Annotated in this window: 48 protein-coding genes and 1 tRNA gene (2 of these 49 only partly in view); 24 read left to right on the plus strand and 25 right to left on the minus strand. The window is 71.6% G+C overall.

Annotated features, from left to right (window positions below):
• Nucleotides 1–755 carry the 5' end (the start) of a glucose-6-phosphate dehydrogenase gene (zwf, locus tag QA802_RS35930; RefSeq protein ID WP_334531759.1) on the minus strand. Its footprint begins 790 nt before the window's first position, so 755 of the gene's 1,545 nt are visible here — the first part of the coding sequence; the start codon lies at nt 753–755; the stop codon falls past the left edge of the window.
• A gap of 377 nt (nt 756–1,132) precedes the next feature.
• Between zwf and QA802_RS35935 the strand changes: the two genes are divergently transcribed.
• A complete protein-coding gene (locus QA802_RS35935; protein WP_334531762.1) occupies nt 1,133–2,062 on the plus strand; it encodes a helix-turn-helix domain-containing protein in 930 nt (309 codons plus the stop codon).
• Between the two features lie 146 nt (nt 2,063–2,208).
• On the opposite strand, the gene QA802_RS35940 is transcribed toward QA802_RS35935, so the two are convergent.
• The 3 genes from QA802_RS35940 to QA802_RS35950 form a co-directional block, all read right to left on the minus strand.
• A complete protein-coding gene (locus QA802_RS35940) occupies nt 2,209–3,603 on the minus strand; it encodes a glycoside hydrolase family 16 protein (protein WP_334531765.1) in 1,395 nt (464 codons plus the stop codon).
• A 294-nt stretch (nt 3,604–3,897) separates the two neighbouring features.
• A complete protein-coding gene (locus QA802_RS35945) occupies nt 3,898–4,683 on the minus strand; it encodes an IclR family transcriptional regulator (RefSeq protein WP_334531768.1) in 786 nt (261 codons plus the stop codon).
• A 76-nt stretch (nt 4,684–4,759) separates the two neighbouring features.
• The gene (locus QA802_RS35950) at nt 4,760–5,221 is read right to left on the minus strand and encodes a MarR family winged helix-turn-helix transcriptional regulator (protein ID WP_443042225.1); all 462 of its coding nucleotides are present in this window, start codon (nt 5,219–5,221) and stop codon (nt 4,760–4,762) included.
• A gap of 207 nt (nt 5,222–5,428) precedes the next feature.
• Here QA802_RS35950 and QA802_RS35955 point away from each other — a divergent pair, with 207 nt between their 5' ends.
• From QA802_RS35955 to QA802_RS35980, 6 genes are all read left to right on the plus strand, one after another.
• Nucleotides 5,429–6,346 carry an SDR family NAD(P)-dependent oxidoreductase gene (locus QA802_RS35955; RefSeq protein WP_319171627.1) on the plus strand — a complete coding sequence of 306 codons (918 nt, stop codon included), beginning with the start codon at nt 5,429–5,431 and terminating at the stop codon, nt 6,344–6,346.
• 12 nt (nt 6,347–6,358) lie between these two features.
• Entirely contained in the window at nt 6,359–7,234 is an 876-nt protein-coding gene (locus tag QA802_RS35960) for an amidohydrolase family protein (RefSeq protein ID WP_334535093.1), read from the plus strand.
• Between the two features lie 12 nt (nt 7,235–7,246).
• Nucleotides 7,247–8,752, plus strand: a complete 1,506-nt coding sequence (locus QA802_RS35965) for an acyl-CoA synthetase (protein ID WP_334531773.1) — start codon at nt 7,247–7,249, stop codon at nt 8,750–8,752.
• 57 nt (nt 8,753–8,809) lie between these two features.
• Nucleotides 8,810–9,265 carry a MaoC family dehydratase gene (locus QA802_RS35970; RefSeq protein ID WP_319171630.1) on the plus strand — a complete coding sequence of 152 codons (456 nt, stop codon included), beginning with the start codon at nt 8,810–8,812 and terminating at the stop codon, nt 9,263–9,265.
• A 185-nt stretch (nt 9,266–9,450) separates the two neighbouring features.
• Complete coding sequence (locus tag QA802_RS35975) at nt 9,451–10,788, plus strand: 6-phospho-beta-glucosidase (protein WP_334531777.1); 1,338 nt, start codon at nt 9,451–9,453, stop codon at nt 10,786–10,788.
• 92 nt (nt 10,789–10,880) lie between these two features.
• Nucleotides 10,881–13,970: an alpha-mannosidase gene (locus QA802_RS35980; protein WP_334531780.1), complete on the plus strand. Its 3,090-nt coding sequence runs from the start codon at nt 10,881–10,883 to the stop codon at nt 13,968–13,970.
• A 487-nt stretch (nt 13,971–14,457) separates the two neighbouring features.
• Here the strand turns inward: QA802_RS35980 and QA802_RS35985 are convergent, their stop codons facing one another.
• Complete coding sequence (locus QA802_RS35985) at nt 14,458–15,621, minus strand: ATP-grasp domain-containing protein (RefSeq protein WP_334531783.1); 1,164 nt, start codon at nt 15,619–15,621, stop codon at nt 14,458–14,460.
• A gap of 351 nt (nt 15,622–15,972) precedes the next feature.
• Here QA802_RS35985 and QA802_RS35990 point away from each other — a divergent pair, with 351 nt between their 5' ends.
• Both QA802_RS35990 and QA802_RS35995 read left to right on the plus strand, forming a co-directional pair.
• On the plus strand, nt 15,973–16,833 hold the full coding sequence (locus QA802_RS35990) for a metallophosphoesterase family protein (RefSeq protein WP_319171634.1): 861 nt from the start codon (nt 15,973–15,975) through the stop codon (nt 16,831–16,833).
• Entirely contained in the window at nt 16,830–17,672 is an 843-nt protein-coding gene (locus QA802_RS35995) for a 4'-phosphopantetheinyl transferase family protein (RefSeq protein WP_334531786.1), read from the plus strand. The genes QA802_RS35990 and QA802_RS35995 overlap by 4 nt, the downstream gene beginning before the upstream one ends.
• 104 nt (nt 17,673–17,776) lie before the next feature.
• Here the strand turns inward: QA802_RS35995 and QA802_RS36000 are convergent, their stop codons facing one another.
• From QA802_RS36000 to QA802_RS36010, 3 genes are all read right to left on the minus strand, one after another.
• Nucleotides 17,777–18,037, minus strand: a complete 261-nt coding sequence (locus tag QA802_RS36000; protein WP_334531788.1) for a hypothetical protein — start codon at nt 18,035–18,037, stop codon at nt 17,777–17,779.
• 329 nt (nt 18,038–18,366) lie between these two features.
• A complete protein-coding gene (locus QA802_RS36005; RefSeq protein WP_334535095.1) occupies nt 18,367–18,897 on the minus strand; it encodes a toxin-antitoxin system, toxin component in 531 nt (176 codons plus the stop codon).
• A 32-nt stretch (nt 18,898–18,929) separates the two neighbouring features.
• Complete coding sequence (locus QA802_RS36010) at nt 18,930–19,583, minus strand: helix-turn-helix domain-containing protein (protein ID WP_334531791.1); 654 nt, start codon at nt 19,581–19,583, stop codon at nt 18,930–18,932.
• A gap of 241 nt (nt 19,584–19,824) precedes the next feature.
• On the opposite strand from QA802_RS36010, the gene QA802_RS36015 reads away from it, so the two are divergent.
• Entirely contained in the window at nt 19,825–20,493 is a 669-nt protein-coding gene (locus QA802_RS36015; RefSeq protein WP_334531794.1) for an MmyB family transcriptional regulator, read from the plus strand.
• A 147-nt stretch (nt 20,494–20,640) separates the two neighbouring features.
• Here QA802_RS36015 and QA802_RS36020 read toward each other — a convergent pair whose 3' ends face one another.
• From QA802_RS36020 to QA802_RS36040, 5 genes are all read right to left on the minus strand, one after another.
• Entirely contained in the window at nt 20,641–21,579 is a 939-nt protein-coding gene (locus tag QA802_RS36020) for a PDR/VanB family oxidoreductase (RefSeq protein WP_334531796.1), read from the minus strand.
• On the minus strand, nt 21,572–21,793 hold the full coding sequence (locus QA802_RS36025; protein ID WP_334531798.1) for a hypothetical protein: 222 nt from the start codon (nt 21,791–21,793) through the stop codon (nt 21,572–21,574). Before QA802_RS36025 ends, QA802_RS36020 begins: the two co-directional genes overlap by 8 nt.
• Nucleotides 21,790–22,857, minus strand: coding sequence for an aromatic ring-hydroxylating dioxygenase subunit alpha (locus tag QA802_RS36030; RefSeq protein WP_334531801.1), 1,068 nt, complete (start codon nt 22,855–22,857; stop codon nt 21,790–21,792). The genes QA802_RS36025 and QA802_RS36030 overlap by 4 nt, the downstream gene beginning before the upstream one ends.
• Before the next feature lie 235 nt (nt 22,858–23,092).
• Nucleotides 23,093–25,153, minus strand: a complete 2,061-nt coding sequence (locus QA802_RS36035) for an RICIN domain-containing protein (protein ID WP_334531804.1) — start codon at nt 25,151–25,153, stop codon at nt 23,093–23,095.
• A 414-nt stretch (nt 25,154–25,567) separates the two neighbouring features.
• On the minus strand, nt 25,568–26,632 hold the full coding sequence (locus QA802_RS36040) for a LacI family DNA-binding transcriptional regulator (RefSeq protein WP_334531807.1): 1,065 nt from the start codon (nt 26,630–26,632) through the stop codon (nt 25,568–25,570).
• 537 nt (nt 26,633–27,169) lie between these two features.
• On the opposite strand from QA802_RS36040, the gene QA802_RS36045 reads away from it, so the two are divergent.
• Genes QA802_RS36045 through QA802_RS36060 form a run of 4 tightly spaced genes read left to right on the plus strand, consistent with a single transcriptional unit; the run spans nt 27,170 to nt 32,438 of the window.
• Nucleotides 27,170–28,453, plus strand: coding sequence for an ABC transporter substrate-binding protein (locus tag QA802_RS36045; RefSeq protein ID WP_334531810.1), 1,284 nt, complete (start codon nt 27,170–27,172; stop codon nt 28,451–28,453).
• A complete protein-coding gene (locus QA802_RS36050) occupies nt 28,450–29,472 on the plus strand; it encodes a carbohydrate ABC transporter permease (protein WP_334531812.1) in 1,023 nt (340 codons plus the stop codon). Before QA802_RS36045 ends, QA802_RS36050 begins: the two co-directional genes overlap by 4 nt.
• Nucleotides 29,469–30,356, plus strand: a complete 888-nt coding sequence (locus QA802_RS36055; protein WP_334531815.1) for a carbohydrate ABC transporter permease — start codon at nt 29,469–29,471, stop codon at nt 30,354–30,356. Before QA802_RS36050 ends, QA802_RS36055 begins: the two co-directional genes overlap by 4 nt.
• 45 nt (nt 30,357–30,401) lie before the next feature.
• Entirely contained in the window at nt 30,402–32,438 is a 2,037-nt protein-coding gene (locus QA802_RS36060; RefSeq protein WP_334531818.1) for a beta-galactosidase, read from the plus strand.
• 206 nt (nt 32,439–32,644) lie between these two features.
• Here the strand turns inward: QA802_RS36060 and rhaS are convergent, their stop codons facing one another.
• The gene (gene rhaS, locus QA802_RS36065) at nt 32,645–33,745 is read right to left on the minus strand and encodes a rhamnose ABC transporter substrate-binding protein (protein WP_443042226.1); all 1,101 of its coding nucleotides are present in this window, start codon (nt 33,743–33,745) and stop codon (nt 32,645–32,647) included.
• A gap of 711 nt (nt 33,746–34,456) precedes the next feature.
• On the opposite strand from rhaS, the gene QA802_RS36070 reads away from it, so the two are divergent.
• Nucleotides 34,457–35,275 (plus strand): LURP-one-related family protein, encoded by an 819-nt coding sequence (locus tag QA802_RS36070; protein ID WP_334531824.1) that lies wholly within the window; start codon nt 34,457–34,459, stop codon nt 35,273–35,275.
• 84 nt (nt 35,276–35,359) lie between these two features.
• Here the strand turns inward: QA802_RS36070 and QA802_RS36075 are convergent, their stop codons facing one another.
• Both QA802_RS36075 and QA802_RS36080 read right to left on the minus strand, forming a co-directional pair.
• Nucleotides 35,360–36,355 carry a DMT family protein gene (locus QA802_RS36075; RefSeq protein ID WP_334531826.1) on the minus strand — a complete coding sequence of 332 codons (996 nt, stop codon included), beginning with the start codon at nt 36,353–36,355 and terminating at the stop codon, nt 35,360–35,362.
• Entirely contained in the window at nt 36,352–37,209 is an 858-nt protein-coding gene (locus QA802_RS36080; protein ID WP_334531828.1) for a phosphatase PAP2 family protein, read from the minus strand. The genes QA802_RS36075 and QA802_RS36080 overlap by 4 nt, the downstream gene beginning before the upstream one ends.
• Nucleotides 37,210–37,548: 339 nt before the next feature.
• Between QA802_RS36080 and QA802_RS36085 the strand changes: the two genes are divergently transcribed.
• Nucleotides 37,549–38,223 carry a TetR/AcrR family transcriptional regulator gene (locus QA802_RS36085; protein ID WP_334531831.1) on the plus strand — a complete coding sequence of 225 codons (675 nt, stop codon included), beginning with the start codon at nt 37,549–37,551 and terminating at the stop codon, nt 38,221–38,223.
• Nucleotides 38,224–38,415: 192 nt separating this feature from the next.
• On the opposite strand, the gene QA802_RS36090 is transcribed toward QA802_RS36085, so the two are convergent.
• Nucleotides 38,416–39,618: a DUF2510 domain-containing protein gene (locus tag QA802_RS36090; RefSeq protein WP_334531834.1), complete on the minus strand. Its 1,203-nt coding sequence runs from the start codon at nt 39,616–39,618 to the stop codon at nt 38,416–38,418.
• A 298-nt stretch (nt 39,619–39,916) separates the two neighbouring features.
• Here QA802_RS36090 and QA802_RS36095 point away from each other — a divergent pair, with 298 nt between their 5' ends.
• A complete protein-coding gene (locus QA802_RS36095; RefSeq protein WP_334531837.1) occupies nt 39,917–42,631 on the plus strand; it encodes an ATP-binding protein in 2,715 nt (904 codons plus the stop codon).
• A 173-nt stretch (nt 42,632–42,804) separates the two neighbouring features.
• Here the strand turns inward: QA802_RS36095 and pcaDC are convergent, their stop codons facing one another.
• The 4 genes from pcaDC to pcaH are packed head-to-tail and all read right to left on the minus strand — an operon-like array spanning nt 42,805 to nt 46,714.
• The gene (gene pcaDC, locus QA802_RS36100; protein WP_334531840.1) at nt 42,805–43,932 is read right to left on the minus strand and encodes a bifunctional 3-oxoadipate enol-lactonase/4-carboxymuconolactone decarboxylase PcaDC; all 1,128 of its coding nucleotides are present in this window, start codon (nt 43,930–43,932) and stop codon (nt 42,805–42,807) included.
• Entirely contained in the window at nt 43,929–45,332 is a 1,404-nt protein-coding gene (gene pcaB / locus QA802_RS36105; RefSeq protein ID WP_334531843.1) for a 3-carboxy-cis,cis-muconate cycloisomerase, read from the minus strand. The genes pcaDC and pcaB overlap by 4 nt, the downstream gene beginning before the upstream one ends.
• On the minus strand, nt 45,329–45,934 hold the full coding sequence (gene pcaG, locus QA802_RS36110) for a protocatechuate 3,4-dioxygenase subunit alpha (RefSeq protein WP_334531846.1): 606 nt from the start codon (nt 45,932–45,934) through the stop codon (nt 45,329–45,331). Before pcaG ends, pcaB begins: the two co-directional genes overlap by 4 nt.
• A gap of 6 nt (nt 45,935–45,940) precedes the next feature.
• Nucleotides 45,941–46,714 (minus strand): protocatechuate 3,4-dioxygenase subunit beta, encoded by a 774-nt coding sequence (pcaH, locus tag QA802_RS36115; protein WP_334531849.1) that lies wholly within the window; start codon nt 46,712–46,714, stop codon nt 45,941–45,943.
• Nucleotides 46,715–47,023: 309 nt separating this feature from the next.
• Between pcaH and QA802_RS36120 the strand changes: the two genes are divergently transcribed.
• Complete coding sequence (locus tag QA802_RS36120) at nt 47,024–47,488, plus strand: MarR family winged helix-turn-helix transcriptional regulator (RefSeq protein ID WP_334531852.1); 465 nt, start codon at nt 47,024–47,026, stop codon at nt 47,486–47,488.
• An 80-nt stretch (nt 47,489–47,568) separates the two neighbouring features.
• On the opposite strand, the gene QA802_RS36125 is transcribed toward QA802_RS36120, so the two are convergent.
• A complete protein-coding gene (locus QA802_RS36125; RefSeq protein WP_334535097.1) occupies nt 47,569–48,630 on the minus strand; it encodes a DUF3048 domain-containing protein in 1,062 nt (353 codons plus the stop codon).
• Nucleotides 48,631–49,069: 439 nt separating this feature from the next.
• Between QA802_RS36125 and QA802_RS36130 the strand changes: the two genes are divergently transcribed.
• Nucleotides 49,070–50,260 (plus strand): zinc-dependent alcohol dehydrogenase, encoded by a 1,191-nt coding sequence (locus tag QA802_RS36130; protein ID WP_334531855.1) that lies wholly within the window; start codon nt 49,070–49,072, stop codon nt 50,258–50,260.
• A 48-nt stretch (nt 50,261–50,308) separates the two neighbouring features.
• On the opposite strand, the gene QA802_RS36135 is transcribed toward QA802_RS36130, so the two are convergent.
• Nucleotides 50,309–51,385: an ATP-dependent DNA ligase gene (locus tag QA802_RS36135; protein ID WP_334531858.1), complete on the minus strand. Its 1,077-nt coding sequence runs from the start codon at nt 51,383–51,385 to the stop codon at nt 50,309–50,311.
• Between the two features lie 193 nt (nt 51,386–51,578).
• Between QA802_RS36135 and ligD the strand changes: the two genes are divergently transcribed.
• Entirely contained in the window at nt 51,579–52,631 is a 1,053-nt protein-coding gene (gene ligD, locus QA802_RS36140; RefSeq protein WP_334531860.1) for a non-homologous end-joining DNA ligase, read from the plus strand.
• A 210-nt stretch (nt 52,632–52,841) separates the two neighbouring features.
• A complete protein-coding gene (locus QA802_RS36145) occupies nt 52,842–53,888 on the plus strand; it encodes a LacI family DNA-binding transcriptional regulator (RefSeq protein WP_334531863.1) in 1,047 nt (348 codons plus the stop codon).
• A gap of 89 nt (nt 53,889–53,977) precedes the next feature.
• Here the strand turns inward: QA802_RS36145 and QA802_RS36150 are convergent, their stop codons facing one another.
• Nucleotides 53,978–54,769, minus strand: coding sequence for a VOC family protein (locus QA802_RS36150; protein ID WP_334535099.1), 792 nt, complete (start codon nt 54,767–54,769; stop codon nt 53,978–53,980).
• A gap of 239 nt (nt 54,770–55,008) precedes the next feature.
• Between QA802_RS36150 and QA802_RS36155 the strand changes: the two genes are divergently transcribed.
• The 3 genes from QA802_RS36155 (at nt 55,009) to QA802_RS36165 (ending at nt 56,946) form a co-directional block, all read left to right on the plus strand.
• On the plus strand, nt 55,009–55,254 hold the full coding sequence (locus QA802_RS36155) for a WhiB family transcriptional regulator (RefSeq protein WP_319171666.1): 246 nt from the start codon (nt 55,009–55,011) through the stop codon (nt 55,252–55,254).
• Nucleotides 55,255–55,391: 137 nt separating this feature from the next.
• Nucleotides 55,392–55,463: transfer RNA gene (locus QA802_RS36160), tRNA-Cys, on the plus strand.
• Between the two features lie 118 nt (nt 55,464–55,581).
• On the plus strand, nt 55,582–56,946 hold the full coding sequence (locus tag QA802_RS36165; protein ID WP_334531867.1) for an SDR family oxidoreductase: 1,365 nt from the start codon (nt 55,582–55,584) through the stop codon (nt 56,944–56,946).
• 94 nt (nt 56,947–57,040) lie between these two features.
• On the opposite strand, the gene QA802_RS36170 is transcribed toward QA802_RS36165, so the two are convergent.
• A protein-coding gene (locus QA802_RS36170; protein WP_334531870.1) for an acyl-ACP desaturase crosses the window boundary here: on the minus strand, nt 57,041–57,395 show its 3' portion. 620 nt of this gene lie beyond the right edge of the window; 355 of the gene's 975 nt are visible here — the last part of the coding sequence; its start codon lies off the right edge, out of view; the stop codon is at nt 57,041–57,043.

The following is a 57,395-nucleotide window of genomic DNA, read 5'->3' on the forward strand; positions in this document are numbered from 1 at the left end:
GCCCGGCCGCCGATGCCGATGTCCTCGGCCATGGTGATCTGCACGTGGTCCACGAACGACCGGTTCCAGATCGGCTCGAACATGGTGTTCGCGAAGCGGAGCGCCAGAATGTTCTGGACGGTCTCCTTGCCCAGGTAGTGGTCGATGCGGAAGACCTGGTCGGGTTCGAACACGTCGTGCACCACCGCGTTGAGCTCCTGAGCGCTCGCCAGGTCGCGCCCGAACGGCTTCTCGATGACCGCGCGCCGCCAGGAGCCCTCCGGCGCCTTCGCCAGCCCGTGCTTCTTGAGCTGCTCGACCACCTTGGGGAAGAACTTCGGCGGCACGGAGAGGTAGAAGGCGAAGTTGCCGCCGGTGCCCCGGGACGCGTCCAGCTCCTCCACGGCCGTCTTGAGCTGCTTGAACGCCGTGTCGTCGTCGAAGTCGCCGGGGATGAACCGCATGCCCTCGGCGAGCTGCTGCCAGACCTCCTCGCGGAACGGGGTGCGGGCGTGCTCGCGCACCGCGTCGTGGACGATCTGCGCGAAGTCCTCGTCCTCCCAGTCACGGCGGGCGAAGCCGACGAGCGAGAAGCCCGGCGGGAGCAGCCCGCGGTTGGCGAGGTCGTACACCGCGGGCATCAGTTTCTTGCGGGACAGGTCGCCCGTCACCCCGAAGATGACGAGGCCGGACGGGCCCGCGATGCGGGGCAGGCGCCGGTCGCGGGGGTCCCTCAGAGGGTTCTCCCAGGCCGCGCCGAGACTGCTGCTGCTCATTCCGCGTCAACTCCCTTGATCGTCGGCGGCTTCGAGACCGTGTCCAGAGGGTTCTGCCACGCCGCCCCGGACTCGGCGACGCCCTCGTACTCCAACCGGGTGACCACCTCGTCGCGGGAGATGCCCGGCGGCGGCCGGTGGTCCCCATCCCTGTCCCCGTTCGGCTTGTCCTTGTCGGCAGGAAACCGTCACCTCGGTGGACGTGCTCATCTTCAAGACATCCTCGACGGGAGCGGCCGGCGGCTCTGACGTGTTCAAACTTAAAAGTCTGACTTTTCGGCGGGTAGGTCTCCCTGTGTCAGGCTTTGGTGAAAGTGGGACACCCCCGGGCGACAGATGAGCACCCCGGGACGGCAACTGGGCGGCGCGAGCAGGACATGGCGGACACAAGCACCCCAAGCATCCCAAGCGTCCATGGTGGCGCCGGGAACGGCGGCATCAGAACCTTCCCCTTCCCCGTCGAGCGCAGCGTCGGCGGCATCGGTATGCAGGTGGGCCCGATGGGGCCCGCGCTCGGCGGCCGCTCCTGGCGCACGGATGCCCCGCCGGACCGCGTGCACCGCATCGACTTCCACGTGGTGATGCTGTTCGACGCCGGCCCCGTCCGCCACATGATCGACTTCACCCGGCACGAGGCGGCGGCCGGCGACGTGCTGTGGATCCGCCCGGGCCAGGTCCACCGCTTCTCGACGTCGAGCGAGTACCGCGGAACCGCCCTGACCATGCAGCCCGGATTCCTGCCGCGCGCCACCGTCGAGGCGACCGGCCTCTACCGCTACGACCTGCCGCCGCTGCTGCATCCCGACGAGGCACAGCTCGCCGGGCTGCGCGCGGCACTGACGTACCTGCGGCGGGAGTACGACGACGGCGCCGAGGGCACCCTGCCGCCGGGCCTGCACGCGGCGGTGCTGCGGCACTCGCTGACGGCGTTCCTGCTGCGGCTCGCGCACCTGGCGGCGAGCGGCGCGGAGGCGGCACGGCGTCAGGCCGACACCACGTTCACGCTGTTCCGGGACGCGGTGGAAAAGGAGTTCGCCGCCAACCACAGTGTCAGCGCCTACGCCGACTCCCTCGGCTACTCCCGGCGCACCCTCGTGCGGGCGGTCCGCGCGGCCACCGGCGAGACGCCCAAGGGATTCATCGACAAGCGGGTCGTCCTGGAGGCGAAACGGCTCCTCGCCCACACGGACCTGCCGGTCGGCCGGGTGGGCGCGGCGGTCGGCTTCCCCGACCCGGCGAACTTCTCCAAGTTCTTCCAACTGCACACCGGCCAGACGCCGGTGGCCTTCCGCGCCGACCAGGGCTGACGGCGGCGGCGGGCGCGAGGGCGGGGGCCTGCGCGTTTCGCGTGCGCGCGGGCAGGACGGCGCCGGGGGCCGGCCTCGGTGTGAGGCCGGCCCCCGGCGCCGTCGAGCCGTCGAGCCGTCGGTCAGTGTTGTCGCCGGGCCGTCGGTCAGTGGCCGAAGGTGAACCAGTTGACGTTCACGAAGTCCGCCGGCTGGCCGCTGGTGAAGGTCAGGTAGACGTCGTGGGTGCCGGTGACGGCGCTGATGTTCGCGGGGATCGTCCGCCAGCTCTGCCAGCCGCCGGTGTTGCCCACCGCGAAGCTGCCGACCGGGGCGGCGCTGCGGCTGTCGAGGCGCACCTCGACCAGTCCGCTGACGCCGCCCGCCGCACCGCCCGCGACCCGGGCGCTGAACTGGGTCGCCGCGGACGAGCCGAACTTCACGCCCTTGTACAGCGCCCAGTCGCCATTGGCGAGGGAGCCGATGTTCTGCCCGCCGCCGCTGTCCGAGGTGGACTCGGTCATCGTGCCCGACTGGCTGTCGTACGACTCGGCCTGGATCGTGCCGTAGGCGTCCCGGGCGCCGGCCGGCGGGGGAGTCGTGGTGCCGCCGCCGGTGCCCGCGGCCTGCAGCACCTGCACGTAGTCGACCACCATCGGACGGCCCGGCTGGGTGTCGCCGTCCAGGCCGCCGCCGAAGGCGTCGGGGAAGGCCCCGCCCATCGCGACGTTCAGGATGACGAAGTAGCCGTGGTTCGTCGCGTTGGTCCACGTCGTCGCGTCGACCTGGTTGGCGGTGACGGTGTGGTAGTTCACGCCGTCGACGTAGAAGCGGATCGCCTCGGGGCTCACCGAGCGGTCCCACTCCATGCTGTAGGTGTGGAAGCCGGACTGGCAGGTCGTGTTGGGACACGCGACGGAGTTGCCGATGCCGGTCGTCTCGTTGCACGGGCCGCCCGGGTTGGTGCCGCAGTGCATCGTCGCCCACACCTTGTTGAGGCCCTGGACGTTCTCCATGATGTCCAGCTCGCCGACGCCCGGCCAGTTCTGGTAGTTGCCCCGGTACGGCGCGCCGAGCGCCCAGAACGCGGGCCAGTAGCCCTCGGCGGCGGTGCCGGTCACGTTCGGCATCTGGATCCGCGCCTCGACGCGCAGTTTGCCGCCGGACGGGGGCTGGAAGTCGGTGCGGTTGGTCTCGATGCGGCCGGACGTCCAGCGGCCGGCGGAGTCGCGCAGCGGGGTGATGCGCAGGTTGCCGTTGCCGTCGAGCGAGACGTTGGCCGTGCTGTTGGTCATCGTCTCGACTTCGCCGGTGCCCCAGTTGGCGGGGCCGCCCGGATACGAAGTGCCGGTGCTGTACTGCCAGTTGGACGGGTTGACGCCGGTTCCGGCGGTGCCGGTGAAGTCGTCGAGGAAGACCTGGGTCCAGCCGGACGGCGGCGTCGGCGCGGAGGCGTTCGCGGGCAGGGTGACGGCCGCGGCGGCCGCCGCCGCCAGACCGAGCGTGCTGAGCACGGCGATGAGCGCGCGTCGCCGTCGAGGGATGCCGGAGGTAGCACTCATGAGGGGGGGCCTCTCGGGTACGGAGTGATGGCGCGGGTGCCTTTCCCAACCTTTGAGAGCGCTCTCAAAGTGCGCCCAATGTGCTCTCCGTCCCGGGGACCGTCAAGACTTGTAGCGAAGAAACTCCTTCCCTGCCAAGGAAGTTCAGGGCGTGAACCACGCAAACGTGTGAAACCGCGCCGCCCGGACCGCAATCGCCGCCCGGAACTGAGGCGCTCCCCGCACCCCGACGGCCTGCGGGCACACCCGGACGCACGAGACGGCGCGGTTGGGTTGCGTGGGTGGGGGAGTCGGTCAGTCTCGGTGGGGTGGTGGCTGGGGGTGCCAGCCCAGGGCTCGGGAGATGCCTCGGGCGGCGAGGCGGACCGCGGGGGCCAGTACCGGGACCTGGGCGTCCGCGTGCGGGACCACGACCGACACGGCGGCGGTCACGTCGCCGTCCGGGCCGCGCACCGGAGCGGCCACCGACAGGGCGTCGTCCGTGACCTGACGGACGCTCACCGCGACGCCCGTGCGCCGCACTTCGGCCAGCGCCCGGCGCAGCCGCGCCGGATCGGTGATGGTGTGGGCCGTGTAGGACGTCAACGGGCTCGCGCAGTAGGCCTCTTGCAGCTCCGTGCTGCCGTGCGCCAGCAGTACGAGGCCGACGCCGGTGACGTGCAGGGGCCAGCGGGCGCCCACCCGGATGTGCACGCCGACCGCGGACCGGCCGGACAGCCACTCGGTGTAGACGACCTCGCTGCCGTCCCGCACCGCCAACTGCACGTTCTCGTGGGTGGCTTCGTACAGGTCCTCCAGATACGGCAGCGCGGCCTGCCGCAGCGCCAGGCCGCGCGGCGCGAGCGCCGCGATCTCCCACAGCCGCAGCCCCACGTGGTACGTCCCGGACCCGTCGCGCTCCAGTGCGCCCCAGTCGGTCAGCGCGGCGACCAGTCGGTGGGCTGTGCTGAGCGTGAGGCCGGCGCGGCGGCTGATGTCGGTGAGGGACAGCGCGGGATGCGTGTGGTCGAACGCCGCCAGCACGGCCAGCAGGCGGTCGGGCGCGGAGCGGGCGTTCGCGGCGAGAGCCGGCCGGTCCATCGGGTCCTCCTCACGGCAGCGGGCTGACGGGGTCGGGTCCGCCGGTGGGACGGTTCCCGGGGGAGGGCTCACCGCGTCAGGCGAGCCCGTCCTCGGCGATCCGCAGCAGCAGGGCGTGCAGCGCGTCACGTTCGGCCGGGGCGAGCGGGCCGAGCAGTTCGTTCGTCACTCGCAGGCCCGCCTCGTCGGTGCCGCGCAGGAACGCGCGGCCGTCCCCGGTGAGGACGACGATCCTGCTGCGCCGGTCGTCGGGGGAGGGGCGGCGCTCGGCGAAGCCCAGCTTCTCCAGGTCGTCGACCAGGCCGACGATCGCGCTCGGGTCGTAGCCCAGCCGGGTGCTCAGCTCCCGCTGGAGCGCGCCCTCGGAGGTGGCGAGGAAGCGCAGCACCGCGTAGTGGCGCAGCCGCAGCCCCGACTCCTGGAGGAACGTGTTGAAGAGCTGACCCGAGCGCAGCCCCAAGCGGTAGAGCAGGTAGCCCGTGTCGGCGTGCAACGCGCGCATCCACGGCTCGTCACCGTCGATCGGGGCGGCGTTCACTGCGTTGTCCTGGCGGGCGATGGCGGGCTCCCTGGTCTCGGTGGTCGGTGGGTCGGTGGTCGGTGGTCTCGGTCCCCTCCCGGGGCGGTTCGTCGTACAGATTTCAGCATGCCGCACGTACAGGAGGACAACAACTATTGACGACGACAATTATTGCTCTTAGCTTCGATATAGGAAGCCGCACCCCCCATGTGAAGGGACACCGTCGTGCCCAGCATCGATCTGACCGGCAAGGTCGCCGTCGTCACCGGCAGCGGCCGAGGCCTCGGCCTCGCCTACGCGCACGCCCTGGCCGCCCACGGCGCGGCCGTCGTCGTCAACGACGTCGACGAGGAGGTCGCCGAGCAGGCCGTGAAGTCCCTCGTCGAGGCGGGCGGCAGGGCCGTCGCCGAGGTGGTCCCGGTCGGCACGACCGAGGCCGCCGAGCGGCTGGTGAACCGGGCCGTGGAGGAGTTCGGGCGGCTCGACATCCTCGTCACCAACGCGGGCATCCTGCGCGACAGGGTGCTGTGGAAGATGACCGACGACGACTTCGACGCGGTGATCGCCACGCACCTCAAGGGCACCTTCACCTGCGCCCGCGCCGCCGCGGTGCGGATGCGGGAGCAGGGCGAGGGCGGCACGCTGATCCTCGTCGGCTCGCCGGCCGGCCAGCGCGGCAACTTCGGCCAGACGAACTACGCGGCCGCCAAGGCGGGCATCGCCGCGTTCGCCCGGACCTGGTCGATGGAGCTGGGCCGCGCGAACATCACCGTCAACGCGATCGTCCCGGTGGCCGCCACCGCGATGACCGAGACCATCCCCGCGTTCGCCCCGTACGTCGAGGCCCTGAAGAACGGCGAGCCGTTCCCGGACTTCCTGCGCAAGGGCGAGGGCTTCGGCACCCCCGAGGACTGCGCGGCGCTGGTGCCCTTCCTGGCCTCCGAGGCCGCCCGGGGCGTCACCGGCCAGGCCATCGGCATCGGCGGCGACAAGGTGGCACTCTGGTCGCATCCGCAGGAGATCCGCACGGCCTACGCCGACGGCGGCTGGACGCCCGAGACGCTGGCCGACGTCTTCCCGACCTCGGTCGGCGCCGAGCTCCAGACGGTCGGCGTCCCGGCCCCGAAGTTCCCGGAGGCCTGACCCATGGCGACCATCGACGTCGGGGAACTCGTCGCGATCGACGTCCACACCCATGCCGAGGTGTCCTCCAAGGGCCACTCCTCGCTCGACGACGACCTGCACGACGCGTCCTCCGCCTACTTCAAGGTCGAGGGCAAGCGCAAGCCCACGCTCGAGGAGACGGCCAGCTACTACCGTGAGCGGAAGATGGCCGCCGTGATCTTCACGGTGGACGCCGAGTCCGCCACCGGTACCGCGCCCGTCCCGAACGAGGAGGTCGCCGAGGCGGCCGCCGCCAACGCCGACGTCCTCATCCCCTTCGCCTCCATCGACCCCTTCCGGGGGAAGGCGGGCGTGAAGCAGGCCCGCCGCCTGGTCGAGGAGTACGGGGTGAAGGGCTTCAAGTTCCACCCCAGCATCCAGGGCTTCTTCCCCAACGACCGCGCGGTGGCGTACGACCTGTTCGAGGTCATCGAGGAGACGGGGACCATCGCCCTGTTCCACACCGGCCAGACGGGCATCGGCGCCGGAGTCCCGGGCGGCGGCGGCATCAGGCTCAAGTACTCCAACCCGCTGCACGTCGACGACGTCGCCGCCGACTTCCCGCACCTCAAGATCATCCTGGCGCATCCGTCGTTCCCCTGGCAGGACGAGGCCCTGGCCGTCGCCACCCACAAGCCGGGCGTGCACATCGACCTGTCCGGCTGGTCTCCGAAGTACTTCCCGCCGCAGCTCGTGCAGTACGCCAACACGCTGCTGAAGGACAAGGTCCTCTTCGGCTCCGACTTTCCCGTACTCACCCCCGACCGCTGGCTCGCCGACTTCGACAAGCTGACGATCAAGGACGAGGTGAAGCCGAAGATCCTCAAGGAGAACGCCGCCCGTCTGCTCGGGCTGACCACACCGTAAGGGGCGTGGACAATGCGCAACGAGGGACTGGGGTCCTGGCCCGCCCGCCGGGCCCGCAAGACCCCGCACCGCACCGCCCTGGTCCACGGCGGGCAGTCGACGGACTACCGCACCCTGCACGCCCGCACCACGCGCCTGGCGCACGCCCTGCGCGCCCGGGGCGTGCATCGCGGCGACCGCATCGCCTACCTGGGCCCCAACCACCCCTCCTACCTGGAGACCCTGTTCGCCGCCGGCGCGCTCGGCGCGGTCTTCGTCCCCCTCAACACCCGCCTCGCCGGTCCCGAGATCGCTTACCAGCTCGCCGACTCCGGGGCCAAGGCCCTCGTCTACGGGCCCTCGCACGCGGGCCTCGTCGCCGGACTGCCCGGGCACACGGACGTCCGGACGTACCTCGAGGTCGGCGCCGAGTACGAGCAGGCGCTCGGCTCGGCGCCTGACGAGCCCATCGACACACCGGTCGCCCCCGACGACACCTGCATCATCATGTACACCTCGGGGACCACCGGCCGCCCCAAGGGCGCGATGCTCACCCACGGCAACCTCACCTGGAACGCGATCAACGTCCTCGTCGACACCGACCTCGTCGCCGACGAACGCGCCCTCGTCTCCGCGCCGCTGTTCCACACGGCCGGACTGAACATGCTGACCCTGCCGGTGCTGCTCAAGGGCGGCTGCTGCGTCCTCGTCGAGGCCTTCGACCCGGAGGCCACCCTCGGCCTGATCGAGCAGCACCGGATCACCTTCATGTTCGGGGTGCCGACGATGTTCGACCAGGTCGCCCGGCATCCGCGCTGGGCCGCCGCGGACCTGTCCTCCCTGCGCATCCTGACCTGCGGCGGCTCCCCTGTGCCCTCGCCGCTCATCGCCGCCTACCAGGAACGCGGTCTGACGTTCCTCCAGGGCTACGGCATGACCGAGGCCTCGCCCGGCACGCTCTTCCTGGACGCCGAGCACGCCGTCAGCAAGGCGGGCTCGGCGGGCGTCCCGCACTTCTTCAGCGACGTGCGGGTCGTCCGGCCGGACCTTGCCCCCGTGGAGACCGGCGAGACCGGCGAGGTCGTGGTCCGCGGTCCGCACGTCATGCCCGGCTACTGGGGGCTGCCCGAGGAGACGGCCACGGCCTTCGCCGACGGCTGGTTCCGCAGCGGGGACGCCGCCCGGGTCGACGAGGACGGATACGTGCACATCGTCGACCGCATCAAGGACATGATCATCTCGGGCGGGGAGAACATCTACCCCGCCGAGATCGAGGACCTGCTGCTGGCCCACCCCGACATCGTCGAGTGCGCGGTCATCGGCGTCGCGGACGACAAGTGGGGCGAGGTGCCGCGCGCGGTCGTCGTGCCCCGCGAGGGCGGCACGCTCGACCCCGACCAGGTGCTGGCCTCGCTGGCGGGCCGGCTCGCCAAGTACAAAATCCCCAAGTCGGTGGTGATCGCGGACGAACTTCCGCGCACCGCCTCCGGCAAGCTCCTCAAGGCCCGGGTGCGCTCCCGCTTCGGCACCGACTCCTGACCTTCTCCCTTCGAGCAACTCCCCGTAGCTGAGCAACTTCCCTGTGAGGAACGGTATATGAGCATCAACGTCAACGGCCTGGACGAGCTGCGGAAGCTGTCCGGCAGCGACCTGGGCACCAGCGAGTGGATCGAGGTCACCCAGGAGCGCATCGACACGTTCGCCGACGCGACCGGGGACCACCAGTGGATCCACGTGGACCCGGAGAAGGCAGCGGCAGGACCCTTCGGAGCGCCGATCGCCCACGGGTACCTGACCCTCTCCCTCTTCATCCCCCTCTTCACCGAGCTGCTGGACGTCCAGGGCGTCACGACCAAGGTCAACTACGGGCTGAACAAGGTCCGCTTCCCCTCGCCGGTCAAGGTCGGCTCGCGGATCCGTCTCGTCGCCAAGCTGACCGACGTCGAGGACGTCCCGGGCGGGGTGCAGATCACCGTCGACGGGGCGATCGAGATCGAGGGGGGCGCGAAGCCCGCGGCCGTGCTGCAGAGCCTGTCGCGGTTCTACGCGTGAGCCGACGCCGTCGCGCCGTCGCACCGCCGTGCAGCGGAAGGGCGGTTGAGCCGTTGAGTCGTTGCACCGTGGCGTCGTAGCAGCTGACATGGTGGGGACCCGCGCGGCCGTCGTGGCCGGCCGCGCGACCCGCCCCTCCTCCGGGCGGCGGGCGTCGAGGCGGTTCCGGCAGGAGAGGTGCAGGCGTGAAACTGACCATTCTGGGCGGCGGCGGGTTCCGGGTGCCGCTCGTGTACGGCGCACTCCTGACGGACCGCGGCGAGGGGCGCGTCACCGACGTCGTCCTGCACGACCTGGACGACGGCCGGCTGCGGGCTGTCGCCCGGGTGCTCGCGGAGCAGGCCGCCGCAGTGCCCGACGCCCCCCGGGTCACCGCCACCACCGACCTCGACGAGGCCCTGCGCGGCGCCGACTTCGTCTTCTCCGCGATCCGCGTCGGCGGCCTCGAGGGCCGGGCGAACGACGAGCGGGTGGCCCTGGAGCAGGGCGTCCTAGGCCAGGAGACGGTCGGCGCCGGAGGCATCGCCTACGGTCTGCGGACGGTCCCCGTCGCCGTCGACATCGCCCGCCGGGCGGCCCGTCTCGCCCCCGACGCCTGGGTCATCAACTTCACCAACCCCGCGGGGCTCGTCACCGAGGCCATGTCCCGCCACCTCGGCGACCGCGTCATCGGCATCTGCGACTCGCCGGTCGGCCTCGGCCGCCGTATCGCCCGGGTCCTCGGCGCCGACCCGAAGCAGGCGTGGATCGACTACGTCGGCCTCAACCACCTCGGCTGGGTCCGCGGCCTGCGGATCGCCGGCCGCGACGAGCTCCCGAGGCTGCTCGCCGACCCCGACCTGCTCGGCTCCTTCGAGGAGGGCAAGCTCTTCGGCGTCGACTGGCTGCGGTCCCTCGGCGCGATCCCCAACGAGTATCTGCACTACTACTACTTCAACCGGGAGACCGTCCGCGCCTACCAGCAGGCCGAGAAGACCCGCGGCGCCTTCCTCGCCGACCAGCAGGCCCGCTTCTACGAGGAGATGCGCGACCCCGGCGCGGCGGCCCTCGCCGCCTGGGACCGCACCCGCGCCGAACGCGAGGCCACCTACATGGCCGAGAACCGGGAGAGCGCGGGCGCCGGCGAACGCGACGCCGACGACCTCTCCGGCGGCTACGAGAAGGTCGCCCTCGCCCTGATGCGGGCCATCGCCCGCGACGAGCGCACGACGCTCATCCTGAACGTCCGCAACCAGGGCGCCCTGTCGGTGCTGGACGCCGACGCCGTCATCGAGGTGCCCTGCCTCGTGGACTCCGGCGGCGCCCACCCGGTGGCCGTCGCCCCGCTGCCCGAGCACGCCACCGGGCTGGTGTGCGCGGTCAAGGGCGTCGAGCGCGAGGTGCTCGCCGCCGCCGGGTCCGGCTCCCGGGCGACGGCCGTCAAGGCGTTCGCGCTGCACCCGCTGGTCGACTCGGTGAACATCGCCCGCAAGCTGGTGGAGGGCTACACCGACGTCCACCCGGGGCTGGCGTACCTTAAGTAGCCCCACCGGGGGGAAAGCGCTTTCGCCCGGTGGGCGCAGCACCCCCGCCCCGGGCCTACCCGCACTTCGTGGTCCCTCTCTGGAGATTCCCCATGCATGACGAACGCCGCCGCATCGAGGAGCGCGTCGAGCGCGTCCACAACCAGCGCGTCAAGCCCGCGATCTACGCGGCGACCGTGCCCCTCGAGGTCGAGGCCTGGCAGGCGCCGGGGGAGCCCGTGTCCTTCGAGGAGGCCGCCGCCGCCGTCTACGAGCCGTTCGCCATGGACACCCCGTGGGGCCCGCCCTGGGGCACCACCTGGTTCCGGATGCGCGGCCGGGTGCCCGACGAGTGGGCGGGCCGGCGCGTCGAGGCCGTCATCGACCTCGGCTTCACCGGCGACTGGCCCGGCAACCAGGTCGAGGCGCTCGTCCACCGCACCGACGGGACGCCGCTGAAGGCCGTCAACCCGCTCAACCAGTACGTGCCGATCGGCAACCCGGCGACCGGCGGCGAGAGCATCGACTACCTCGTCGAGGGGGCCTCCAACCCCGACATCCTGGCCGGCGGCTTCGCCGAGCCGACCCCGCTCGGCGACGTGCTGACGGCCGGCGACCGTCCGCTGTACACCTTCCGCCGCGCCGACCTCGCCGTCCTCGACGAGCAGGTCTGGCACCTCGACCTCGACCTCCAGGTGCTGCGCGGGCTGATGGTCCACCTCGCCGAGCACGAGCCGCGTCGCCACGAGATCACGCACGCCCTGGACCGGGCCATGGACACCCTCGACCTGGACGACGTCTCCGGCAGCGCCGCCGCGGTCCGCGAGGTCCTCGCCCCGGTCCTGGCCCGGCCCGCGCACGCCAGCGCCCACACCATCTCCGGCGTCGGCCACGCGCACATCGACTCCGCCTGGCTGTGGCCGATCCGCGAGACCAAGCGCAAGACCTCCCGCACCTTCTCCAACGTCACCGCGCTCGCCGACGAGTACGAGGACTTCGTCTTCGCCTGTTCCCAGGCGCAGCAGTACGAGTGGGTCCGCGACAACTACCCGCACGTGTGGGCGCGCATCCAGGAGTCGGTGAAGAAGGGACAGTGGGTCCCGGTCGGCGGCATGTGGGTCGAGTCCGACGGCAACCTGCCCGGCGGCGAGGCCATCGCCCGCCAGCTCGTCCACGGCAAGCGGTTCTTCATCGAGCACTTCGGCGTCGAGACGAAGGGCGTCTGGCTGCCCGACTCCTTCGGCTACAACGCCGCCTACCCGCAGCTCGCCAAGCTCGCCGGCAACGACTGGTTCCTCACCCAGAAGATCTCCTGGAACCAGACCAACAAGTTCCCCCACCACACCTTCTGGTGGGAGGGCATCGACGGCACCCGCATCTTCACCCACTTCCCGCCGATCGACACCTACAACGCCCGCTTCAGCGGCGAGGAGATGGACCGCGCGGTGCGCAACTACTCCGAGAAGGGCGGCGGCACGCGCTCCCTCGCCCCCTTCGGCTGGGGCGACGGCGGCGGCGGCCCCACCCGCGAGATCATGGAACGGGCGCGCCGGCTCGCCGACCTGGAAGGCTCGCCGAAGGTCGTCGTCGAGCACCCCGACGTCTTCTTCGCCAAGGCCCGTGAGGAGTACCCGGACGCCCCCGTGTGGGTCGGCGAGCTCTACCTGGAGCTGCACCGCGCCACCTACACCACGCAGGCCCGCACCAAGCAGGGCAACCGGCGCTCCGAACACCGGCTCCGCGAGGCGGAGTTGTGGGCGACGACGGCCGCCCTGCACGCGCCGGGCTACGCCTACCCGTACGACCGGCTCGACCGGCTCTGGAAGACGGTGCTGCTGCACCAGTTCCACGACATCCTGCCGGGCTCCTCGATCGCCTGGGTGCACCGCGAGGCGGAGGCCGAGTACGCCCGCGTCGCAGGGGAGCTGGAGGCGCTGACCGCAGAGGCGGTCGCCGCGCTGGGCGCCGGCGCCACCCGGGTGTTCAACACCAGCCCGTACGACCGCGCCGAGGTGCTGCGCACCTCCGCGGGGGCACCGGCCTACGTGGAGGTCCCCGCGAACGGCAGCGCGCCGCTGGCCGCGGACACCGTCGGCTCCCCGCAGCCGGTGACGGTCTCCGGGCTGACCCTCGACAACGGCCTGGTCCGCGTGGAGGTCGCGGCGGACGGCACACTGTCCTCGGTGCGCGACCTGCGGGCGGACCGCGAGGTCCTCGCCGGCCCCGGCAACCTGCTCCGCCTGCACACCGACCTGCCCAACCACTGGGACGCCTGGGACATCGACAAGCACTACAAGAACCGCTTCACCGACCTGCTCGACCCGGACTCGGTCAGCGTCGTCGAGGACGACCCGCTGCTCGGCGCCCTGCGCGTCACCCGCTCCTTCGGCAAGGGCTCGACCCTCACCCAGACGATCACCGTGCGGGCCGGCAGCCCCCGCGTCGACATCGAGACCGACCTCGACTGGCACGAGGCCGAGAAGATCCTCAAGGCCGCCTTCCCCGTCGACGTCCGCGCGCCGCACTCGTCCGCCGAGATCCAGTTCGGCCACGTCCAGCGGCCCACCCACACCAACACCAGCTGGGAGGCGGCCCGCTTCGAGGTCTCCGGCCACCGCTGGGTGCACGTCGGCGAACCCGGCTACGGCGTCGCGGTCCTCAACGACTCGACGTACGGCCACGACGTCTCCCGCACGGTCCGCGAGGACGGCGGCACGACGACCACGGTCGCCCTCAGCCTGGTGCGCGCCCCGCGCATCCCGGACCCCGAGGCCGACCAGGGCCGGCACCGGTTCACGTACTCCCTGCTGCCGGGCGCCACGATCGCGGACGCCGTCGCCGAGGGGTACGCCCTCAACCTGCCGTTGCGGGTGTCCGAGTCGGCGGGCGCCGCGGCGCCGGTCGTGTCCGTGGACGGCGACGGCGACGGCGACGGCGGGGGCGCGGGCGGCGTGACCGTGGAGACCGTCAAGCTCGCCGACGACCGGTCGGGCGACGTCGTCGTGCGGCTGTACGAGTCCCGCGGCGGACGGGCCCGAGGCGTGCTGCGCACCGGCTTCCCGCTGGCTAGCGCGCGCGTCACCGACCTGCTGGAACGACCGCTGCAGGAGCAGTCCGCCATCTCGGTGCCCGGTGACGGCACGGTCGAGGTGACCCTGCGCCCCTTCCAGATCCTGACCCTGCGACTGCGCCGGGGCGCGTAGGACAGGTCCCGGCGCCGGCCCGAACCGCCGGCCCGGACGTTCCTGACGCACGGTCGGGTCGGCCGGCCGCTCCCCGTGACAGCGGCCGGCCGACCCGATCCCCCCGATCCCCCGTGCCCCGAGGATCCCCCGTCGATCCCCGGAGCGTCCCCCGTCGATCCCTGTGCTTCCCCCCCAAGGGCCGGTGCTCCCCCGGTGGCCCTTCCCCCTTGAGAGTCCGCGGGTACGCCCCTGATACACCCCGGGCGGAAAAGAGTCCCCCGGGTCCCTGAGGTGTGCTGCGGGCGCGATCTGGCGGTGTTCGGGAGCGGAAGGGAGTGCAGGGAGTGCAGGGAGTGCAGGGAGCACTCGGGAGTGCTGGGGATGCGCTGGGGTGTGTTGGGGTGCGTTGGGGTGCGCGACAAAATGGGTATGGAGCAATCCGCCCGTCAAGATGACGGGCGGATTGCTCCATACCGGTGAGCGGGTGTATCCGTTTCGGGTCTTTCTAGAGCGGCAGCGCCTGAGCCGCCGGTGTCGCCTGCGCCGCGGGTGCCGCCTCGACGGAGTCGGCCGGGGCGGGCACGGCCGGCAGCAGCGGCTCGGCTGCCACCTCGTCAAGCCGCGGGTGCGGCAGCGTCACCGCGCGCAGCGGCCGCGGCCCCGACACCACGGTGTAGTCCTGTCCCAGGAACGGCGGCACGATCTCGCCCGGATCCTCGCCGAGCGCCAACTGCACGGCGGCCCAGGGCGCGTTGATTCCGCACTGGGACAGCTGGTGCAGTCCGCCGGCCGGCCGGGTGTTGACGTCCATCAGGACCGGCCGGTCGCCGAACATGCGGAACTGGATGTTGGACAGGTAGTGCAGTCCGAAGCCCTCGGCGATCAGGCGCGCCGGCTCCAGCCACTGCTCGTGCAGGGTGAAGCCCCGTCGGCGGCCGTTCTTCGTCCGGCCGATGGCCATCCGCACGACGTTGTCCGGGCCGGTGAGGCAGTCCACGGACACCTCCGGCTGCTCCAGGCGCGGCATGACCAGCCAGTCGACCTGCTCGCCTTCCTCCTCGGCCTGCTTCAGCACCTCGACCACCGCGTCGAGTTGGACGTACGGGCTCGGGAAGCCGGAGAGGTGCGCCAGCGAGAAGGGCGCCCGGGTGATCATCCGGAAGCCGACCCCGCCTGCGCCGGACGCCGGCTTGAAGCACGGCTTGTGCCCCGCGTCCTCCAACTCCTCGACGGCGGCCACGAGTTCGTCCGCCGACCGGATCCGGTACCACGGCGGCACGGGCACGCCGATCGCCTGCACGGCCTCGTACGCGATCACCTTGTCGTGGAAGACGGCGACGGCCTCCGGCGGCGGCGCCAGCAGCGCGGTGCCGACCGCCTCGAACTCGGCGCGGTGCGCCACGATCGCCGTCTGGTGCAGCCGGGGCACGAACACGTCGATGCCGCGGCGCCTGCACTGGGCCAGCGCGTACTCGACGTAAGCGGCCGGGGAGAGTCCCTCCGGCTCGAGTTCGGCGGTGTCGGCGGCGGCCAGCACGGGGGAGTCGGCGTCACCGTGCGTGGCATGGATCTCGACGGCGCGGTCGCTGGGATTTCGTCGCAGCTGATCCGTGAAGAACACGTTCTCCGCGTACGTGCGGTTGAGCCAGACGCGTACGCGAGAGACCATGCGAGGCCGCCTTTCACGGTTCGCGGGCAGGGCGAAGCAGGCCCGGCCCGGGCAGGGGGAATGGTGGGTCACCAAACCGCCCTGCGGAAGGGACGTCCATGGCGGTGGTGTTGGGGCGATCATACGGCTTCCCGGGGGTGCCGCGTGCAACGCGGGTGTCACGGAATCGCCGATCTTGTTCCCGTGTGGCGCCCCGTCCGGTAATGGGGCGCTCCGGCGCAGGTGAGGGCCGGTGCAGGCCTCACGACCGGCGTGATTTGACCTTGTACCGGTGCCGCGAATGTGTTCTCGTGGGCACACTGGTGTGTGCATATGGATACGGAGCGTGGGGCTTGTGAGCGGGGGTGCGAAGTGACGTCGACGGCCGCTGCCGCCGGGCGACTCCTGGCCGTCAGTGATCTGCATATCGGCTACGCGGAGAACCGGGCCCTCGTCGAGGCCATGGTCCCGGAGACGGACGAGGACTGGCTGCTCGTCGCCGGCGACGTCTCGGAGAGCACAGCCGACATCCGCTGGGCGCTGAAGACCCTCGCGAGCCGCTTCCGCAAGGTCGTCTGGGTCCCCGGCAACCACGAGCTGTGGACGCACCCCACGGACCCGGTCACCCTGCGCGGGGTCGCCCGCTACGAGTACCTGGTGGAGCTCTGCCGCGACCTGGGGGTGACCAGCCCCGAGGATCCCTACCCGGTATGGGAGGGCCCCGGCGGCCCGGTCGTCGTCGCCCCGCTGTTCCTGTTGTACGACTACACGTTCCTGCCGGCCGGGTGTACGACCAAGGAGGAGGGGCTGACCTACGCGGAGGGCACGGGCATCGTCTGCAACGACGAGTACCTGCTGCACCCCGACCCGTATCCGAGCCGCGAGGCGTGGTGCCGGGCCCGGGTCGCCGAGACCGAGCGGCGGCTCGCCGAGATCCCCGACGGCATGCCCGTCGTCCCCGTCAACCACTACCCCCTGCACCGGCACCCGATGGACGTGCTGTGGCATCCCGAGTTCGCCATGTGGTGCGGCACCGGGCTCACGGCCGACTGGCACCGCAGGTTCCGGATCGAGACCATGGTCTACGGTCACCTCCACATCCCGCGGACGACCTGGCACGAGGGCGTCCGCTTCGAGGAGGTGTCGGTGGGCTACCCCCGCGAATGGCGCAAGCGGCCGCAGCCGCCGGGCCGCCTGCGGCGCATCCTGCCCCGGGAGGCGGAGGCTTCGTGATCGAGGAACTGTTGCCCGCGTCCGTGGTGGCGGTGGAGGCGTTCGGCGAGGAAGGCGTCCGCGAGTTCGGGGACACGCCGCTGTACCCGCAGGAGGAGGCGCTGCTGACGCGGGCGGTCGACAAGCGGCGCCGCGAGTTCACCGTCGTCCGCGGCTGCGCCCGGCGCGCCATGGAGAAGCTGGGAGTGCCCGCCCGGCCCGTGCTGCCCGGCGAACGCGGCGCGCCGGGCTGGCCGGACGGTGTCACGGGCAGCATGACGCACTGCGCGGACTACTCCGCGGCGGCCCTGGTGCGGGCCGCGGACCTGGCCTCGCTCGGTGTCGACGCCGAACCCCACGGGCCGCTGCCCGAGGGAGTGCTGTGCGCCATAGCCCTGCCCGAGGAGGCGGCGCGGCTCGAGCGGCGGGCCGCGGACCGTCCCGAGGTGCACTGGGACCGGCTCCTGTTCAGCGCCAAGGAGTCCGTCTACAAGGCGTGGTTCCCCCTCACCCGTATGTGGCTGGACTTCAGCGAGGCCGACATCGACCTCTGGACCGACGACAACCGGACAGCCGACGTCAAGATCCCAACCCGCGTCAAGAACCCAGCCGACGCCAAGAGCCCGGCCGACGACGGCCGCCCGGCCGACCTCGGCCGCGCCGTCGACGACGGTCGGACAGCCGGCGTCGACCCCCCAGCCGTCACCGCCGGGCCGGGGACGCGTGCGCAGGGTGGGTTCCGGGCCCGGCTGCTGGTCCCCGGGCCGGTGGTCGGCGGGCGTCGGGTCGAGCACTTCCACGGCCGCTGGACCGTACAGCGCGGGCTGCTGGCCACGGCGGTGACGGTGCCGCACGCCTGAGGCGGCCGCCCGCACTCACCTGCCGGGGCACCAGCCGTCGTCGTCTGCCGGGCCCAGCGGTCGCCTGCCGGGGCGTCGGCCGTCGTCTGTCGGGTCCCCGGCGGTCATCTGCCGGGGCACCAGCTGTGCAGCAGTCGGAAGAACTCCTCCTCGTTGCCGGCCAGTCCCGCGTCGGCCAGTGCCTGCTCGGCCTCCGCCAGGACGGCGGGCGGCACCACCGGGGGCAGCCGGTCGTGGGACGGCCGGCACGTGCCGACGAGCCCACCGCCCTCCTCGTCGCCGAAGGCGGCCCGCACGGTGTGCAGCAGCCGGAGGTAGGCCTGGACGGCGGTGCGTTCGCGGTCGGTCAGTACGGCAGTGGGCATCGGTCGGCTCTCCCCGTGTCGGCGTCGTCGTCTGCCACGCGCCCCCACGGCGCGTACGCCACCGTGCGGCGGCGCACCCACCAGCTTGCCGCCCACCACTGACAATCCGGCTGTCCTCCACGTCGGTTCGCCCGCTCGGCGCAGGCCGGCCTTGCGGGACTCCGTGCGAAGAACGGCGCCCGAGCTGCGTAAAGGGCCGTGACGCGCTGTCGGCGCTGTCGGCCCTGTCGGTGCCGTCGACGGCTCGGCGGCCCGGATCGGGACGGGGCGGCGTCAAGAGCCGTCACCTCACGAACGCGCCGGATGCGCGGCCCCCGACGGCGCCACTGTCAGTTCTGCGGCCCCAGGTACCCGAGAGACGTCCCGATACGGCCGGCCAGGTGGTCCCGCTGACCGCGGCCCCGGGGGGACGAACCCGGTAGCCAGGCACGGCACTTGCTGGCCAGCAGCAGGCCGAAGCTCTCGGCCTGCCGCTCGTCGGCCAGGTCGAAACGGGTGCGCGCCGCCACGCTGCGGACCGTCGCCCGCAGGTCCGCCCCGTCGCTGAGTAAACGTGCCGCGACCGTGGCGCCTTCGACGTGATGGCTGCAGTGCCCCGCCTTCATGTGCCACAGCTCGTGTCCCAGGATCACCAACTGGTGGTCGGGGGCGGTGCGTTCCTCGATGACGACGAGATCCTGGTCCGCCATGTCGAGCCACAGCCCGCTGGCGGTGTCCGCGGGGAAGGGGGCCATCCGGAAGTGCACGGGGCGGCCGCGCCGTCTGCTCATCCCGTCGCACAGGGCGGCGTACAGGTCGGCAGGCGGGGCGGGGGCCGGGAGGGTCAGCTCCGAGACCAGTTCGCCGCTGAGCCGGCGCATTTCCTTCGCGATGCTCACACTTCTCCCCCGGATCACGACTCGGGCCGCTTCACGCTCTCCAGGAGCATGTCCAGCCACTCGGCGACCTTGTCGCGGTGCTGGTCGGTGGGCAGCTGGGCGGCCCGCCACGCTATCCCGCGCACACCGTGGTCCTGCAGCAGCCGCTCCAGCGGGTCCTCGGCGGCCGCGGCCGCCTCCCGCGCCGCGAGCTTCTGCAGCAGCTCCTGTTCGGTGTGCTGCAACGCCCCCGCGAGGGCCTCGGGGTCCTCCGCCGTGAGGAAGCCCGCGTGCACGCGGAAGAAGCGCTGCAGAGCGTCGCAGTGCTCCATCGTGGGGCGCCGGTCGCCGTTGATGAGGGCGCCCGCCTGCTGGCGCGACATGCCCGCACCGTCGGCGATCTCCTGCTGGGTGTACTTGCGGCCGTTCGGCTTGAGCCGCGTACGGCGCAACAGGTCCAGGCGTTGCAGGAAGCGGGCCTGCACATCGGGCTCGCCGGCGGGCCGGCCGCTCAACAGGGCCCTGACCACGGGCTCGGGGACACCGGAGGCGACGGACAGCCGCCCGGTGGCGAAGACCTCCGCGTGCGCCACGCCGAGCCGGTCGGCGAGCGCGGCGACACGGGCGACGACGGCCGACAGCAGCACCGTCGCGGCGGTGCCCGGAACCTCGAAGCCATCCTCCGCCACCGACAGGTCTCCTAGGTCTCGCATGTCCCTCTCACCGGCACACGCTCATCGGCACAGACGGTCGCCGTGAACTTGTGGAGAGTAGCGGGTTCTTCGAACTCACATCCAGGTCTCGCCACAACTGTGGCCAATTTCAGCCGTCAACGAGCATGGAATGCCACGATAGTTGACATGTATGCGCCTCGGCAGCAGGATCGGGGCGCCGCGTGAAGGCCGCAGAGGCAAGAGGGGTGACCTCCCGATGGCATATCAGGCAGGTGGGCAGCGGTCCGTACCGCGGCCCGTCCCCGAAGGGCCCGAGGCCCAGGCGTATCTGCAGGACTGCGCCGTCTATCTGGAGGCCGTCCCCTTCCCGTCCGTCGTGGTCGACCACCGGTGGGACGTGGTGCAGTCCAACGCTGCTTTCGCGTCACTTTTCCGCGCGGTGGGCCCGCATCCGACAGCCCTGCCGGGCGACAACTTCCTGCGTTTCGTGCTCTTCCATCCCGACGCGCCGTCGGTGCTCGGCGACCACGAAGCCGGCTGGTGCCTGCCGATGCTCGCGCGTTTCGCGGCGGCCGTGGAGCGGCACGGTCACGACCACGGGCTGCTGGCGATCCGTCGTGAGATCGCCCAGGACCCGATCATGGAGGCCGCCTACCGGTACGGCCTGCCGCACTGGATCCGCGCGGTCGGCGAAGGAGCGGTGGAGCACGACGGGGCGGTCCGCCCGGTGCTGCATCCCGACCCGCGCTGGGGCGCCACGGACTGCCGCATCGTCGAGGACACCCCGAGGACCCTGCGGGACATGGGGTACACGCGGCTGACGATGGTGCTGCGCGAGGCGCGTCCCGCTCCCGCCGCACGCAGGACGCGCGCCGGGCGCCGCGCCGCGAGTCACCTCAGCGTGGTGCCGGCCGCGGAGGCCTGAGGCCCCCGGGCCGTCGGCGTCCCGCGGGTCGCCGGCACGTTCTGCGGGTCGCAGGTACGTCCCGGCGGTCGCGGTACGTCCCGCAGGACGCCGGTACGTCCCGTGGGACGCCGGTACGTCCCGTGGGACGCCGGTAGGTCCCGTGGGTCACAGGTCGAGGACCAGCTTCCTGCCCCGGCACCGGGACACACAGATCATCATGGTCTCCCCGGCCTCCCGCTCCTCGGCGGTCAGCACCGAGTCGCGGTGCTCCGGCACCCCCTCCAGCACATCGGTCTCACAGGTGCCGCAGGTGCCCTCGGTGCAGGAGAAGAGCACCTCGACGCCGGCCGCGCGCACCGTGTCCAGCACGGACACGCCCGGCGCGACCGTCACCGTACGGCCGCTCTGCGCGAGTTCGACCTCGAACTCCGCGTCCGTGCCGACGGGCTGCTCCCTGGCCTGGAACCGCTCGACATGCAGCGCACCGGCCGGGCAGCGCTCCTCCACCGCGTCCAGCAGCGGACCGGGGCCGCAGCAGTAGACGAGGGCGTCCTCGGGCAGCTCGTCGAGCACCGAGCCGAGGTCCAGCAGGCCGCTCTCGTCCTGGGGCGCGACCGTGACCCGCTCGCCGTACCGCGCCAACTCGCGTGTGAACGCCATGGAGTCACGGGTGCGGCCGCCGTACAGCAGGGTCCACTCGGCGCCCGCCGCCTCGGCGGCCGCCAGCATCGGCAGGACGGGCGTGATCCCGATGCCGCCCGCGATGAACCGGTAACGGGCCGCCGGGCGCAGGGCGAAGTGGTTGCGCGGACCGCGCACCCGGAGCTTGTCGCCCTCCCTCACCTCCTCGTGCACATGGGCCGACCCGCCCCGTCCGGCCGGCTCGCGCAGCACCGCTATCCGCCAGGCGCTCCTGTCGGCCGGGTCGCCGCAGAGCGAGTACTGCCGCTCCAGGTCCGGCCCGAGGACCACGTCGACGTGGGCGCCGGGCTCCCAGGCCGCGAGCGGCTCGCCCAAAGGGTGGCGCAGGGTGAGGGCGAGCACCCCGTCGGCCGCGAACTCACGCCGTTCGACGACGAGTTCGGCTTCGTGGACTTCACTCATGAGGTGCTCCCTTCTGCGGCTCGGTTTCGTGCGGTGCGTGCCCGTGCGGTGCGTGCCCGTGCGGTTCGTGGCCGTCCGGATGGGCCAGCATCCACTCCCACATCCGCACCGGGTCCTGCTCGGTGTGCTGGGCTCCGCAGTGGCAGGTGCCGTGCAGGATGTCGGTGCCCGGCAGCCAGTCGACGCGGTAGACCTCGCCGGTGGGGCTGCTCACAGGACCCGCTCCACCGGCTTGTCGCCCTCCTCCACCAGCCGGGCGAGGATGCGGCGGGCGGCGAGACCACCGGTGTCGATGTTGATGCTCAGCTCCTGGTAGCCGGACCGCTCCGAACCCAGCGTCCGCTGCAGGAGGTTCAGGGCGTCGACGTCCTGCATGACCACAGTGTGGTTGTTGCCGCGCAGGAACTCGGTGACCTCGTCGTCGTCCGTCGCCCAGTCCCGCGAGACCATCCAGAAGTCGTACACCTTGCCGTCGGCGGACGGGGTGATCGCGTACGTGATCTCGGTGTGGAACCCGTTCGGGTCGCTCCCGTCGGCCTCCGGCAGCACGCCCACCGGCGCGATGCGGCTGTGCAGCAGATACAGGCACGGCGCGTGGTACTCGATGTCCTGCCACCGGGTGATCCGGCCCTCGATGCCGGTCGAACGGGCGTAGAAGGGCGGGCACTCGGCGTCGTCCATGTGCCGGCTCACCCGGACGATCCCGGCACCCTCGTCGACCTCGGTGGTGATCGGCGTCTCGGCGACCTCGGGCGTGCCGATGTAACCGCCGTGCAGATACGTCTCGTGGGACAGGTCGAGGAGGTTGTCGACGAGCAGCCCGTAGTCCGCGTCGATCGGTTCCATGCCGCGCACGGTCGTCCAGCCGGGAGCGTCGAGGTGGCGGGCGCGCGGGATGGTCTGCGGGTCGGCGAGCGCAGGGTCGCCGATCCAGACCCACACCAGGGAGTCCTGCTCGACGACCGGGTAGGCGGTGACCCGGGCGGTACGCGGGATGCGCTTCTGCCCGGGCACGTACACACACGCGCCGGTGGTGTCGTAGGTGAAGCCGTGGTACCCGCACACGATGCGGTCGCCGTCCAGCCGGCTCTCGGAGAGCGGGAACCGGCGGTGCACACACCGGTCGTGCAGCGCGACGGGCGTGCCGTCCTCCTCGGTCCGGTAGAAGACCAGCGGCTCCCCGAGGATCGTCCGCCCGAGCAGCTCCTCGCGTCCGACCTCGTGACTGTAGGCGGCGACGTACCACTGGTTCCTGGCGAAGGCGGTCATGTGAGGCATGGGGTCCCCGTCCCTGTCGGCGGGGCGCCGTCGCCCCGCGTGCCGTGTTGGACTCAGGGTCCTGACGACGGCGACCGCTGGGCAAGGTGGCTTCTGCCAGACGGAAGTACTTTCATGAAAGGGCTGGTCAGAGCATGCACTTTGTCTGTCGATGATGTACGGATCGGGCCTTGCCCGGTGAGGCGCGGGAACCGTTTCGCCGGCGGTTCCCGCGCCTGGTCATGACACAGAGCTGTCAGTTGATCCGGACGATCTTCCAGAGCTGGTCGTCGAGGTTGGCGCTGCCCCACTGGACGACGGCTGCGCCGTTGGCGGTGGAGGACTGGGCGACGCCGGCGACGAGGGCGCTGTTCACGTTCTGGAGCTTGTAGTAGCCGCCGCCCGCGTCGGTGAGGGCCCACTTCTGGGAGCCGGCGCCGGAGGCGGTGTTCTGGACGACGGCCGCGCCCGCGGCACTGGAGGAGTTCTTGATGTCGAGGTTGAGGTTGCTGTTGGCGTTCTTGATGGTCCAGGCGCCGCTGCCGGCGGACTGGAAGGTGAAGAGCTGGCAGACACAGGCCGTGTTCTGCCACTGGTTGGCGGCGGTGCCGGCGGTGGTGGAGCCGGCCGGGATGTCGAGGTGCTTGCCGCTGTTCTTGTTCACCAGAACGTACTGACCGGTGCCGAGGGGCGGCAGAGCGGTCTGGGTGAAGTTCCAGCGCTGGCAGTCGCAGCTGGTGCCGCTCCACTGGACGGCCGTGGTGCCGATGGCGGTGGAGGCGTTCGGAATCTCCAGGTACTTGCCTGTCACACGGTTGGTGACGGTGTAGCCGCCGGCCTGGTGCGGGGCGACGGCCCACTCGTGGTCGAGGGTGCCGTTGTCGTCCCACTGGAGGATCCGGGCGCCGTTGGCGGTGGACTGGTTCTCGACGCCGAGGACCTTGCCGCTCGCGACATTGAAGATCTTGAAGTAGCCGGAGGACTGCTGCACGAAGCGCCACTGCTGGTCGGTGGCGTCGGTGGTGTTCTGCTGGGTCGCGGTCGTGCCGTTGGTGGTGGAACCGCCCGCGATGGTGAGCTTCAGATCACTGTTCGAGTTGGACAGGGTGTAGGTGGCACCGTCCGAGATGCCGTCGCCCAGGTCGACGACGCTGTACGTCACCGAGTTGACGCCGGTGCTGCGCGCGCGTCCCCCGCTGAGCACCATCAGGCTGTGGCCGTCGGCCAGCGGGAGCATGCCCCGGCTGTACCCGCCGGCGACGTTGGAGCGCATACGGGTCCAGGCGTTCGCGGCCCCGTTCTCCGTGTTGACGAACAGGTCGTCCTGGCTCTCGCCGCTGAGGACGAGGGTGCCGTTCGGGCCGCCTGCGGGCAGCCAGGTGATGAAGGGCGCCCCGCTCGGGATGACGCCGTCGGTGGACCTCAGCACGCGGCCGGTGACGGAGCCGAAGTCCTCCGGGTCGGCGGAGATCTTGTAGTAGACGGAGCACCTGCCCTCGGGGGCGTTGCAGTACTCGTAGCTCATCACGTAGTTGCCGTTGGGCAGCCGGGTGACCACGGGCATGCCGGGCCGGTCCGCGTAGGTGGGCATCGACACGTCGTCCACGACCGGGCCCCAGTTGCGCAGGTCCGTGGAGACCTGGTGCACGATCTCCTGGCCGTGGTCGGTGTCGCGCTGGTCGGAGTAGTAGACGATGAGCCGGTCGCCGGAGAGCACGAAGTAGGGCTCCCAGACCGGGGTGAAGCCGTTGGTGGAGAACGCCGGGCCGCCGGTGGCGATGTTGGTGACGAAGTCCCAGCTCTGACCGCGGTCGGTGCTGGCGTACAGGTCGATCTTGCTGCCGCCCCACCGGTCGTACGGCACCGAGTCGCCGGCGGCGAGGATCGTCCCGGCGGGGAAGCCGCCCATGGCCTGGGGGAGTTCGAACAGCTCGGGCTCCCAGCGCATGCCCCAGCCGTTCTGGGTGTCGGCGACCTCGGAGAGCTTCGTCCAGGAGACGCCGTTGTCGGTGCTGCGGTAGATCGGGAAGACGGGCATGTCCACGCGGTACTGCTCGAACGTGGCGAGAAGGGTGCCGTTGGCCGAGCCGTTGTGCTGCAGGCGCATCGCCCGCGGGTAGAAGCTCCCGGGGGAGAGCGCGTCGGACGGCGGGGTGTAGAGCGTCTGGGCCGGGCGGGAGAGGGCGTCCGCCCTGCCCGCGGCGGGCAGGACCAGCGTCGCTGCCGCGACGGCCAGGGCCAGCAGCAGGAACAGGAGAGCGGAGGGGACGGAACGCGGGGCGGCGCCGGGTCTGGCGCCTGGCTGTGCGGGGAACATGTGCGGCTCCGATGGCGGGACGGGGTTTCCTTCTGCGGTCCGCCGCCCCAGGACGATCAGGTGGGGGCGGCGGGGTTCAGGGGCGGGTCGGCCGACGGGAGGGCGGGACGACAGCGCGACAAAAGGCGTGGTCGGGATCCGCGTGACGGCTCCCGGCGGGCCTGCGGTGACCGGCCGGGCGGTGCCGCCGGTACAGCCGACGCCCGCTGGGGCAGATGCGGGGTGACGGCCGTTGTGCGCGGGGACGGACGCGGGGTGACGGTTGTTGTGCGCGGGCTGCCGCGGTGCGTGCGGCGGCATCCCGCGTCGGCCAAGGGCTCAGTGCTCAGTGCAGGGCCCAGGGCCCAGTGCCCAGTGCTCAGGGCTCAGGGCTCAGGGCTCAGGGCTCTGGGCTCAGTGCTCAGGGCTCCGGGCTCAGGTGGTGCGCAGACGGCTGTGGCCCTTGTGGGCCGGCGGCGGTGCGGTCGAGCCACGGACGACGAGTTCGACCGGTGGGTCGCTCGCCGGCGGCAGTTCCCCGTCCGGTTTCTCGATGGCGTGCACGAGCAGGCGGATGCCTTCCCGCGCCGCGGCGTCGAAGGGCTGGCGCACGGTGGTCAGCGGCGGAGAGACATAGGCGAAGACCGGGTTGCCGTCGAACCCGACGACGCTGATCTCGTCCGGCACCCGACGCCCTGCTTCACGCAGGCCGTGGATCAGGCCGATGGCCATCTCGTCACCCGCCGCGAACACCGCGGTCACCGAGCTGTCCGAGGCCAGCTCGCGACCCGCCGCGTACCCGGAGGCGGCCGACCAGTCACCGTTGAGCAGAGGCGGTTCGTGCGCGCCACGTGCCGCCAGTGCCGCCCGCCATCCCTCGATACGGTCCTTGGTGGCGTACCAGCGGCGCGGGCCGGCGAGGTGATGGACGGTCGGGTGCCCCAGATCCAGCAGATGCTCGGTGGCCGCCCGCGCCAGCTCGTGTGCGCCCACACCCACGGTCACGGTGCGGGCGGCCGTGAAGGCCGGCGGCGCCCCCAGGAAGAGGACGGGGACGTCGACCCGGACGCCGACGTCCCCCTCCACGATGGGTTCGGAGACGACGACGCCGTCCACGCCCTGCTCGAGCAGCGACTCCAGAGCGCCGGCGATGCCTGCCGGGTCTCCGTCCGGCGTGTTGATCACGCGGAGCGCGTAACCCGCGTCGCGCACGGCCCGCTCGATGTGTACGAGCAGTGAAGCGGTGCCGTACCCGGCGGTGCCCAGGGCGACCACGCCGATGGAACCGGTGCGCCCGGAGGCCAGGGTCCTGGCCGCCTGGTTCAGCCGGTAGCCGAGTTCCTCAGCGGCCGCGAGGACCTTTGTGCGGGCCTCCTCGGAGACATACGGCTCGTTGTTGAGGACCCGGGACACCGTCTTGCGCGACACCCCGGCCAGGCGGGCCACGTCCGCGCTGCGCGGCACAGCGGAGCCCTCGCCCTGTCCCACCACTGCTGCCATGAAGTCTCCTGACGGCTGTGCGTCTGCATCGAAGGAGGTCAACTGTATGACCACGCGGTCTGATCACGCGGTCTGACCGCGTGGTCATGTCTACGTAGCCGACAGCTGTTCGTCAAGGGCTCCCGCCATATCGATTCCGATGGGCGGCGACGGATCCGATGGCGGGCGGCTGGTCTGCGACGGGTTGCGCAGCCACCTTGAGAAGGTCGCCTCTGGCGGGTATACGTGCAGGTCAGAAGGCGGAAGCTCACTTGCAGGACCGCTCGCGGAAGGAGGGCTTCGCTGCCGTCCGACGATAGGACGGCCGCCTTGGAGGCATGTTCGGTCGGCCCTGAGTCCAGGTCGGAGGGGCTTGACAGCGACTCCTCGGAGCGTTCAGTCTTCCTCGCAGCCGCCGGTCGGATTTGTTCGATCGTGTTGAGTTCTTGGTCGCGTGGACGACCGCTTCCCCCGTCACACCCCCTTGGGCCGACGTGCCACCCGGGCACGTCGCTCTCTTCAGGAGCCGAAATGCACTCTTCCTCCCTCGGTCGGCCCATGCCTGCCGCCAGTCGCCGCACCGTCCTGCGCGGTATCGGTGGCGCAGCCGTCCTCGGCACCGGCATACCGCTGCTCAGTGCCTGCGGCGGCAGCGGTACGGCTGCCGACCCGAAGACCGTCAGCCTCGGTTCGAACGCGTCGGACGCGGTGCCGAAGAAGGCGTTCGCGGAGATCTACGCGGCGTTCACGAAGCAGTCCGGGATCACGGTCGACGTGAACACCAAGGACCACAACACGTTCCAGGAGCAGATCAACTCCTACCTCCAGGGCACCCCGGACGACGTGTTCAACTGGTTCGCCGGCTACCGCATGCAGTTCTTCGCGGCCAAGGGCCTGGCCTCCCCGGTCGACGACGTGTGGCAGAAGATCGGCGGCAACTTCCCCGACGCGATGAAGGCGCTCAGCAAGGGCGCGGACGGCAAGTACTACTTCGTGCCGATCTCCACGTCCATCTGGGGGGTCTTCTACCGCAAGAGCGTCTTCCAGCAGCACGGCTACGAAGTCCCCACCACCTGGGACCAACTCGTCGCCCTGTGCAAGCAGATGAAGAAGGACGGCCTCGTCCCGCTCGCCTTCGGCGACAAGGACGCCTGGCCCGCGCTCGGCACCTTCGACCAGATCAACTTCCGCACCAACGGCTACGACTTCCACGTCGAGCTCATGGCCGGCAAGGCGTCCTGGACCGACGCCAAGGTCCGCAAGACCTTCGACAACTGGGCCGAGATCCTCCCTTACCACCAGGAGGGCGCCGTCGGCCGCACCTGGCAGGACGCGGCCCAGACGCTGATCTCGAAGAAGGCGGGCATGTACCTGTTCGGCAGCTTCGTGGCACAGCAGTTCACGAACAAGGCCGACCTGGACGACCTCGACTTCTTCGCCTTCCCGGAGATCGACTCCGCGTACGGCCAGGACACCGTCGAGGCGCCCACCGACGGCTTCATGCTCTCCAAGGCCCCGAAGAACAAGGCCGGCGCACTCAAGCTCCTGGAGTTCCTGGGCAGCCCGGAGGCCGAGCAGATCTACCTGAAGTCCGACCCGAGCCTGGTCGCGGCGTCCAACAAGGCCGACACCTCCTCGTACACCGCGCTGCAGAAGAAGGCGTACGCGACGATCGCCGGCGCCAAGCACCTCACCCAGTTCATGGACCGCGACAGCCGGCCGGACTTCACCTCCACGGTGATGCAGCCCGCCCTGCAGAAGTTCGTCCGCGACCCCAAGGGCGTCGACAGCCTGCTGGCGTCGATCGAGCGCCAGAAGAAGACGATCTTCGCGTCCGCATGACCGTCACAGCGAAGACCGGTACCGGGACCGGCGCCACCAGCACCCCGGGGACGGCCGCAGTGCCGCCCCCGGGCCACCCGGACAACGTGACCTCCGGTCAGGCCGAGCGGTTGCGGGCGCCCTTGGGTCACCGACGGCTGCTCACCCGACGGGACCGCCTCACGCTCGGCCTGATGGCCGGGGTGCCGACGATTCTGCACGTCCTGCTCGTCTGGCTCACGGCGCTCGCCTCGATCGCGCTTGCCTTCACCACCTGGGACGGCATCGGCTTCGACGCCATCAAATGGGTCGGGCTGCAGAACTTCCGTGAACTGTTCACCAGCAACCCGCAGTTCTGGCCCGCCGTCGAGCACAACGTGACCTGGTTCGTCGTGCTCATCCTGATACCGACTCCGCTCGGCCTGTTCCTGGCCGTGCAGCTCGACAAGAACATCCGGTTCAGCAAGGTGTACCAGACCGCGTTCTTCCTGCCCGTCGTGCTGTCGATGGCGGTCATCGGGTTCGTCTGGCAACTGGTCTACAACCCGGACACCGGCCTGATCAACAGCCTGATCGGCGCCAACAAGCCCGGCCACTACATCGACTGGATCGGCGACCCGGACCTCAACCTGTGGTCCGTCCTCATCGCCGCGTCGTGGCGCCATACCGGCTACATGATGATCCTTTACCTGGCGGGCCTGAAGGGCGTCGATCCGGCCCTGCGGGAGGCGTCCTCGCTGGACGGCGCGAACGAGTGGCAGACGTTCAAGAACGTCATCTTCCCCACCCTGCGGCCCACCAACACCGTCGTCCTGGTAGTGACGATCATCGAGGCGCTGCGCGCCTTCGACCTGGTCTTCGTCTTCAACAAGGGCGCCGAGGGGACGGAACTGCTGTCGATCCTGGTGACCAACAACATCATCGGCGAGTCCAGCCGCATCGGTTACGGCTCCGCGATCGCCGTCGTCCTGCTGGTCATCTCTCTCGCGGTCATCATCCCGTACCTGATCGCGACCTTCCGGAAGGAGCGGCGCGCATGAGCACCGTGAGCGCGCTCGCAAAGCAGCGCACCCCCGTCCGCCCAGCCCGGATCCTGCTGCACGTCTTCCTCGCCGGATGCGCCCTGGCCTGGCTCGCGCCCCTGTTGTGGGCGATGTACGCGGCGATGCGGCCGTACGCCGAGACCAGCGCCAAGGGCTACGTCTCCTGGCCCGACGAACTGAGCCTCGACAACTTCACGAACGCGTTCGAGCAGTCGGACATGCTGCACTACTTCGGGAACACGCTGCTCATCGCGGTCCCGGCGGTGCTGCTGACGCTGTTCCTGTCGTCGATGGTCGCCTTCTACGTCAGCCGCTTCGACTTTCGGGTCAACCTGTTCCTGCTGCTCGTGTTCACGGCCGGCAACCTGCTCCCGCAGCAGGTCATCATCACCCCGCTGTACCGCCTGTACCTGCTGATCGACCTGCCCGGCATCACCATGAGCGGCAAGCTGTACGACTCGGCGCTGGGCCTGGTGCTGATCCACGTGGCGTTCCAGTCCGGCTTCTGCGCCTTCGTGCTGGCCAACTACATGCGCTCGCTGCCGCACGAGCTGACCGAGGCCGCCCTCGTCGACGGGGCCTCCGTGTGGCGCCTGTACTGGCAGATCGTGCTGCCCCTGTGCAAGCCCGCGATGGCGGCCCTGGCCACGTTGCTGTCCATCTGGATCTACAACGACTTCTTCTGGGCCCTCGTCCTGATCTCCACCGGCGAGAACATGCCGATCACCTCGGCGCTGAACAACCTCTCCGGCCAGTACTTCACCGACCCCAACCTCGTCGCTGCCGGCGCCCTGCTCACCGCGATCCCCACCCTGATCGTGTACTTCGTGCTCCAGCGGCAGTTCGTCAGCGGCCTCACCCTGGGCGCCAACAAGGGCTGACCCCCCTCACGTCACCTGTCTCTGCTATCTCCCGGAGCACCACCAGTGAGCACCGCACGCCGTCTTCGCATTCCCGGCATCGCCTACGGCGGTGACTACAACCCCGAGCAGTGGCCCGAGGAGGTGTGGGCCCAGGACATGGCCCTGATGCGCGAGGCCGGGGTCACCATGGTCAGCGTCGGCATCTTCTCCTGGGCCCTGCTCGAGCCGTCCGAAGGCGTCTACGACTTCTCCCGCATGGACAAGATCCTGGATCTGCTCCACGAGAACGGCATCGCCGCCGACCTCGCCACCCCCACAGCCGCCCCGCCCGCCTGGTTCTTCCGCGCCCACCCCGAGGCGCTGCCGGTGGACCGCGACGGGCGCACGCTGTCGTACGGCAGCCGCCAGACGTTCTGCCCGTCCAGCCCCGCCTACCGCACCGCGGCGCTGCGCATCGCGGGCGCCCTCGCCGAGCGCTACGCCGACCACCCGGCCGTGACGATGTGGCACGTCCACAACGAGTACGGCTGCCACAACGCCGAATGCTTCTGCGACACCAGCGCCGCCGCCTTCCGTCCCTGGCTGAAGGCGAAGTACGGCAACGACCTGAACGCGCTCAACGACGCCTGGGGCACCGCCTTCTGGAGCCAGTGGTACTACGACTGGGAGGAGATCATCCCGCCCCGCGCCACCGGCGCCGACCCCAACCCCGCGCACCGGCTGGACTGGCGCCGCTTCTGCTCGGACGAACTGCTCTCGCTGTTCACCGCCGAGCGCGACGTGCTCCGCCGCGCCGCCCCGGACATCCCCGCCACCACCAACTTCATGGTGATGCACAACTTCGACGCCATGGACTACTGGCGCTGGGCCCCCGAGCTGGACATCGTCTCCAACGACCACTACCTGCTCTCCACCGACCCGGAGTCGGAGACCGACGTCGCTCTCTGCGGCGACCTGGTCCGCTCCCTGGCCGGCGGACAGCCCTGGCTGCTCATGGAACACTCCACCGGAGCCATCAACTGGCAGCCCGTCAACCGGGCCAAGAACCCCGGCGAGATGCGCCGCAACGCGCTCGCCCACGTCGCGCACGGCGCCGACGGCATCGCCTACTTCCAGTGGCGCGCCGCGAAGGCGGGGGCCGAGCAGTGGCACTCGGCGATGCTGCCCCACGCGGGCACCGACAGCCGGATCTGGCAGGACGTCGTCCAGCTCGGAGCCGATCTGCGCGCCCTCGCCGAAGTCCGCGGCAGCACCAGCCCCGCCCGGGTCGCCGTCGTCTGGGACTGGAACGCCCGCTGGGCCGTGGAACTGCCCTCCCAGCCCAGCGGTGAACTCCGCTTCCAGGACCTGGTGAGGGACTGGTACACCCCGCTGTGGAGGGCCGGCGTGGCGGTCGACTTCGTACGTCCCGACAGCCCCGACCTCGACCGCTACCGGCTCGTACTCGCCCCCAGTCTGTACCTGGTCGACGAAGCGGGAGCGACCAACCTGGCGGCGTTCGTCGAGCACGGCGGCACCCTCGCCGTGGGCTTCCACAGCGGTGCGGTGGACGAGAACTGCCACGCACGCCTGGGTGGTTACCCGGGCGCCTTCCGGGAACTCCTCGGAGTGCGCGGCGACGAGTTGTTCCCCCTGCTGCCCGGCGTCCAGGTCGGCCTGACCGGACAGGTCCCGCGGGACGCGACCGCCGACCTGTGGACCGAACGCCTCCGGCTCGCCGGGGCGGAGGCCGTCGCCACGTACGCGGACGGACCGCTGGCGGGCGTCCCGGCCATCACCCGCCACGCGTACGGCAGCGGCACCGCCTGGTACCTCGCCACCCACCCCGACCCCGCCACCCTGGCCGCCGTCCTGGAGCGCATCGTTGAGGAGGCCGGAGTGCGCCCAGAGCACGGCGTGCCGGCCGGCGTCGAGGCGGTGAGGCGGCGGGGCGCGGACGCCGACTACCTCTTCCTGATCGACCACGCCGGCCACGGCGCCGAGATCCCCGCCGAAGGGATCGAACTCCTCACCGGCAAACCGGTCGTGGGCTCCGTCACCGTCCCCGAAGGAGGCGTCGCCGTCGTCCGCGAACCGATGACCGAACCGAGTGGCGGGTGAGGTAGCCGGGGTTGCTCTTCCCCGGGTCGCGGTAGCGGATCGAGCGAACGCCTCCGGCGAGTTGGCGAAGGGGCTCGAACTCGGCGCCCCCACGACCGCGGTGCTCATGAGCAAGGCCCGCGACTGCCCGGCCTCCGCCACCCGCGACAAGGCGGTCCGCCGACGCCGTCGGCGGGCCGTCAAGGAAGATCGAGGCTAGAAAAGAGCTAGAAATTGTATTTGTTGATGTTTTTGCTGGTGAATGCGATCGGATCGCCCAGGTTGACAACGCCATTTTTTCCGAGCACGAAGAGCTGTCCGTTCATGGCCCTGAACCCTTGCCCTTCCCGCCCTGTGATCTGGCCCGAGGCAAGGGACTCCGCAGTCCACGCCGCGAGTTTACCGAGTTCGGTGGGATCCCAGAGCTCAAAACTTTCGACAGTACCGTCCTCGACGTATTCCCGCATGCTGTTGGGTGTTCCCATACCTGTCAGCTTGACCTTGCCCTTGCGGGGCGATTGTGACAGGTACTGAGCGGCAGCGCTGATGCCGACAGACGTCGGAGCGATGATCGCCTTGAGCTTCGGATACTCCTTGAGGAGACTCCCGGTGAGCCGATAGGACTTATCGGCATTGTCGTCGCCGTAGGCGACGGTGACCAGTTTGATGTCTGAGTAACGCGGGTCGGTGTCGAGGTCTTCCTTCATGAACTCGATCCAGTTGTTCTGGTTCGTCGCACTCTTGGAAGCGCTGAGAATCGCTATGTCTCCCTTGTAGTCGATCTGCTGCGCCAGCGACAGGACCAGCGGAAAGGTCAACTGATCCGGGTCGGCAGGCGAGACGAAGGCGTTCCGACACTCGGGCCGCGTGTCGGAGTCGTACGTGACCACCGGGATGCCCTTGTCCATCGCGCGCTTGAGCGCGCCGCAAAGAGAATCAGGGTCCTGCGCGGAGACAACTATGGCATCAACTCCCTCGTCGGTGAGTTGCTTGATGTATTTCACCTGCCCCTCAATGTCGGTACTCTCAGAAGTGCCGACCTCCTTGTATGTCGAGCTGAGCTTCTCGACGACTGCTCTGCCACCGTCGCCTGCAGCCGCAAAATAGAGATTCCCTCCCAGCTGCTTCGGTACGAAGGCGATCGTCATCCCCTTCTTTACGGGATCCAGTGGATAACCTCTCCTTGCGGTAGTGGGGTTTGTCGGCACGGCGCTCTTGGGATCTTTGTTCTCGCTTCCGCACGCCGTGGTGAGAAGGCCGGTGAGAAGCGTGAGCGGGACAATGGCGGCCAGCGCCGATACGGTACGGCGCGTCATGGGGTTGTTCAAAACACTTCTCTTTCCTCGGTTCGGGGAAGTGGTGCCGCACGAGCAGCCTCCCCGGCATTCCTGGCGGCTGCGGGCATCAGGAACGAGACTCCTGGCTTGACACCTGGGAGGGTTTGGATCAAGGGGTGACTCCTCAAGAGCTGAGGAGCTCGGGGCGTTGAGACCTTCGATGCCGGCACGCAGAGCCGATGGGTCGGCTCTCCCCGGCTCGACTCACGGCGAGGCAGAAAGGCGCTCGCTCGACGCGGTCTCCAGCCCTGGGCGGCACTGGCCTCGGACGGGCGAGGCGCAGACTCCGTGGGTGCTAGCCCAGGTTGCCGATGCAGCCGGACATGCCCGGTCGCTGAGCGGGGGCGACACGGAAGGGCTCGCGGTCTGACGGAGTGCCGGGACGGCTCGTTCCCACCGGCCCAGGCCTGCCCGCCCCGACCGATTGAATGCTTTCAACGTGCATAAATCGGGACCTTAAAGGCCTCCTCTTAGACCGTCAACCACCTGTACTGTCTGAATTTTCCGTCAAATTCGGGCCGAATGCTGCCATATGAATCGATTCAATCCAGCCGGAGTGCCCCCTGCTGCCGCCGTGCATGCGCTTCCTTCTGTCTCGCATTCGGCGGTGAGTGCGCGGGCCGGTGGTCGCGGTGAATGCGCGAGGACTGCCGGATCGTGGGGGCTGGTCGGGTCCCGGTTGGCGCGGGGTAGTGTGCCCCGGTGAACACGCATTCGAACACGCCTGCAGGCTGGTATCCCGATCCGCACGGAGCGGCCCAGACCCTGCGCTACTGGGACGGCGCCCAGTGGACCGAGCAGACCCACGCCGAGGGCAAGGGCGGGCCCGCCCCGCAGATACCGCAGCAGGCGGGGCCCGACGCCCGGGTCCAGCGCCAGGTGCAGCAGCAGGCCGGGGTAGCGCCGAGCGGTCCCGGCGGCGGCTCCATGTTCAGCGAGCCCGTGCTGGTGGTGAACCAGAAGGCGAAGCTGATCGAACTCACCAACGAGTACAAGGTGATGGACCAGCAGGGCAACCAGCTCGGCTCGGTCGTCCAGGTCGGCCAGAGCGCTCTGCGCAAGATCCTGCGTTTCGTCGCGAGCATCGACCAGTACCTGACGCAGCGGCTGGAGATCCGTGACGCGCACGGCCAGCCGGTGCTGCTGCTGACCCGCCCGGCGAAGATCTTCAAGTCGCGGGTGCTGGTGACCCGTCCCGACGGGCAGCCGGTCGGCGAGATCGTCCAGCAGAACGTCTTCGGGAAGATCAACTTCGCGATCAACGCGGACGGCCGGCAGGTCGGCGCCATCAAGGCGGAGAACTGGCGGGCGTGGAACTTCGCGATCGTCGACCACGCGGAAAACGAGGTCGCCCGGATCACCAAGACCTGGGAAGGCCTCGCCAAGACGATGTTCACCACCGCGGACAACTACGTCCTGCAGATCCACTACCAGCTGCCCGAGCCGCTGCTGAGCCTCGTCGTCGCGACGGCCCTGACCGTGGACACCGCGCTCAAGCAGGACGCCCGCGGTCTGGGCTGACCGTCTCCGCGGACGCGCGCGGTCGCGGCTCGCATCCTCCGCGCACGGGTGGCACGTTCCCGGAAGGTGCCACCCGGCCGCGCGTCACAGCGGGGTGAGGTGTTCCGGGCCGGTCGTGGGCCAGGGGAGCAGCGCCGGTTCGGCGGACGCAGTCTCCGGACTCAGCGCCAGCACCGCCGCCACCGGGTGTTCCTCGTCCGTTACGGACTCCGTGACGGACTTTGTGACGGACTCAGCGGCAGACTCGGTGACGGACGCCGGTTGTGGCGCGGCGTGTGACAGCAGTACCACGCCCCGTCCCGCGAGCCCGGCTCCCGCGAGGGCGAGGAGCAGTCCCGCGAGCCCGCCCTGGAGCCGTTCGCCGAGGAGTGCGAGGCCGATCGCCGCGGCGGCCACCGGGTTGGCCAGCGTCACCATCGCCAGCGGGGCGCCGAGGCCGCCGCGGTAGGCCGTCTGCGACAGCAGCAGTCCGCCCGTCGCGAAGGCCGCGACCAGCAGCGCCACTCCGACCACCTGCATGCTCGCAAGCGCGCCCGAGCGGTCCGTCGCGGCCACCGTCACGGTCTGGGTGAGGGCCGAGGCGACGCCCGAGGCGAAGCCGGACGCCGTCGCGTGCCGCAGCCCCGGACGGGCGCCGCGCCGGGCCAGCAGCCCGATCAGCGCGGCGGTGGCCCCTGCCACGGCCACCGCCTCGGGGCCGCTCAGGACGTCTTCCGGGGCCGACCCCGAGGCTGTGACCAGGATCGCGGCCAGGCCGGCCAGGGTGAGGGCGGTGCCCCGCCACTCGGCGGCGCTCACCCGGCGTCCCGCGACCCGGGCGCCCATCGGCACCGCCGCCACCAGGGTGAGCGCGCCGAGCGGCTGCACCACGGTGAGCGGGCCGTACTTCAGGGCCACGACGTGCAGCAGCGCGGCGCCGGCGTTCAGTCCCACCGAGCACCACCAGGCCCCGTTGCCGAGCAGGCGGGCCAGGCCGGAGCCGGGGTGCCGGGAGGCGAGCCGTTCCTGGGCGACCGCGGCGGCCGCGTACGCGACGGCCGAGAACAGGGAGAGGACGACGGCGACCAGGGCGGCGTTCATCGGCCCGCTCCGACCGGTGCCGGCCGCTCGGCCGGGACGAGGACGAGGGCGCGCGCGTCGCGTCCGGCTTCGGCGGCCGCTGAGGCCGTGCCCGCAGCGCCGGCAGAGCCCCCGGTGCCCGCTGCGCCCGCCGCGCGACGGGGCGGCGGAACCAGGGCGAGCGCCACACCCAGTAGGGCGGCCGCGGCGATCGCGTCGAGCCAGTAGTGGTTCGCCGTGCCCACGATCACCAGCAGGGTGAGCAGCGGGTGCAGCAGCCACAGCCACCGCCACCGTGACCGGGTGGCGACGATCAGGCCGATCGCCACCATCAGCGCCCAGCCGAAGTGCAGCGAGGGCATCGCCGCGAACTGGTTCGACAGGTGATCCGTCTGCGGCGGGCCGTAGACGGACGGTCCGTACACGCGCGCGGTGTCCACCAGGCCCGTCGCCGCCAGCATGCGCGGCGGGGCGAGCGGGAACGCCAGATGCAGCAGCAGGGCGGCGGCGGTCACCGCGGCCAGTACCCGCCGCGACCACGTGTAGTGCGCCGGGCGCCGCAGGTACAGCCAGACCAGGAAGGCCAGGGTGGCCGGGAAGTGCACGGTCGCGTAGTAGGCGTTGGCGGCTTCGGCCAGGCCGTCGCCGTGCAGCAGCAGGGACTGCACGGTGCCCTCGCCGGGCAGGTGCAGCCACCGCTCGGCGTGCCACACGTCCCGGGCGTCGCGGAAGGCCTCGCCGGTGTGACCCGCGGCCAGTTGCCGGCCGAGTTTGTAGACGGCGAAGAGACCTGCGACGAGCAGGAGCTCACGGACTACGGGCGGCCTCGCCGGTGTGGCCGGCTCCGCTTCTGCAGGCTCGGTGCGGGCATTCATCCCCCGGCCCCTTCGCTGACGGTGGTGCGTGTGAGGTGGTGCAGGTAGTACAGGTGGTGCACGAAGTGCAGATCTCGCAGGTAGTGCAGGTAGCGCAGGTGGCGCAGGTGGCGCAGGTGGCGCAGGTGGTGCCGTCGGGCGGTCGCTCGCGTATATGCACCATCGATACGATGTCGTTCCGATACGCCAGTGTACCGAAACGAATCCGTACCGGTACACTGGCGTATCGATTGATGTGCGCCACACTGGAGGCCGGGCCCGATCCGGGGCCCGCACCGCCGCGGGGCAGGCGTCCGAGCGGAAGAGAAGCGAGCGGAAGAGAAGCGAGGGGGAGAGCAGATGACGTCGCAGGCCGCGGACGGACCGGAGTCGGCCGCCGCCACGCGCCGTTCGAAGATCACGCCCGAGCGGGAGCAGGAGTTCTTCGACGCCGTCCTCGACCAGGTCCGTGAATGCGGTTACGAAGCCGTCACCATGGAGGGCGTCGCGGCGAGCGCCCGCTGCAGCAAGTCCACGCTCTACCGGCAGTGGAAGACCAAGCCGCAGTTCGTCGTCGCCGCACTGCGCTCCCGCCGCCAGGCCCGGCTGACCGGCATCGACACCGGCTCGCTCGCCGGGGACCTGCGCGAGGCCGCGCGGGCCGCCGGCCGCTGGTCCACCCACGACACCACGCTGATGCAGGCCCTCGGTCACGCGGTCACCGGCGACCAGGAACTCGCCCGTGCGCTGCGGGAGGCGATCGTGGCCCCGGAGATCGACGCGCTCCGGCAGATCCTGCGGCGCGGGGTGGAACGCGGCGAGATCGCCGACGGCCATCCGGCGCTGGAGTACGTCCCCGCGCAGGTGTTCGGGGTGATCCGCGCCCGTCCGGTCGTCGACGGGGAGTACGCGGACGAGGAGTACCTGCTGCGTTTCGTGGAGGCCGCCGTGCTGCCGGCCCTCGGCCTCGTCCCCCGCCCCGGCGGCGACCTGTCTGCCGGGGGAGCGGCCGGGGCCGCTCCGAGGCCGGCCTGAGACCGAACGGACCCAGGCCGCCGTCCACGGGATGACCGGACGGCGACCTGTATCGCGCCGCACCGTGGGGACGGGGGCGGCGCGCACCCGGCCGGGCGGGGACGTCCCTGAACGCAGGGGCGTCCCCGCCCGGCCGGCCGTGTCCCGCCCGGCGTGTCCCGCCCGGCGTGTCCCGCGGGGCGGGTCCGGCGCTCAGACGTCCTGTCCGCTGCCGCCGCCCGTCGACACCTTGACGCTCTTGGTGATCGTGTCGATGACCGACACGTCCTGATCGGTGTCGAGACCGAAGCGGAGCACCACGAACCGCTTGGCGTCCGCCGGCGCCGGGAACGCCAGCGACTCGACATAGCCGTCCGCGCCCTTGCTCGTCACCGCCTTCCAGCGCACCAGATAACCCTTCTGCCCGGCCACCGTCACCGTCTTCGAGGCAAGCACCTGGTGCGACGTGATCGCGCCGTACGTCGTACCGCCGTACGACTGCTCGGCGTTGGCCGCGATGTCCGCCTTCGCGACCTCCTCGGCCGTGTCGCCCTTGCTCCCCAGCACCTCGGCGGGCGACGAGTACACACCTCCCTTGGTGCAGGTCTTGGTGGTGTCGCCCGGGCACTTGTAGGAGGCGTCGGAGATGACCTGGACGCCCACCCTGAGCTCCTGGCCCGCCCAGCCCTTCGGGATCGGGATGCTGATCCCGTTGAGCGCGTCGGTCACCGAACCGCTCTTGATCGTCGGCGGCTCGGAGCCCCCGGGCGAGGGCGACGACCCGCCCGACCCGCCCGACCCGCTCGACCCGCCTGATCCGCCGCCGTCCTGTCCGCCCGGGCCGCCCTGCCCGCCCGGTCCCTGGGCCGTGCCACCGCCGCCGCCCGAGCCGTCGTCCTTGGCGAGGGCCCACACGCCGACCCCGATGCTGGCGAGGACGGCGACGGCGGCCGCCACGGCTATGCCCGTGCGCAGCCCGCGCCGCCGGCCGGGCGCGGGCGCGGCGGGATACCCCGGGTGGCCCGCATGGCCGGATTCTCCTGGATACCCGGGATACCCGGGGCCGCCCGGGTACGCGGGCCCTCCGGGGTACGCCGGGCCGCCCGGGTACGCGGGCCCCCCGGGATACGCCGGACCCCCCGGGTACGCCGGGCCCACGGGGTGCCCCCGCTGTCCCGCGCCCGCGGGGGGCACCGGTTGACCCGCGCCGCCGGGGCGGTCCGCGGGCGCGCCGTCGGGATGTGCCGCGGGCGTGCCGTCGGCCGCGGTCTGCGCCGGCGGACCCCAAGCGGCGGCCGAGCCCGCGGCGCGGGTCTGGTCCGTCCATGCCTTGCCGTCCCACCAGCGCTCGGTGGCGGGACCGTCATTCGTCTGCCCCGGGTCGGGATACCACCCGGGAGGAGTCACCTGCGTCATACCCCCACCGTAAGAGGCGTCGGTGAGATCCGGATGAGAGGGAGCGCACTCCGTCGGAACCGGACCCCGGCGCCCGGCCGGCCGAGCGCCCTCGGCGTGGCGCGAATTCGACGTCAATTCGGTGCGTGTCACTCCCTGTTGACGTCACGGGAGCACCTCCGCAGGCCCGCCGGGCCCTTCAGCGCCGCGACCCGTCACCCGTCGAGGCGGGACCTGCGCGGACCACCCTCCGCGCGCGCCCTCGGAGAGTTACGCTCGACGTCGGTACGTCGTTCGGGCGACTTGGGGAGGTAGCGGGATGACGGAGGTCAGGCCGGCGGCGGCCGCCTCGGCTTCCCTGTGGGAGCGCGACGCGGAGGTCGCCGCCATCGCACAGGCGGTGGAGACGCTCTGCGCCGACCGGTCCTCCACGGGTCACCTGCTGGTGCTCAGCGGCGAGGCCGGATTCGGCAAGACCGCCCTGCTGGCCGAGACACGTCGCATCGCCGAGGCCCGCGGCTGCGCGGTCTGGTCGGCCCGCGGCGGCGAGACACTGAGGTCCGTCCCCTTCAACATGGTGCGGCAACTGCTGCAGCCCGCGCTGATGTCCCTTCACCCGGAGGAGGCCCGCGAGTACCTCGGCGACTGGTTCGACATCGCCGGTCCCGCCCTCGGCATCGTCGAACCCGGCGAGGGCCACGCCGACCCGCAGGGCGTGTGCGACGGTCTCGTGGCCGCCGTCACCCGGCTCGCCCGGGGGGACTACCCGCTCGTCCTGCTCGTCGACGACGCGCACTGGGCCGACCAGGAGTCACTGCGCTGGCTGGCCGCCTTCGTGGAACGCCTCGACGAACTGCCGGTCCTCGTCGTCGTGGCCCGCAGGCCCGGCGAGGTGAGGGGCGACGCCGCCCGGCACCTCGACGCCGTCGGCGAGGCCGCGGGCCGCGCCGTCGCCAGCCTCAGCGCCCTGACCCCGGCCGCGGTCGCCGGCCTGACCCGGGCCACCCTCGGCGAACACGCCGAGGGCTCCTTCTGCCGCGAAGTGTGGGCGGTCACCGACGGCAACCCGTACGAGACCGTCGAACTCCTCGCCAAGGTGCGCGACCGCGAGTTGACGCCGAGCGAGTCCTCGGCCACCGAGCTGCGCGCCCTGAACCGGGCGGCCCGCGGCGGCGGACTCGTCGACCGACTGGAGAAACTCGGCGTCGACGCCACCAAGTTCGCGATGGCGGCCGCGATCCTCGGCGCCGACATCTCCGTCGCCCAGGCGGCCCGGCTCGCCGGCCTCGGCCGTGACGACGCGGCGCGCTGCGCCGAGCTGCTGCGCAACGCCCGTATCCTCACCGAGCCCGACCCCGCCGCCGCCCCGGCCGAGGACGGCGACCTGGAGTTCGTCCACCCGCTGATCGCCTCCGCCGTCTACGAGTCCATCCCCGGCGGCCTGCGCACCGCGATGCACGGCATCGCCGCCCAGGTCGTCGCCGACGCCGGGAAGGGCCTCGCGGCCGCCTCCCGCCATCTGCTCAAGGTGCACGCGGAGGGCGACGAGGAACTCGTCGAGCAACTGCGCGAGGCCGCCCGGGAACACCTCGCCGTCGGCGCCCCCGACGCGGCCCGCCGCTGCCTGGAACGGGCCCTGCGGGAACCGCCCGTGCCCGACGTCCACGCGCGCGTGCTGTACGAACTGGGCTGCGCCACCCTCCTCACCGCACCGGCCAGGACCATCGAGCACCTGCGCAAAGCCCTGTGTCTGCCCGGCCTCGACGGCGACGAGCGGGTCGACGCCGTCTACCGCCTCTCCCAGGCGCTGCTGCACAACGACCAGCTGGAGGAGGCCGTCCGCACGGTCGAGGCGGAGGCCGCCCGGCACGCACCCGGCCCCGCGCGGCTGCGGCTGCAGGCCGTCCAGTTCATGTGGGAGGGCGTGCACGCCGGTGACCCGACCTCCGCCCGCCGCTCCGAGAAGCTCGCCTCCCTCGCGGCGACCTGCACCGGCCGTGACAACTCCGAACGCGCCCTGCTCATCCTGCGCGGGTTCGACCTGATGACCCACGGCGAGAACGCCGAGGAGGTCGTCGAGTTCTGCGACCGCGCCCTCGTCAACGGCCGCCTCGCCCCCGGGCTCGGCTGGACCGACCAGGAGTGGGGCATCGAGCTGCTGATGATGCTGGCCAGCTCATACGCCTACACCGACCGGCTCGACCGCGCCGACGCTCTCTTCAACGAGGCTTTGCGCGCCTATGTGTCGGCCGGCTGGAGCGGCGGCCACCTCGCCCTGGCCCACGCCTACCTCGGCCTCGGGCTGCGCCGCAGGGGGCGTCTGAAGGAGGCGGAGGAATCCCTCAGGGAGTCCCTGCGCCTGGCCGAACGCGTCGGCCGCGGGCTGCCCCTGTACTGGTCGGCGATCTGCAACCTGGTCGACACCCTGCTGGCGCGCGGCCACGCCGACCGGGCCTGGGAAGTGGCCGAACAGTACGGCTTCGCCCCGCCCTACCCGTCGACGATCGTGCTGCCCGACCCCCGGTCGGTGCGCGGCCGGCTGCTGCTGGCCGTGGGCCGGGTCCAGGAGGGCGTCAACGAGCTGGAGGAGGCCGAAAAGGCGGCGGCGGCCCGCGGCCACCTCAACCCGGTGATGGGACCCTGGGCCGTCGACCTGGCCCGGGCCCTCGCCGTCGAGGATCCGGCACGGGCGAGCCGGCTCGCCGCCGAGGCCCGCCGTCAGGCCGAGCGCTTCGGCACCGACACCGCCATCGGCGAGGCCCTGCGCTGCGCCGCAGCCCTGGAGACGGGGCAGCGTGCCGTACGGCTCGCCCAGCAGGCCGTCACCTACCTGGAACTGTCGCCCTGCCAGTACGAACACGCGGCCGCGCGGGTCGAGTACGGCATTCTCTCCCGCTCGGTCGCCGAACTCGGCCGGGGCCTGACGCTGGCCCGCTCCTGCGGCGCGGACGGCCTGGTGGAGCAGGCGAAGCAAGCCCTGCGGGGCCTCGGCGCCGCACAGGTCGGCCTGGTCCCGGGCCAGACCAGGAGGTAGGGGCGGCGGGACCGGAGGCGGCGGCCGGTGCGGTGCGGTGCGGTGCGTGAGTTCGGACCGTTGCGGTGTGGTGCGGTGGGGTCCGGTGGGTTCGGACCGTCTCAGTGCAGTGAGTGCAGTGAGTGCAGTGAGTTCGGTTCGGTGCGGTTCGGGGGCATGCCCGCCGCACCGTCTCAACCGGTCGCGTCGTCCTCCTCCGCCAGTACCCGCTGCGCTGTGGCGAAGGCCGAGTTCGCGGCCGGTACGCCGCAGTAGACGGCCGTCTGGAGCAGCACGGCGCCGATCTCCTCGGGGCTGAGCCCGTTGCGGCGGGCCGCCCTGACGTGCATCGCCAGTTCGTCGTAGTGGCCGTGCGCCACCAGCGCGGTCAGGGTGATCAGGCTGCGCTCGCGGCGGCTGAGCGTCGGGTCGGTCCAGATCTCCCCCCACGCGTAGCGGGAGATGAAGTCCTGGTAACGGGCGGTAAGCGCGTTCTGCCGTGACTGGGCCCGGTCCACGTGGGCGTCCCCGAGCACCTCGCGCCGCACCTCCATGCCCCGCTTCGCCGGGCCGTCGAGGTGCGCCCGCAACACGGTCAGCACGGCCTCGGGGCACTGCGCGGGAGCGAGATGCGAAGCCCCCGCCAGTTCGACCAGCGTGGCGTCCGGCACCGCGTCGGCGATCTCCCGCAGATGCGCCGGCGGCGTCGCCGGGTCCCGGCGTCCGGCGATCAGCAGGGTCCGGACGGCGATCTCCGGCAGCCGTCCGCGCAGATCGAACGCGGCCAGCGCGTCACAGCACGCGGCGTACGCCGCCGGGTCCGCGGCGCGGTGGTCCGCGATCAGCTCCGGCACGGTGAACCCGGGCGTGAACCACCGGGCGTCCGCCGTCTCGACGAGCCCCGCCAGCCCCTCCGCGCGCACCAGCGCGGCCCGCTCCTCCCACGGTTTCGACCCGTTGAAGTGGGCGGACGAACAGATCATCGCCAGCGACGACACCCGCTGGGGGTGGTGCAGCGCCAGATGCAGGCCCACCGCCCCGCCCAAGGACACGCCCGCGTACGCGAACCGCTCCAGGCCGAGGGAGTCGGCGAGCGTCAGCACCAGGTCGGCGAGGTCTCCCACGGTGGCTCCGGGACCGATCAGGCCGGCGTCCGACCCTCCGTGCCCGGGCAGGTCCCAGCGGACCACCCGGTGGGTGGCGGACAGCTCGGGCGCGATCCTGCCCCACACGGCGTTCGAGGTGCCCAGGGAGGGGCCGAGCAGCAGCGGGGGACCGGAGGCCGGACCCTCGGCAAGGTGGTGGAGAAGCCTGTCGGTCAACGTCGCTCCAGCGCACGGTCGGTGAGGGCTCCGGCGGAGCCGGTGTAGCGGGCGGGGTCGGTGAGCTCGGTGAGGTCGGTCCCGGTCAAGTCCGGTTCGCCGGACAGGAGTCGGTCCAATGGCACGCCCTCGGCGTAGGCGCGCCGGGCGAGTTGCGTCAGCAGCTCCTTGGCGCGGGCACGGCCGAGCAGCGCCGACAGCTCGGCGGACAGCCGCTCGGAGACGATCAGCCCATGGGAGAGCCCGAGGTTCGAGCGCATCGCGTCCGCGTCCACCCGTAGCCCTTCGGTGAGTTCCGCCGCGTCCCGGGCGGCTCCGCCGACCAGCCGCAACAGGTCCCTGAGCGGCTCCCACTCGGCGTGCCAGGCCCCGGCGGGCCGCTCGTCCTGCGCGGCCAGCGACCCGTACAGCACGGCCGCGAGCTGCGGGGCGCGCCGGGCGGCCGCCGCGATCAGCGTCGAGCGCACCGGGTTCGCCTTGTGCGGCATGGCGGAGGATCCGCCCCCGCTGCCCTCCGCCAGCTCGCCGATCTCGGTACGGGCGAGCGTGAGGACGTCCTCCGCGATCTTGCCGAGGGCGCCCGCGGTGAACGCCAGGCAGCCGGCGAGGTCGGCGACGGGCGTGCGCAGGGTGTGCCACGGCAACAGGGGTGCCGCCAGGCCGAGTTCACGGGCGAAGACGGCGGGCAGCGCGGTCGCGTCCTCGGCGCCGTACGCCGTGAAGGCGGCCAGGGTCCCGGCGGCGCCGCCGAGTTGGGCGGGCAGTGAGTCCCGTACGGCCGTCACCCGGTCCCGGCCGTCCAGCACCAGCGAACGCCAGCCGGCCGCCTTCAGCCCGAACGTGGTCGGTACGGCGTGCTGGGTCAGTGTGCGCCCCGGCATCGCCGTGTCCCGGTGCGCCGCGGCGAGCGCGGCCAGTGCGCTCTGGGTGCGGTCGAGGTCTGCCAGGACGAGGTTGAGCGTGCGCACGGCGACCAGCATCGCCGCCGTGTCCATGATGTCCTGGCTGGTCGCACCCCGGTGGACGTACGGGCCGTACCGCTCGCCGACCGCCGCCGTCAGATCGGCGACCAGCGGGATCACCGGGTTTCCGCCGCCGCGGGCGCGCGCGGCGAGGGAGCGCGCGTCGAAGACGCGGGTCTGGACACCGTTCTGTACGCCGTGCTGTACGTCGCCCTGGACGCCGTCCTGGACGCCGTCCTGCGCGGCCGAGGTGACCGCCGCCCCGGCCCCCTCCGGGGCCAGGCCCAGCGACTCCTGGGAGCGGGTGAGCGCGGCCTCCGCGTCGAGCAGCGCCCGCAGCCAGGCCTGGTCGGAGGTGGCGGAGGCGGCGGGGGAGCCGGTCCACCCGGGGGCGAGCAGACCGGTCCCGTACGGGTCGTCGGATGGCGAGGATGTCAATGGAACTCCAGGAAGACCGTCTCGCCTTCGCCCTGAAGGCGGATGTCGAAACGGTAGGCGCCGAGCGGGCCGTCCGTGGCGATGAGTGTGCCGCGCCGCGCCGGGTCGACCCGGCGCAGCAGCGGGTCGGCGGCCAGCGCGGCCTCGTCGCCCGGCAGGTAGATCCGGGTGTAGAGGTGGAGGAGCAGACCGCGCGCGAACACGCAGACGCTGAGGTACGGGGCGCTCCGCCCGCGCGCGCCGGGCCGCAGCGTACGCGCCGACCAGTGGCCGTTCGCGTCCGTCTGGATCCGTCCCCAACCGGTGAACTCCACGCCGTTGCGGCCGAGGAATCCACCGCTCGACGGGTCGCGCCGCATCGAGCCGTCGACCTGCGGGACGTTGCCCTCGGGGTCCGCACCCCACAGCTCCAGAAACGCATCCGGCAACGGGTTGCCCTCACCGTCGTACACATAGCCCTGGAGCGCGATGGTGTCCGGGTGGCCTGCCGGGGCGATGTCGCCGCCGCCGGGGAACGGCAGTGCATGGCCGTAGAAGGGGCCGACGGTGTGCGACGGCGTGGGCAGCACGCTCTCCGGACGGCTTGTGTCGATCTTCGTCATGGCAGCTCAGCGTCCTTCTTCGATCCAGGTGGCGTGCGGCCCGTCGAGCACGATGTCCCAGTGGTAGCCCATGGAGAACTCGGGTACCGAGAGGCTGTGGTCGTAGGTCGCGACCAGTCGCTGCCGGGCCGCGTCGTCCGTGACCGACTGGATGATCGGGTCGTACGGGAACAGCGGGTCGCTCGGGAAGTACATCTGCGTCACGAGCCGCTGGGTGAACGCCGTGCCGAACAGCGAGAAGTGGATGTGGGCGGGCCGCCACGCGTTGATGTGCTGACGCCACGGGTAGGGGCCCGGCTGGATCGTGGTGAAGCGGTAGAAACCGTTGCCGTCCGTCAGTGTGCGGCCGACGCCCGTGAAGTTCGGGTCCAGCGGCGCGTCGTGCTGCTCACGCTGATGGGCGTACCGCCCCGCCGAGTTGGCCTGCCAGATCTCCACCAGCTGACCGCGGACCGGATGCCCGTCACGGTCCAGCAACCGGCCGGAAACCGTGATCCGTTCGCCGACCGGCTCGCCGGTGTGCTGCCGGGTGAGGTCGTTGTCGATCTCCGTGATGTCCCGCTCGCCGAACGCGGGGGAGAACAGCTCCACCAGCTCGGGGTCCTGCGTCACGTCGATGGTGACCGGCGGCTGCCGCGGATGGCGCAGGACGGACGAACGGTACGGCGCATAGTCGCGCCGCGGCTGGTGCTCCACGGGCGCGCCGGAGGCGAGCCGCTTCTCGTAGGCGGCGTGCTCGGCCGCGATCTCCAGGTCGATGTCGGCTTGCGTGAGAGTCATGACGTTTCCCGTGTTTCCTGACGTTCGAGGACGGGGGCGAAGCCCTGGCCCACTGCCGATGCGGAGGGTGGCGACCTCCACGCCGCAGCCTCGGCGGGCGAGATCCGGTCAATTAATCAGGGCACTGATTATTGTTTCGAGGTTTCCACACGCTGCCACCGGGTGGCGTTCCCCGTCAAGACCCCAGGCAGATAGGGTGAGCGAGGTCGATGGCGCACGGGATCCGGTCGGCGGACGAGGGTATCGTTCAGTGCACCGATGAATTTCTCGGGATGAAGGCAGACGCCGAACCCACGCAGAGGAGCGCACATGGCCGCGGTGGACCTCACCAGCCACCCCGGGCATCTCGCCCGACGGCTGCAACAGGCGCACTACCTGTTGTGGAACACGATGGTCTCCGAGGAGATCACCTCCCCGCAGTTCGCGGTGCTCAACGCGCTCGTCGCCGAGCCGGGCCTCGACCAGCGCACGGTGGGGGAGCGGGTCGGGCTCGACCGCTCCACCGTCGCCGAGGTGATCAGCAGGCTGATGCGCCGGGACCTCCTCGACAAGGTCCGCGACCCGCAGGACGGCCGCCGCTTCCTGCTGGGCCTCACCGAGGAAGGGGCACGCACCCACCGCAAGCTCACCGTGCGCACGGCCCGGATGAACCAGGTCTTCCTCTCGCCGCTCTCGGCCGCGGAACAGACGGTGTTCCTCGAACTCCTCCAGCGCGTGTCGGACGCCGCCGAGGGGCTGCGCAACCCGGGGGAGCCCCAGCCCGCCCCGTCCTGATCGGCCGGGATTTCCGTTTAGGCCGGGTTCTCCGTCCTGGCCGGCGGGTCGTTCCACCCTGCACCGGCCCCGCCGGCCGGTCACGGCGCTTGCGAGGCCGAGGCCGAGGACGACGAGGAGGATGTGGTCGAGGACGACGAGGTCGAGAGCGAGGACGCGTTCGCGAAGACCACCCATACCTGGCCGCGGGCGAAGCCGACCGGAGTGCCGTCCGCGGTGGTGAAGTCGGTGCCCTCCGTCGCCGTGTCACGCTTCCAGTTCACGTCGTAGGCACGTCCGTCCCGCAGCACCTGCGCTTTCCCCGACCCCACCGTCTCGGTGTACGGCGTGTTGTTGCCCAGGAAGTCATGGAAACGCGACGCGCGCACCTGCACGTACTGCACGACCACCGTGGCCGGCGCGAGGGGCTCCTGCCCGTCGCTCGTCCCGGTCGCCGCGCCGTCGGTCGAGACCAGCCAGCCCGCCCTGCTCGCGGACCAGGTGAACGTGAAGCGGGCCGCCGGGTAGCGCACGGTGCGAGAGGCCGTCGCCGTGCCGCCGTCCGAAGGGGCCGGCCCGTACCGGAACCCCGTGGTCAGCGCGGCGGCGCCCGGAGCGGAGGGCAGCAGGCCGCTCGGGCGCAGAAACAGGTTGTGCGGCGCCGCCCGGTCCGCGCCGCGGAAGTAGGCGCCGGACGCGTCGGAGGGCGTGACGGCGTCCAGCGGCGCCCTGTCGATCAGCGGCAGCAGCCTGCCCTGCGCCCCGGAGAACGCCAGCACCGGCTGGTGGAACTGGCGCAACAGCTCCAGATCGGACTCGCGGGCGCTGCGCACCGGACCGACCGCTTTCGGCAGACGCGTCGCGTATACGGCCATCAGCCGGCTCAGCCCGCCCTCGACCTGCTCCACGTACACGACGTCCGCGGCGTCGAGTCCGGTCTGCGGTCGTGCGGCCGGCGCGTTGTCGATCTTCACGGCGAGCACCGGGGCACCGACCGCGCTCGGACGGTCACCGCCGGGGCTCGCCTTCTGCGACGCGCTGCGGCCGTCGTCCCCCGAGGGTTCCCGGGACGTCGTGCAGCCCGCCGTGAGCGAGACCGCCAACACGGCGGCCAGCGCCGAGGCCAGCAGCGCCGCGGCGGCCGGGGAGCGTCCTGCCTTCACGGCGGTCGCTCCGGGCACGGCGGCCGCCCCGGGCACGGCGTCCGCCCCGGGCTCCGCCTTCACCGCGTCCGCCCCGGGCTCCGCCTTCACCGCGTCCGCCCCGGGCTCCGCCTTCACCGCGTCCGCCCCGGGCTCCGCCTTCACCGCGTCCGCCCCGCGCACCGCGTTCACCGTGCGCGCCGGACGTCTGCAGCGTTTCGGACGTCTGCAGCGTTTCTGATGTCTGGAGCGTGCCGGACGACTCGGATCTCTCGCACTCATCGTGTGCACCCCGTTCGGTGTCTCGATTGTGCGCTCGCCGGGCGACGGCGGCCATCCGTGACCGCGAGCGGGCCTCGCCGCGGTTCGGGGGCCGCGGCACGGGTACCCGGGCGGCAGCCAGGACCCGGGACCCCCGGACCCGCCGGGACGGACCGGCCGGCGGAGGGAGTGCGGCACGATGAAGGCTGTGACCTGGCAGGGCAAGCGGGACGTGCGGGTGGACACCGTCCCCGACCCGACCATCCAGGAACCGACGGACGCCGTCATCCGCATCACGTCCAGCGGGCTGTGCGGCTCCGACCTGCACCTGTACGAGGTGCTCACCCCGTTCATGACCCCGGGCGACATCCTGGGCCACGAGCCCATGGGGATCGTCGAGGAGGTCGGCGCGGCCGTGCCCGACCTGAAGGTCGGCGACCGGGTCGTGGTGCCCTTCCAGATCGCCTGCGGCAACTGCTGGATGTGTCTGAACTCCCTGCCCACCCAGTGCGAGACCACCCAGGTCACCGGCGAGGGCATGGGCGCCGCCCTGTTCGGCTACACCCGCCTGTACGGCGCGGTGCCGGGCGCCCAGGCCGAGTACCTGCGTGTGCCCCAGGCCCAGTTCGGCCCCATCAAGGTGCCCGAGGGCCCGCCCGACGACCGCTTCGTCTACCTCTCCGACGTCCTGCCCACCGCCTGGCAGGCGGTCGAGTACGCGGACGTGCCGGAGGGCGGCAGCGTCGCCGTGCTCGGGCTCGGGCCCATCGGCGACATGGCCTGCCGGGTGGCCCAGGTGCGTGGCGCGGGCCGGGTCTTCGGCGTCGACCTGGTCGGCGACCGGCTGCGCCGGGCCCGCGCGCGGGGCGTGGAGACGTTCGACCTGCGCAGCTTCGACAGCGAGAAGGAACTCGTCGCCGCCATCCGTGACGAGACCGACGGCCGAGGCCCGGACGCGGTGATCGACGCCGTCGGCACCGAGGCGCACGGCAGCGCGGCCGCCCGGATGGTCCAGAACGCCTCCGCCCTCCTGCCGCGGAAACTGAGCGGCCCGCTTGCGGAACGTTTCAGCGTCGACCGGCTCGCCGCACTGCACACTGCCATCGAACTGGTGCGCCGCGGCGGCACGCTGTCCCTGGTCGGCGTCTACGGCGGCATGGCGGATCCGCTGCCCATGCTCACCATGTTCGACAAGCAGTTGCAGATCCGCATGGGCCAGGCGAACGTGCGCCGCTGGACCGACCGAATCCTGCCCCATCTCACCGACGACGACCCGCTCGGCGTCGACGACTTCGCCACCCACCGGTTGCCGCTGGCGGACGCCCCGCATGCGTACGAGATGTTCCAGCGCAAGCAGGACGGCGCGGTGAAGGTCCTGATGACGCCGTAGACGGTAGGCCGGCGGCCGGGCGCGCGGGCGGCGCGGCCGGCTGGTGGGTCAGGTGCGCGGCGGCGTCCCGAGAATTTTCGCAAGGTCGTAGCGCACCGGTTCCTCCAGTTGCGCGTACGTGCAGCTCTCCGGGGTGCGGTCCGCGCGCCAGCGGCGGAAGCGCGCCGTGTGCCGGAACCGGGCCCCGTTCTCCATGTGGTCGTACGCCACCTCGACCACTCGCTCGGGTCGCAGCGGCACCCAGGACAGGTCCTTCTTGCCCGACCAGCGGCTCGGCGCCCCGGGCAGCCGGGCGCTCTCGTGGGCCGTCTCGTCCGACCAGGCCGCCCACGGATGCCCCGCCGCCTCCGGCATCCGCAGCGGCTCCAGCTCCTCGACCAGTTCCGCCCGGCGCTTCATGGTGAAGGCCGCACAGACCCCCACGTGCTGGAGGACGCCCGCGTCGTCGTACAGGCCCAGCAGCAGCGAGCCCACCACGGGCCCGCTCTTGTGGAAGCGGTATCCGGCGACCACGACGTCCGCGGTGCGCTCGTGCTTGACCTTGAACATCACGCGCTCGTTCTGCACATAGCGCAGTTGCGGCGGCTTGGCGATCACCCCGTCGAGTCCCGCGCCCTCGTACTCCTCGAACCACCGCCGGGCCACCTCGACGTCGGTCGTCGCCGGCGCCACGTGCACCGGCGCCGTCACTTCGGCCAGCGCCCCGGTCAGCAGTTCCCGCCGGTCGACCTGCGGCACGTCGAGGACCGCCTCGTCGGCCAGCGCCAGCAGGTCGAAGGCGACGAAGGACGCCGGCGTCCGCTCGGCGAGCGTGCGCACCCGGGAGTCCGCCGGGTGGATGCGCTCCGTCAGCGCGTCGAAGTCGAGGTGTCCCTCCCGGACGATCACGATCTCGCCGTCCAGCACGCACCGCTCGGGAACGCGTTCCCGCAACGCTTCCACCAGCTCGGGGAAATACCTGGTCAGGGGTTTCCCGGTGCGGCTGCCCAGTTCGATCTCGTCCCCGTCCCGGAAGACGATCGCGCGGAAACCGTCCCACTTCGCCTCGTACTGCATGCCCGGCGGGATCGCCGCCACCGACTTGGCGAGCATCGGCTTCACGGGAGGCATCACGGGCAGATCCATGGTGCGATTCTGCGCGCCGATCGACCCGGCCGCCCGGCGGACGGGCCCGCCGCCGGCACACTCGGGCCACCCGGGGTGCGCGTATGCGAGTCACCCGGGGTGCGCACACGCGAGCCGGCGGGGGTGCGCGTACGCGAGTCACCCGGGGTGTGCGCGCATGCGAGGCGCCAGGGGTGTGTCTACCGTGGCTCGCATGGGCGATGCGGTGGAACTGGAAGCAGCCGGCCGGACGGTACGCCTGTCCAGCCCGGACAAGGTGTTCTTCCCGGAACGCGGCTTCACCAAGCTCGACCTCGCCCGCTACTACCAGGCGGTCGCCCCGGGCATCCTGCGTGCCCTGCGTGACCGCCCCACCACCCTGGAGCGCTACCCCGACGGAGTGACCGGGGAGTCCTTCTTCCAGAAGCGGGCGCCCAAGAACATGCCCGACTGGATCCCGACCGCGCACATCACCTTCCCCAGCGGACGCAGCGCCGACGAGATGTGCCCGACGGAGGAGGCGGCCGTCCTGTGGGCCGCCCAGTACGGCACCCTCACCTTCCACCCGTGGCCGGTGCGCCGCACCGACGTGGACAGCCCCGACGAACTGCGCATCGACCTCGACCCGCAGCCCGGCACCGACTACGACGACGCCGTCCGCGCCGCCCACGAACTGCGGGCCGTGCTGGACGAGTTCGGGGGTCTGCGCGGCTGGCCCAAGACCTCCGGCGGGCGCGGTCTGCACGTCTTCGTGCCGATCGAGCCGCGCTGGACCTTCACCCAGGTCCGGCGCGCCGCCATCGCCGTGGGCCGGGAGATGGAGCGGCGGATGCCGGACCAGGTGACGATCCGCTGGTGGAAGGAGGAACGCGGCGAACGCATCTTCGTCGACTACAACCAGACCGCCCGCGACCGCACCATCGCCTCCGCCTACTCCGTGCGCCCGCGCCCGCACGCTCCCGTCTCGGCGCCGCTGCGCTGGGAGGAGGTGGGCGAGGCGCACCCCCGCGACTTCGACATCGCGAGCATGCCCGCCCGCTACGCCGAACTCGGCGACGTCCACGCCGACATGGACGACCACGCCTTCTCCCTCGACGCCCTCCTCGACCTGGCCCGGCGCGACGAGCACGACCACGGTCTCGGCGACCTGCCGTATCCGCCGGAGTACCCGAAGATGCCGGGCGAACCGAAGCGGGTGCAGCCCAGCAGGGCGAAGAAGGGAGTGCCCGAAGCGGGAGGGCCCCCGTCGGACACGACCGCCCCCTGACCGGGACGCCTCCGTGCAGAGGCCACCTCCGGCGTGCTGCGGTACCGCCGGGCGACGCGGCGCGGTACCACCGGTGCGCCGAGCGCGGCGAGAGCGGCGGAGATCGACGAGCGAGGCGAGAGCGTCCCGGAGAGAGCGCTCTCATGCGCCCCCGGCCGGTTCGTGGTCCGGGGCTATCCTGATCCGCAGCCGGCCAGGAGGAGCCCCGAAGTGACCGAGACAGCGTCCCGTCCCACGCTGGAGGCCGTGGCCGAGCGGGCCGGGGTCTCCCGGGCGACCGTGTCGAGAGTCGTCAACGGCGGGGACGGCGTCCGCGAACCGCTCGTCGAACGGGTGCGGCAGGCCGTGGAGGAGCTCGGCTACGTGCCCAACCAGGCCGCGCGCAGCCTCGTGACGAAACGACACGACGCCGTGGCCGTCGTCATCGCCGAGCCGGAGACCAGGGTCTTCGCCGACCCCTTCTTCGCGCTCCAGCTCCGAGGCATCAGCAAGGAGCTGACCGCCCACGACAACCAGCTCGTGCTGCTGCTCACCGAGGGCCGCGACGACCACGCGCGCGTGGCCCGCTACCTCGCCGGCGGCCATGTCGACGGGGCTCTCGTCTTCTCCCTGCACCTCGACGACCCGCTGCCGGGCCTGATCCAGGGCGCGGGGGTCCCCACCGTGTTCGGCGGGCGGCCCGGCTGGAGCGACGGCACCCGTGACGTCGTCTACGTGGACAGCGACAACCGCGGCGGCGCCCGCGACGCCGTACGCCTGCTGGCCGGTCTCGGCCGCACCCGCATCGCGCACATCACCGGCCCGCTCGACCAGACCTCCGCGGCGGACCGGCTCGACGGATACCGGGAGGTCATGGGCGACGCCGACCCCGGTCTGGTCGTCGAGAGCGACTTCACCCCCGGCGGCGGCGAACGCGCCATGCGCGCACTCCTCGAACGCCGCCCCGACGTCGACGCCGTGTTCGCCGCCAACGACCTCACCGCCGCGGGCGCCCTGCGCGTGCTGCGGGAGCGGGGCAGGCGCGTGCCCGAGGACGTGGCCGTGGTCGGCTTCGACGACATGCTGACCGTCGCCGAGCAGACCGACCCGCCGCTGACGACCGTCCGCCAGGACATCGAGGAGATGGGCCGGATCATGGCCCGCCTCCTGCTGCGCCGCCTGGAGAGGCGCACCGCCGACGCGGTTCCGGGCGGTGCGGACGGCCCCGATGCCCCGGTGGTGCTGCCGACCACCCTGGTGCGCCGCGCGTCGGCGTAGGTCAGCACGCGGCGGCGACGGCCCGACACCCGCGCGCCGGGCGGGGCCGAGCCGGGCAGGGCACCGGGAGGCTGAGGCCGGGCCGCCGGTCACCTCTCCTGCGGGACGCTCCTGATCACCGCGAAGCGTGCCCCGTACGGGTCGGCGAGTTTGGCGATGCGGCCGACGGCCTCCACGTCGGTGGCGGGCATCCGCACGCTGCCGCCCCGGCCCGTGGCCTCCGCGACGACCGCGTCCACGTCGGTGACCTCGAAGTACGGCAGCCAGTACGGATCCGACCCGGCCTCGGAGGGATCGTCGGCCAGCGGGACGATCCCGCCGAACATCGCCTCCTCCCCGCCGTCGGCCGGGTTGACGCAGGTGTACGTGCCGCCGGGGAAGGGCGCGGCCGAGGTCTCCAGGCCCAGCGCGGAGTGGTAGAAGGCCGCCGCCGCGGCGATGTCCGGGGTGTACAGCTCGACCCAGCACAGCGAGCCGGGTTCGTCCGCCACGTCCACACCCTTGGTCAGGGCCGGCTCCCAGAGGCCGAACGTGACGCCCGCCTGGTCGGCGAGGACCGCCATCGTGCCCTGGCCCAGTACGTCCATCGGAGGGAGGAGCACTCTGCCGTGAGCCTGCTCGGCGGTCTTGGCGGTGGCCGACGCGTCGGTCGTCCGGAAGTAGACCGTCCAGGACGGCGGCCCCTGTTCGGGGGTGGTCTGCATGCCGCCCGCCACGGTTCTGCCGTCCAGCTGGAAGAAGCCGTAGCCGCCGGCGTCGGGTCCCGCCGACCGGAACCGCCAACCGAAGAGCGCCTCGTAGAAGGAGGTCGCGCCGTCGATGTCGGGCGTGCCGACGTCGACCCAGTTCGGCGCGCCGTCGACGAAACGGGTGGTGAGCATCATCGCCCTCCTCGAAGGAGTCCCGTCCTGTGCACTGCCGAGTCTGGCACCGCCCACTGACAATCGCTGCCCGAGCACCGACCGCCCCGGCAGGCGCAGGACCGGCGAGGCGACGTCAGGCGACGTCAGGCGACGTCAGGGGACGTCAGGGGGACGGCAGGGCGGTCACGGGGCTCGTCGCGCCGCGCGTATACCCGGCGTTGATCGAACGTTTTGCGCCGCCGGGCACTGTTCTGGCCATGTACACCGACACGATTCCCACGCCCGACCTCTCCTGGCAGCGGGAGGCGCTGTGCGCGCAGACGGGGGCGGACTTCTTCTTCCCCGAACCCGGCAGTTCGGTGCGCGAGGCCAAGCGCATCTGCGGCATGTGCGAGATGCGTCCCGCCTGCCTGGAGTACGCCCTGGCCCACGACGAGCGCTTCGGCGTCTGGGGCGGCCTCTCCGAGAAGGAGCGACTGCAGATCAGGCGCACGGCCGACTGACCCGTGCCGGGGCTACGGCCGACTGACCGTGCCGAGGCGACGGAGCGCCCTGGGGCCGTCCCCGTCCCCGTCGCCGTCGCCGTCCCCGAATTCGAACGACCGCGTCGCGGGGGTGCGGTTAAGATCCGGGGGCGTGTTCGGGCGTGGCGCAAAGGCAGGCACACCGCCCTGCACAGGCGATCACGCCGGTTCGCATCCGGCCGCCCGAACGCGTGCGCGGTCCCCTTGGAGCAGAGCCGACTCGACACCCCTCAGGGCGGTGACGTCGGCCCCATCCGGTCGGGGCCACGGTACGGAGCACAGGGGCGGGGCCGGGGGCAGAGGCGGATGCGCGAGAAGGACACGGGGGCGGCAAAGACCTCGCAGGTCAGCGAGACGGAGCTGGCCGCCTTCCACGAGGTCGTGGGCAAGTTGCGGGCCCTGCCCGTCGACGATCCCGTACGGCTGCACGCCGAGCGGGTGGCCACGTCGTTCGCGCGCGACGGATGGCGGCGCAGGCGTCGCACCCGGGGCGCCGAGGCGACGGCCGCCGACGCGGCGACGACGGCCGCCACCGCCACCGGCGCACTGGACCGGCGCGAGGACGCGCCCCTCGTGAACGGCGGCGGAGGCGGCGTCTACCACCGGTCGCGGCCCTGCTACGTCTGTAAGTCGCGCTACCGGCAGGCCGACGGGTTCTACCACCGCCTCTGTCCCGTCTGCGCCGCCGACAACGCCGCCCGCCGCGCTCTGAGCACCGATCTGACGGGGCGCCGGGTGCTGCTGACCGGCGGCAGGGTCAAGATCGGTTTCCAGTTGGCGCTGATGATGCTGCGGGACGGCGCGGAGGTCGTCGTCACCTCCCGGTTCCCGCACGACGCCGTCCGCCGTTTCCGGGCCGAGCCGGGCAGCGAGCGGTGGCTGCACCGGCTCACGGTCCTCGCCGTCGACCTGCGCGACCCCCGCCAGGTGCTGGGTCTGTGCGACGAACTGCGCGAGGAGGGCAAGCCGTTCGACATCCTCGTCAACAACGCGGCGCAGACCGTGCGGCGCCCGCCCGAGTCGTACGCCCTGCTGGCCGCCGGGGAGCGGGACGCGCTGCCCGACGGCGCCCGACGGGCGCCCGGTTTCACACCGATGGGGATGCTGGAAGGGCTCGGCGGCACGGTGCCGGCGCTCCCGGCCGTGCTGCGCGAGGCCGACGAGGCCGGACTGCTCCCCGACCCCTCCCCGGAGAACTCCTGGTCGGCCCGGCTCGGCGCGCTCGACCCGGCCGAGGTCCTGGAGACCCAGCTGGTCAACGCGCTCGCCCCCGCACTGCTGTGCGACCGGCTGCTGCCGCTGCTGCTGGCGTCCCCGCATCCACGCCGGTACGTGATCAACGTGACCGCGGTCGAGGGCCGGTTCGCGGTGCGCAACAAGATGCCCGGGCATCCGCACACCAACATGGCCAAGGCCGCCCTGAACATGCTCACCCGCACCAGCGCAGCCGCGCTCGCCGAACAGGGCGTGCACATGTGCGCCGTCGACACCGGCTGGATCACGGACGAGAACCCGGCGCCGAAGAAGGCCCGGATGGCGAGCGCGGGATTCCGTACCCCGCTGGACGTCGTGGACGGCGCCGCACGCGTGTACGACCCGATCGTGCGCGGCGAGGCAGGGGACCCGGTATCGGGCGTGTTCCTCAAGGACTACCAGGAGGCGGACTGGTGAGCGGGGTCCGCAAGGACCACCGGGACTGACCGGTGAGCGGACGAACGGCCCGCACCCGTGAAGTCCTTCCCGGGTGCGGGCCGTTCGTCGTTCGTCAGCCCGCGGCGCGGGCCGCCATGCGGGCCTTGCGCGCGGCCAGCTTCTCGTCGAACTTCAGGGCCTCGGCGTCCAGGCCGCCCATGTACAGGCCGAGCTCCTCCTGCGCCTGCCGCCCCTCGGGGCCGAGGCCGTCGATCTCCATGACCTTCAGGAAGCGCAGCACGGGCTGGATGACGTCGTCGTGGTGGATGCGCAGGTTGTAGATCTCGCCGATCGCCATCTGCGCGGCCGCCCGCTCGAAGCCGGGCATGCCGTGGCCGGGCATGCGGAAGTTCACGATGACGTCGCGCACGGCCTGCATGGTGAGGTCGGGGGCGAGCTCGAAGGCGGCCTTCAGCAGGTTGCGGTAG

The organism is Streptomyces sp. B21-105 (genome assembly GCF_036898465.1).
In the GTDB taxonomy this organism is placed as follows: Bacteria; Actinomycetota; Actinomycetes; order Streptomycetales; family Streptomycetaceae; genus Streptomyces.

Bases quoted from the DNA above. Each gene is read 5' to 3' on its own strand.
- QA802_RS35935 (WP_334531762.1), top strand. From the start codon at position 1,133: ATGGCGGACACAAGCACCCCAAGCATCCCAAGCGTCCATGGTGGCGCC.
- QA802_RS35940 (WP_334531765.1), bottom strand. From the start codon at position 3,603: ATGAGTGCTACCTCCGGCATCCCTCGACGGCGACGCGCGCTCATCGCC.
- QA802_RS35945 (WP_334531768.1), bottom strand. From the start codon at position 4,683: ATGGACCGGCCGGCTCTCGCCGCGAACGCCCGCTCCGCGCCCGACCGC.
- QA802_RS35965 (WP_334531773.1), top strand. From the start codon at position 7,247: ATGCGCAACGAGGGACTGGGGTCCTGGCCCGCCCGCCGGGCCCGCAAG.
- QA802_RS35970 (WP_319171630.1), top strand. From the start codon at position 8,810: ATGAGCATCAACGTCAACGGCCTGGACGAGCTGCGGAAGCTGTCCGGC.
- QA802_RS35980 (WP_334531780.1), top strand. From the start codon at position 10,881: ATGCATGACGAACGCCGCCGCATCGAGGAGCGCGTCGAGCGCGTCCAC.
- QA802_RS35985 (WP_334531783.1), bottom strand. From the start codon at position 15,621: ATGGTCTCTCGCGTACGCGTCTGGCTCAACCGCACGTACGCGGAGAAC.
- QA802_RS36000 (WP_334531788.1), bottom strand. From the start codon at position 18,037: ATGCCCACTGCCGTACTGACCGACCGCGAACGCACCGCCGTCCAGGCC.
- QA802_RS36005 (WP_334535095.1), bottom strand. From the start codon at position 18,897: ATGCGCCGGCTCAGCGGCGAACTGGTCTCGGAGCTGACCCTCCCGGCC.
- QA802_RS36015 (WP_334531794.1), top strand. From the start codon at position 19,825: ATGGCATATCAGGCAGGTGGGCAGCGGTCCGTACCGCGGCCCGTCCCC.
- QA802_RS36020 (WP_334531796.1), bottom strand. From the start codon at position 21,579: ATGAGTGAAGTCCACGAAGCCGAACTCGTCGTCGAACGGCGTGAGTTC.
- QA802_RS36030 (WP_334531801.1), bottom strand. From the start codon at position 22,857: ATGCCTCACATGACCGCCTTCGCCAGGAACCAGTGGTACGTCGCCGCC.
- QA802_RS36035 (WP_334531804.1), bottom strand. From the start codon at position 25,153: ATGTTCCCCGCACAGCCAGGCGCCAGACCCGGCGCCGCCCCGCGTTCC.
- QA802_RS36040 (WP_334531807.1), bottom strand. From the start codon at position 26,632: ATGGCAGCAGTGGTGGGACAGGGCGAGGGCTCCGCTGTGCCGCGCAGC.
- QA802_RS36045 (WP_334531810.1), top strand. From the start codon at position 27,170: ATGCCTGCCGCCAGTCGCCGCACCGTCCTGCGCGGTATCGGTGGCGCA.
- QA802_RS36050 (WP_334531812.1), top strand. From the start codon at position 28,450: ATGACCGTCACAGCGAAGACCGGTACCGGGACCGGCGCCACCAGCACC.
- QA802_RS36055 (WP_334531815.1), top strand. From the start codon at position 29,469: ATGAGCACCGTGAGCGCGCTCGCAAAGCAGCGCACCCCCGTCCGCCCA.
- QA802_RS36075 (WP_334531826.1), bottom strand. From the start codon at position 36,355: ATGAACGCCGCCCTGGTCGCCGTCGTCCTCTCCCTGTTCTCGGCCGTC.
- QA802_RS36080 (WP_334531828.1), bottom strand. From the start codon at position 37,209: ATGAATGCCCGCACCGAGCCTGCAGAAGCGGAGCCGGCCACACCGGCG.
- QA802_RS36085 (WP_334531831.1), top strand. From the start codon at position 37,549: ATGACGTCGCAGGCCGCGGACGGACCGGAGTCGGCCGCCGCCACGCGC.
- QA802_RS36090 (WP_334531834.1), bottom strand. From the start codon at position 39,618: ATGACGCAGGTGACTCCTCCCGGGTGGTATCCCGACCCGGGGCAGACG.
- QA802_RS36095 (WP_334531837.1), top strand. From the start codon at position 39,917: ATGACGGAGGTCAGGCCGGCGGCGGCCGCCTCGGCTTCCCTGTGGGAG.
- pcaG (WP_334531846.1), bottom strand. From the start codon at position 45,934: ATGACGAAGATCGACACAAGCCGTCCGGAGAGCGTGCTGCCCACGCCG.
- pcaH (WP_334531849.1), bottom strand. From the start codon at position 46,714: ATGACTCTCACGCAAGCCGACATCGACCTGGAGATCGCGGCCGAGCAC.
- QA802_RS36120 (WP_334531852.1), top strand. From the start codon at position 47,024: ATGGCCGCGGTGGACCTCACCAGCCACCCCGGGCATCTCGCCCGACGG.
- QA802_RS36130 (WP_334531855.1), top strand. From the start codon at position 49,070: ATGAAGGCTGTGACCTGGCAGGGCAAGCGGGACGTGCGGGTGGACACC.
- QA802_RS36135 (WP_334531858.1), bottom strand. From the start codon at position 51,385: ATGGATCTGCCCGTGATGCCTCCCGTGAAGCCGATGCTCGCCAAGTCG.
- ligD (WP_334531860.1), top strand. From the start codon at position 51,579: ATGGGCGATGCGGTGGAACTGGAAGCAGCCGGCCGGACGGTACGCCTG.
- QA802_RS36150 (WP_334535099.1), bottom strand. From the start codon at position 54,769: ATGCTCACCACCCGTTTCGTCGACGGCGCGCCGAACTGGGTCGACGTC.
- QA802_RS36155 (WP_319171666.1), top strand. From the start codon at position 55,009: ATGTACACCGACACGATTCCCACGCCCGACCTCTCCTGGCAGCGGGAG.
- QA802_RS36165 (WP_334531867.1), top strand. From the start codon at position 55,582: ATGCGCGAGAAGGACACGGGGGCGGCAAAGACCTCGCAGGTCAGCGAG.